52 protein-coding genes, 1 tRNA gene and 2 pseudogenes (1 of these 55 running past the window's edge) are annotated in these 55361 nt (G+C 69.3%); 27 read left to right on the top strand and 28 right to left on the bottom strand.

Translation table 11 applies throughout. The features are described 5' to 3' along the window. The 3 genes and pseudogenes from AC1DMQ_RS04325 to mdoH all read left to right on the top strand — a co-directional run. Window positions 1–268 carry the final stretch of an alpha/beta hydrolase gene (locus tag AC1DMQ_RS04325; protein ID WP_477032318.1) on the top strand. The gene continues 1274 nt to the left of window position 1, outside the view, so the window shows 268 of its 1542 coding nt (coding positions 1275–1542); its start codon lies off the left edge, out of view; its stop codon occupies window positions 266–268. Window positions 269–319: 51 nt separating this feature from the next. Then, on the top strand, window positions 320–1069 hold the full coding sequence (locus AC1DMQ_RS04320; RefSeq protein WP_477032317.1) for an alpha/beta fold hydrolase: 750 nt from the start codon (window positions 320–322) through the stop codon (window positions 1067–1069). Window positions 1070–1275: 206 nt separating this feature from the next. Further along, window positions 1276–3099, top strand: a pseudogene (mdoH, locus tag AC1DMQ_RS04315) (glucans biosynthesis glucosyltransferase MdoH); the annotation flags it as partial. Window positions 3100–3113: 14 nt separating this feature from the next. On the opposite strand, the gene sugE reads toward mdoH, so the two are convergent. Both sugE and AC1DMQ_RS04305 read right to left on the bottom strand, forming a co-directional pair. Further along, window positions 3114–3437, bottom strand: a complete 324-nt coding sequence (sugE, locus tag AC1DMQ_RS04310; RefSeq protein WP_477032316.1) for a quaternary ammonium compound efflux SMR transporter SugE — start codon at window positions 3435–3437, stop codon at window positions 3114–3116. Between the two features lie 126 nt (window positions 3438–3563). Further along, a complete protein-coding gene (locus AC1DMQ_RS04305) occupies window positions 3564–4277 on the bottom strand; it encodes a hypothetical protein (RefSeq protein WP_477032315.1) in 714 nt (237 codons plus the stop codon). Between the two features lie 426 nt (window positions 4278–4703). Here AC1DMQ_RS04305 and AC1DMQ_RS04300 point away from each other — a divergent pair, with 426 nt between their 5' ends. Beyond that, window positions 4704–10577, top strand: coding sequence for an autotransporter outer membrane beta-barrel domain-containing protein (locus tag AC1DMQ_RS04300; protein ID WP_477032314.1), 5874 nt, complete (start codon window positions 4704–4706; stop codon window positions 10575–10577). A gap of 71 nt (window positions 10578–10648) precedes the next feature. Here AC1DMQ_RS04300 and AC1DMQ_RS04295 read toward each other — a convergent pair whose 3' ends face one another. From AC1DMQ_RS04295 to AC1DMQ_RS04250, 10 genes are all read right to left on the bottom strand, one after another. Continuing rightward, window positions 10649–10909 (bottom strand): ATP synthase F1 subunit epsilon, encoded by a 261-nt coding sequence (locus AC1DMQ_RS04295; protein ID WP_422179021.1) that lies wholly within the window; start codon window positions 10907–10909, stop codon window positions 10649–10651. After that, window positions 10909–11157, bottom strand: coding sequence for a hypothetical protein (locus tag AC1DMQ_RS04290; RefSeq protein ID WP_422179023.1), 249 nt, complete (start codon window positions 11155–11157; stop codon window positions 10909–10911). The genes AC1DMQ_RS04295 and AC1DMQ_RS04290 overlap by 1 nt, the downstream gene beginning before the upstream one ends. Then, entirely contained in the window at window positions 11157–12779 is a 1623-nt protein-coding gene (atpD, locus tag AC1DMQ_RS04285; protein WP_477032313.1) for a F0F1 ATP synthase subunit beta, read from the bottom strand. Before atpD ends, AC1DMQ_RS04290 begins: the two co-directional genes overlap by 1 nt. Before the next feature lie 57 nt (window positions 12780–12836). Beyond that, window positions 12837–13712, bottom strand: a complete 876-nt coding sequence (locus tag AC1DMQ_RS04280) for a F0F1 ATP synthase subunit gamma (protein ID WP_477032312.1) — start codon at window positions 13710–13712, stop codon at window positions 12837–12839. A gap of 7 nt (window positions 13713–13719) precedes the next feature. Continuing rightward, a complete protein-coding gene (locus AC1DMQ_RS04275; protein ID WP_477032311.1) occupies window positions 13720–14349 on the bottom strand; it encodes a pseudaminic acid biosynthesis-associated methylase in 630 nt (209 codons plus the stop codon). 7 nt (window positions 14350–14356) lie between these two features. Beyond that, complete coding sequence (gene atpA, locus AC1DMQ_RS04270) at window positions 14357–15889, bottom strand: F0F1 ATP synthase subunit alpha (RefSeq protein ID WP_028038868.1); 1533 nt, start codon at window positions 15887–15889, stop codon at window positions 14357–14359. 50 nt (window positions 15890–15939) lie between these two features. Then, window positions 15940–16494: a F0F1 ATP synthase subunit delta gene (locus AC1DMQ_RS04265; protein ID WP_477032310.1), complete on the bottom strand. Its 555-nt coding sequence runs from the start codon at window positions 16492–16494 to the stop codon at window positions 15940–15942. A 211-nt stretch (window positions 16495–16705) separates the two neighbouring features. After that, complete coding sequence (locus AC1DMQ_RS04260) at window positions 16706–16957, bottom strand: hypothetical protein (RefSeq protein WP_477032309.1); 252 nt, start codon at window positions 16955–16957, stop codon at window positions 16706–16708. 165 nt (window positions 16958–17122) lie between these two features. Continuing rightward, on the bottom strand, window positions 17123–17458 hold the full coding sequence (locus AC1DMQ_RS04255) for a DUF8200 family protein (RefSeq protein WP_477032308.1): 336 nt from the start codon (window positions 17456–17458) through the stop codon (window positions 17123–17125). A gap of 230 nt (window positions 17459–17688) precedes the next feature. Next, window positions 17689–18882, bottom strand: a complete 1194-nt coding sequence (locus tag AC1DMQ_RS04250; RefSeq protein ID WP_477032504.1) for an NAD(P)/FAD-dependent oxidoreductase — start codon at window positions 18880–18882, stop codon at window positions 17689–17691. A 224-nt stretch (window positions 18883–19106) separates the two neighbouring features. Between AC1DMQ_RS04250 and AC1DMQ_RS04245 the strand changes: the two genes are divergently transcribed. The 5 genes from AC1DMQ_RS04245 (at window position 19107) to AC1DMQ_RS04225 (ending at window position 23247) form a co-directional block, all read left to right on the top strand. Further along, the gene (locus AC1DMQ_RS04245; RefSeq protein ID WP_477032307.1) at window positions 19107–20399 is read left to right on the top strand and encodes an acyl-CoA dehydrogenase family protein; all 1293 of its coding nucleotides are present in this window, start codon (window positions 19107–19109) and stop codon (window positions 20397–20399) included. 179 nt (window positions 20400–20578) lie between these two features. After that, window positions 20579–21223, top strand: coding sequence for a LemA family protein (locus tag AC1DMQ_RS04240; RefSeq protein ID WP_477032306.1), 645 nt, complete (start codon window positions 20579–20581; stop codon window positions 21221–21223). Between the two features lie 70 nt (window positions 21224–21293). Next, the gene (locus AC1DMQ_RS04235) at window positions 21294–22079 is read left to right on the top strand and encodes a TPM domain-containing protein (RefSeq protein ID WP_477032305.1); all 786 of its coding nucleotides are present in this window, start codon (window positions 21294–21296) and stop codon (window positions 22077–22079) included. Then, window positions 22079–22774 carry a TPM domain-containing protein gene (locus AC1DMQ_RS04230; RefSeq protein WP_477032304.1) on the top strand — a complete coding sequence of 232 codons (696 nt, stop codon included), beginning with the start codon at window positions 22079–22081 and terminating at the stop codon, window positions 22772–22774. Before AC1DMQ_RS04235 ends, AC1DMQ_RS04230 begins: the two co-directional genes overlap by 1 nt. 53 nt (window positions 22775–22827) lie before the next feature. Then, window positions 22828–23247, top strand: a complete 420-nt coding sequence (locus tag AC1DMQ_RS04225; RefSeq protein WP_477032303.1) for a YybH family protein — start codon at window positions 22828–22830, stop codon at window positions 23245–23247. Window positions 23248–23342: 95 nt separating this feature from the next. Here AC1DMQ_RS04225 and AC1DMQ_RS04220 read toward each other — a convergent pair whose 3' ends face one another. Beyond that, window positions 23343–25724, bottom strand: a complete 2382-nt coding sequence (locus tag AC1DMQ_RS04220; RefSeq protein ID WP_477032302.1) for a TonB-dependent receptor — start codon at window positions 25722–25724, stop codon at window positions 23343–23345. 335 nt (window positions 25725–26059) lie between these two features. Between AC1DMQ_RS04220 and AC1DMQ_RS04215 the strand changes: the two genes are divergently transcribed. Next, window positions 26060–27247, top strand: a complete 1188-nt coding sequence (locus tag AC1DMQ_RS04215) for an acetyl-CoA C-acyltransferase (RefSeq protein WP_477032301.1) — start codon at window positions 26060–26062, stop codon at window positions 27245–27247. Between the two features lie 244 nt (window positions 27248–27491). After that, window positions 27492–27632 carry a hypothetical protein gene (locus tag AC1DMQ_RS04210; protein WP_477032300.1) on the top strand — a complete coding sequence of 47 codons (141 nt, stop codon included), beginning with the start codon at window positions 27492–27494 and terminating at the stop codon, window positions 27630–27632. Window positions 27633–27643: 11 nt separating this feature from the next. Here the strand turns inward: AC1DMQ_RS04210 and AC1DMQ_RS04205 are convergent, their stop codons facing one another. Next, window positions 27644–28018: a hypothetical protein gene (locus AC1DMQ_RS04205; RefSeq protein WP_477032299.1), complete on the bottom strand. Its 375-nt coding sequence runs from the start codon at window positions 28016–28018 to the stop codon at window positions 27644–27646. Between the two features lie 123 nt (window positions 28019–28141). On the opposite strand from AC1DMQ_RS04205, the gene AC1DMQ_RS04200 reads away from it, so the two are divergent. The 3 genes from AC1DMQ_RS04200 (at window position 28142) to AC1DMQ_RS04190 (ending at window position 30836) form a co-directional block, all read left to right on the top strand. Continuing rightward, window positions 28142–29281, top strand: a complete 1140-nt coding sequence (locus AC1DMQ_RS04200; RefSeq protein WP_477032298.1) for a DNA cytosine methyltransferase — start codon at window positions 28142–28144, stop codon at window positions 29279–29281. 78 nt (window positions 29282–29359) lie between these two features. After that, window positions 29360–30346: a cysteine synthase A gene (gene cysK / locus AC1DMQ_RS04195; RefSeq protein ID WP_477032297.1), complete on the top strand. Its 987-nt coding sequence runs from the start codon at window positions 29360–29362 to the stop codon at window positions 30344–30346. A 31-nt stretch (window positions 30347–30377) separates the two neighbouring features. Next, a complete protein-coding gene (locus AC1DMQ_RS04190) occupies window positions 30378–30836 on the top strand; it encodes a very short patch repair endonuclease (RefSeq protein ID WP_477032296.1) in 459 nt (152 codons plus the stop codon). A gap of 45 nt (window positions 30837–30881) precedes the next feature. Here the strand turns inward: AC1DMQ_RS04190 and AC1DMQ_RS04185 are convergent, their stop codons facing one another. From AC1DMQ_RS04185 to AC1DMQ_RS04175, 3 genes are all read right to left on the bottom strand, one after another. After that, a complete protein-coding gene (locus AC1DMQ_RS04185) occupies window positions 30882–32591 on the bottom strand; it encodes an ATP-binding protein (protein WP_477032295.1) in 1710 nt (569 codons plus the stop codon). A gap of 240 nt (window positions 32592–32831) precedes the next feature. Further along, on the bottom strand, window positions 32832–33122 hold the full coding sequence (locus AC1DMQ_RS04180) for a DUF167 family protein (protein ID WP_477032294.1): 291 nt from the start codon (window positions 33120–33122) through the stop codon (window positions 32832–32834). 3 nt (window positions 33123–33125) lie between these two features. Continuing rightward, entirely contained in the window at window positions 33126–33452 is a 327-nt protein-coding gene (locus AC1DMQ_RS04175; protein WP_156390730.1) for a YggT family protein, read from the bottom strand. A 124-nt stretch (window positions 33453–33576) separates the two neighbouring features. Between AC1DMQ_RS04175 and AC1DMQ_RS04170 the strand changes: the two genes are divergently transcribed. The 4 genes from AC1DMQ_RS04170 (at window position 33577) to AC1DMQ_RS04155 (ending at window position 36960) form a co-directional block, all read left to right on the top strand. After that, window positions 33577–33652 (top strand) — tRNA-Ala (locus tag AC1DMQ_RS04170). 141 nt (window positions 33653–33793) lie between these two features. Continuing rightward, entirely contained in the window at window positions 33794–36034 is a 2241-nt protein-coding gene (locus tag AC1DMQ_RS04165) for a penicillin acylase family protein (RefSeq protein ID WP_477032293.1), read from the top strand. A 60-nt stretch (window positions 36035–36094) separates the two neighbouring features. Continuing rightward, on the top strand, window positions 36095–36556 hold the full coding sequence (locus AC1DMQ_RS04160) for a hypothetical protein (protein WP_477032292.1): 462 nt from the start codon (window positions 36095–36097) through the stop codon (window positions 36554–36556). Window positions 36557–36573: 17 nt separating this feature from the next. Next, window positions 36574–36960 (top strand): hypothetical protein, encoded by a 387-nt coding sequence (locus AC1DMQ_RS04155; protein WP_477032291.1) that lies wholly within the window; start codon window positions 36574–36576, stop codon window positions 36958–36960. Window positions 36961–36972: 12 nt separating this feature from the next. Here AC1DMQ_RS04155 and AC1DMQ_RS04150 read toward each other — a convergent pair whose 3' ends face one another. Further along, complete coding sequence (locus AC1DMQ_RS04150) at window positions 36973–37653, bottom strand: TetR/AcrR family transcriptional regulator (RefSeq protein WP_477032290.1); 681 nt, start codon at window positions 37651–37653, stop codon at window positions 36973–36975. Between the two features lie 42 nt (window positions 37654–37695). Here AC1DMQ_RS04150 and AC1DMQ_RS04145 point away from each other — a divergent pair, with 42 nt between their 5' ends. After that, on the top strand, window positions 37696–38331 hold the full coding sequence (locus AC1DMQ_RS04145) for an SRPBCC family protein (RefSeq protein WP_477032289.1): 636 nt from the start codon (window positions 37696–37698) through the stop codon (window positions 38329–38331). An 86-nt stretch (window positions 38332–38417) separates the two neighbouring features. On the opposite strand, the gene AC1DMQ_RS04140 is transcribed toward AC1DMQ_RS04145, so the two are convergent. From AC1DMQ_RS04140 to AC1DMQ_RS04130, 3 genes are all read right to left on the bottom strand, one after another. Next, window positions 38418–39647 (bottom strand): argininosuccinate synthase, encoded by a 1230-nt coding sequence (locus AC1DMQ_RS04140; RefSeq protein ID WP_477032288.1) that lies wholly within the window; start codon window positions 39645–39647, stop codon window positions 38418–38420. Window positions 39648–39735: 88 nt separating this feature from the next. After that, the gene (locus tag AC1DMQ_RS04135; protein ID WP_477032287.1) at window positions 39736–40095 is read right to left on the bottom strand and encodes a hypothetical protein; all 360 of its coding nucleotides are present in this window, start codon (window positions 40093–40095) and stop codon (window positions 39736–39738) included. Between the two features lies 1 nt (window position 40096). Beyond that, complete coding sequence (locus tag AC1DMQ_RS04130) at window positions 40097–42055, bottom strand: potassium transporter Kup (protein WP_477032286.1); 1959 nt, start codon at window positions 42053–42055, stop codon at window positions 40097–40099. A 172-nt stretch (window positions 42056–42227) separates the two neighbouring features. Here AC1DMQ_RS04130 and AC1DMQ_RS04125 point away from each other — a divergent pair, with 172 nt between their 5' ends. After that, window positions 42228–42665, top strand: coding sequence for an Rrf2 family transcriptional regulator (locus AC1DMQ_RS04125; protein WP_477032285.1), 438 nt, complete (start codon window positions 42228–42230; stop codon window positions 42663–42665). Here AC1DMQ_RS04125 and AC1DMQ_RS04120 read toward each other — a convergent pair. Both AC1DMQ_RS04120 and AC1DMQ_RS04115 read right to left on the bottom strand, forming a co-directional pair. Further along, window positions 42662–42970, bottom strand: coding sequence for a hypothetical protein (locus AC1DMQ_RS04120; protein ID WP_477032284.1), 309 nt, complete (start codon window positions 42968–42970; stop codon window positions 42662–42664). The genes AC1DMQ_RS04125 and AC1DMQ_RS04120 overlap by 4 nt on opposite strands. A gap of 96 nt (window positions 42971–43066) precedes the next feature. Continuing rightward, complete coding sequence (locus AC1DMQ_RS04115) at window positions 43067–44281, bottom strand: MFS transporter (protein WP_477032283.1); 1215 nt, start codon at window positions 44279–44281, stop codon at window positions 43067–43069. A 312-nt stretch (window positions 44282–44593) separates the two neighbouring features. On the opposite strand from AC1DMQ_RS04115, the gene AC1DMQ_RS04110 reads away from it, so the two are divergent. Further along, window positions 44594–45199: a flavodoxin family protein gene (locus tag AC1DMQ_RS04110; RefSeq protein ID WP_477032282.1), complete on the top strand. Its 606-nt coding sequence runs from the start codon at window positions 44594–44596 to the stop codon at window positions 45197–45199. A 173-nt stretch (window positions 45200–45372) separates the two neighbouring features. Here the strand turns inward: AC1DMQ_RS04110 and AC1DMQ_RS04105 are convergent, their stop codons facing one another. After that, window positions 45373–46227 carry a GIN domain-containing protein gene (locus AC1DMQ_RS04105; protein ID WP_477032281.1) on the bottom strand — a complete coding sequence of 285 codons (855 nt, stop codon included), beginning with the start codon at window positions 46225–46227 and terminating at the stop codon, window positions 45373–45375. Between the two features lie 184 nt (window positions 46228–46411). Between AC1DMQ_RS04105 and AC1DMQ_RS04100 the strand changes: the two genes are divergently transcribed. Continuing rightward, the gene (locus AC1DMQ_RS04100) at window positions 46412–47212 is read left to right on the top strand and encodes an SDR family NAD(P)-dependent oxidoreductase (protein ID WP_477032280.1); all 801 of its coding nucleotides are present in this window, start codon (window positions 46412–46414) and stop codon (window positions 47210–47212) included. 6 nt (window positions 47213–47218) lie between these two features. Here AC1DMQ_RS04100 and AC1DMQ_RS04095 read toward each other — a convergent pair whose 3' ends face one another. Continuing rightward, entirely contained in the window at window positions 47219–47632 is a 414-nt protein-coding gene (locus tag AC1DMQ_RS04095) for a hypothetical protein (protein ID WP_477032279.1), read from the bottom strand. 18 nt (window positions 47633–47650) lie between these two features. Continuing rightward, a complete protein-coding gene (locus AC1DMQ_RS04090) occupies window positions 47651–48346 on the bottom strand; it encodes a MarC family protein (protein ID WP_477032278.1) in 696 nt (231 codons plus the stop codon). Between the two features lie 85 nt (window positions 48347–48431). Between AC1DMQ_RS04090 and pyrF the strand changes: the two genes are divergently transcribed. Further along, window positions 48432–49121, top strand: a complete 690-nt coding sequence (gene pyrF / locus AC1DMQ_RS04085; RefSeq protein ID WP_477032277.1) for an orotidine-5'-phosphate decarboxylase — start codon at window positions 48432–48434, stop codon at window positions 49119–49121. A gap of 40 nt (window positions 49122–49161) precedes the next feature. Here pyrF and AC1DMQ_RS04080 read toward each other — a convergent pair whose 3' ends face one another. Beyond that, window positions 49162–49362, bottom strand: coding sequence for a DUF1674 domain-containing protein (locus AC1DMQ_RS04080; protein WP_477032276.1), 201 nt, complete (start codon window positions 49360–49362; stop codon window positions 49162–49164). A gap of 68 nt (window positions 49363–49430) precedes the next feature. On the opposite strand from AC1DMQ_RS04080, the gene AC1DMQ_RS04075 reads away from it, so the two are divergent. From AC1DMQ_RS04075 to AC1DMQ_RS04060, 4 genes are all read left to right on the top strand, one after another. After that, complete coding sequence (locus AC1DMQ_RS04075; RefSeq protein WP_477032275.1) at window positions 49431–50711, top strand: RsmB/NOP family class I SAM-dependent RNA methyltransferase; 1281 nt, start codon at window positions 49431–49433, stop codon at window positions 50709–50711. Window positions 50712–50803: 92 nt separating this feature from the next. Then, window positions 50804–51463, top strand: coding sequence for a ribulose-phosphate 3-epimerase (rpe, locus tag AC1DMQ_RS04070; RefSeq protein WP_477032274.1), 660 nt, complete (start codon window positions 50804–50806; stop codon window positions 51461–51463). A 9-nt stretch (window positions 51464–51472) separates the two neighbouring features. Continuing rightward, complete coding sequence (locus AC1DMQ_RS04065) at window positions 51473–53251, top strand: heparinase II/III family protein (protein ID WP_477032273.1); 1779 nt, start codon at window positions 51473–51475, stop codon at window positions 53249–53251. A gap of 118 nt (window positions 53252–53369) precedes the next feature. Continuing rightward, on the top strand, window positions 53370–55109 hold the full coding sequence (locus AC1DMQ_RS04060; RefSeq protein WP_477032272.1) for a PAS domain S-box protein: 1740 nt from the start codon (window positions 53370–53372) through the stop codon (window positions 55107–55109). 95 nt (window positions 55110–55204) lie between these two features. Here AC1DMQ_RS04060 and AC1DMQ_RS04055 read toward each other — a convergent pair. Further along, a pseudogene (locus tag AC1DMQ_RS04055) lies at window positions 55205–55290 on the bottom strand (hypothetical protein); the annotation flags it as partial. Window positions 55291–55361: the final 71 nt, after the last annotated feature.

Below are 55361 nucleotides of genomic sequence, written 5' to 3'. Positions count from 1 at the left end.
GGTCGCCAAGGCCGCTCCTGCCGCCAAGCCGGCCGCGAAACCCGCCGCCAAGCCCAAGGCCGCGGCCAAGCCCGCCGCGGCCAAGGCTCCGGCCGCCAAGCCTGCGGCGCCCAAAGTCGCCAAGGCCGCGCCGGCTCCGAAGCCGGCCGCGAAACCGGCCGCGAAGCCCGCGACCGCTAAGGCGCCGGCGAAGGCGGCTCCCGCCAAACCGGCCAAGGCCCCTGCGGCAAAGTCGACCGCCAAATCTTCACCCGCGCCGAAGAAGTAGCGTGTAGGCTGTTCGCTCGGCGCCTAGGCCGAGCGAACAGGCGAGGCGCGTGTGGCGACTCCGGTGATCATGGTGCACGGCGCCTTCTGCGGCGGCTGGACGTTTGACGCGTTCCGCCGACCGTTCGAAGCCGCCGGCCACGTCGTCCAGACACCGGACCTGCTGGGCCACGGCGACGGGGCCCTGGTCGCCGGCCGCTCGATGGCTGACTACGCCAAGCAAATCGCCACCCTCTGCGAGGCCTGCGACGAGCCGCCGATCCTGATCGGCCATTCGATGGGCGGGCTGGTGGCGCAGATGGCCGCCGCACGGGCGCCGGTCTCGCGCCTGATCCTGCTGGCCCCTTCGCCCCCCTGGGGCGTCACGGGCTCGTCCCTGGAAGAAGCCGCTTCGGCCGTCAGCCTTTACGCCCTGGGTCCCTACTGGCTGCAGGCCGTCGCGCCCGACTACGGCGTGGTCGAGAGCTACACCCTGGACCGCCTGACCCGCGACGAACGCAAGACGCTCTACGCCAAGATGACCGCCGAAAGCGGCCGGGCCCTGTGGGAGACGCTGAACTGGTTCATGGACCCGTTCATGACCACCGGCGCCAGCCCCGTGGGCGTTCCGACCCTGGCGATCGCCGGCGGCAAGGACGTGATCCATCCGCCGGCCACCGTCCGCCAGACCGCCGCGCGGCTGGGCGGCGTCTGCGAGGTCTTCCCGTCGATGAGCCACTGGCTGCCGGGCGAACCAGGCTGGGAGGACGTCGCCGAGGCCTGCCTGGACTTCATCGCCGACGAAAGCCGCGCGGCCGCCTGACACCCGATTCCGGCCTTTCCGGCGAGCGGCCCCATTGCGGCGCTTTCGCGGCGGACGCTTGACCCTTAGATGGCAAAACGCCCTGTCACTGATAGTATAAAAGGCCGCGTTGCTTAGAAATTCAGCGATGAAACACTAATGCAATAAAGCGCCTACACTTCGGGAACCTTGACGCATAGGCCGTGTTTCTGGGCCGAAGAGGTTTCATGCGCGCCTATACCAGCCCCCTACAACAACACAACTCCGAGACGCGATCCTTCAGCGATGCGCGCGAGCTCGACGCGGTCGCGCCGCCGTCGGCGCCGCTGTCCATGCCGGATCAACCGCTGCACCGCGCCGCAGAGCCGCGCCGCTTCGGCGCCGAGCCGGGCCTGGGTCGGCGCCGCGCGGCGCTGGCCGCGTTCTGCCTGCTGAGCACCGGCCTGGCGGTGTTCGCCGTCACCGCCGCCATGGGCGTGGACGGGCTGGAGCCGCTCGAGCTGGTCCATGCGGGCCTGATCCTGGTGCTGTTCGGCTGGATGGCCTTTTCGTTCGCCGCCAGCCTGGGCGGGCTGTGGTTGTCGCGGCGGACTGACGCCTGGGAGCACGCGGTCGTCGAGGCGCCCCTGCCCGTCCTGACCACCCGCACCGCCCTGCTGGCCCCGATCTATCACGAGGACGTCGGGCCGTTCTTCGCCCGGCTGGCCGCCATGCGGGCGGGCCTGCACGCCCAAGGCCTGACCGCCTTCTTCGACATCGTCGTGCTCAGCGACAGCCGGCGGGCCGAGGTGATCGCCGACGAGCAGCGCGGCTTCGCCGCCTTCCGGCGCGGCGGGGTCGGCCCCCGCGCCTATTACCGCCACCGCCCCGAGAACATCGACCGCAAGGCCGGCAACATCGCCGACTGGGTGCGCCTGCACGGCGGGGCCTACGACCACATGGTGGTGCTGGACGCCGACAGCCTGATGGACGCCCAGACCCTTTGGCGCCTGGCGGCGGCCATGGAGCGCGACCCGTCGCTGGGCCTGATCCAGACCGCCCCGACCATCGTGGGGCGCCGCACCCTGTTCGGTCGGCTGGAGCAGTTCGCCAACAGCCTGTACGGCCCGCTGGCGGCCTGGGGCGTGGCCTGGTGGAGCGGCGCCGACGGCAACTATTGGGGCCACAACGCCATCCTGCGCGTCGAGGCCTTCGCGCAAGCCAGCGGCTTGCCCCACCTGAAAGGCAAGAAACCCTTCGGCGGCCACATCATGAGCCACGACTTCGTCGAGGCCGCGTTCCTGCGGCGAGCCGGTTGGGGCGTGCGCCTGGCCCCGGGCCTGGGAGGCAGTTTCGAGGAAAGCCCGCCCACCCTGATCGACCACCTGATCCGCGACCGGCGCTGGTGCCAGGGCAACCTGCAGCACCTGGGGGTGCTGGGCGCCGAGGGGCTGCATCCGATCAGCCGGCTGCACCTGGCGCGCGGCGTGCTGAGCTACGCCCTGGCGCCGCTGTGGATCGCCCTGGTGGTCACTGGCGCCCTGCTGTCGGCGCCCGAGGCGGGCGACGAAGGCGGCGGCTATCCGCTGGCCGGAACCGCCGTGCTGGCCGTCAGCCTGGCCTTCGTCCTGCTGCCCAAGCTGTTGTCGTACGGGATGATGCTGGCCGACGGGCAGGCCGGCCGGTTCGGCGGACCCTGGCGCGCCCTGGCCAGCGTCGGGCTGGAGACCGTCGCCTCGACCCTGACCGCGCCGATCATCATGGCGGCCCATACCCGCGCCCTGCTGTCGGTGGCGCTGGGCCGCGACGCCGGCTGGTCGGCCCAGCAGCGCGGTGAAGGCCGGCTGAGCGGCAAGGCGGCCCTGGCCTTCCATTGGCCCGAAATGCTGATCGGCGTCGCCCTGGCGGCCCTGGGACCGTTGATGGGCTCGGGCCTGTCGCCGTGGCTGGCGGTGGCGGCGGCCAGCCTGGTCGCCGCCCCGTTCCTGGTCTGGTGGACCGCCAGCATCGCCCGCGGAATCCGTCTAAGGGACGCTGGCCTGCTGCTGACGCCTGGCGAGCGCCGCGCGGTTCAGTGCGCCCCTACTCAGTGTGAGGGCGTGAACAGCTTCAGCCCGAGGATGCCCGAGACGATCAGCGCCAGGCAGACCAGCCGCCCGGCCGTGGCCGGCTCCTTGAACAGCAGGATACCGACGATGGCCGTGCCGACCGCGCCCACGCCGGTCCAGACCGCATAGGCGGTGCCCAGCGGCAGGGACTTCACGGCCCAGCCCAGCAGGCCCATCGAGGCCACCAGGCTGATCGCGGTCAGGATGGTGGGGATCGGGCGGGTGAAGCCCTCGGTGAACTTCAGGCCCACGGCCCAGCCGATCTCGAACAGACCGGCGATAAAAAGGATGATCCAGGCCAAGACCGGCTCCCAAACACAGAGCGGGGTCGTCCCCGGAAGAAAAGGAAAAGGCGCGGGGTCGTCCCCGCGCCTTCAACTAGATAGGACCACCAGGCCGGGGAGCAAGCCCCCGCGACCTCTGGCCGCTTAGCGGCTGGTGGTGCTGTACAGGACCTGGGCCTGCTCGTAGTTCTTGCCGATCGAGCTGTCGTCCAGCTTCTTCAGGCGCATGTAGACCAGGCCGGCGTGGCCGTCGGCCCAGGCGTCGTCCCACGAGACCGTCAGGCGCTTGACGTCGCTGACCGTGAGGTCGTTGCGGATCAGGCGCAGCTGCGGCTTGTTCTCCCAGGTCGCCCAGTCGTGCAGGGCGTTGGCCAGGGCTTGGGCCTGGGCGTCGCCCTGGGCGTACTGGATGGTGACGGTGCAGACGTTCTTGTTGCTGCCGGGGTTGTCGACGGCGATCAGATACGGCTTGCCGATATCCTTCACCCACTGCTCTTTCTTCTTCTTCATCCCGGCGGCCTTCACCAGGGCTTGGAAGTCGCCGCCGACCACGGCCGGCTTGCAGACGCTGTCGAGCACGCCCAGCAGCTGCATCGAGACGGGGTCGGTGGTGGGCGGACCGCGGGTCGGCTCGACATATTCCGGAGCCTGGCCGGCGGGCGGCGCGGCCACGGCGGGCGTCGCCGTCATCGGGTCGGCCGGCGTGGCCGGGGTCTGCGCCGCCGGGTCAGCGGCCGGCGCCGGAGCAGCGGCGGGCGCCGCGGCGGGAGCGGCCGGAGCAGTCGGAGCGGTTTGCTCCTGGGCGACGGCGGTCGAGACCGCGCCGAGGGCGATCAGGCTGGCGAGCGCAAGGCGCATGGTCGAGTTATCCCCGTTAGGCAAGAGGTCGGCATTAAAACCGACAGGCGTTCCCTCGCAACCCTTATGGTGACGGATTAAGGCGGAGAATGGGTCACAAGTGTAATTTTCTCGCCAGGAGGGCGCGGCATGACGCCTCAGGCGCGAAAAGCCGCCGACTTGGGCGCGGGCGGAGCGCCGGGCGCATCGCACCCCCGCGCAGACGCCCTCGCGTTAACGATACTCGTCTGAATTGTAAATTCTCCATCACAAATGCACCCCTTAGTTGCATGTTAACGGTTTCAGCCGAAGTTGCCTTCCGCTAGGGCAACCTCGTCGAGGCGATCGCAGCGGGACGATCGTCCCACGGCCGACGCGCGGACCTGGAAGGCCGAGCGCAGTTCCAGGGGCCGGCTCCACGCTGGGTCCAAGCGTAGGGTCCAGTAAATGTCGCGTACCAACAGCGTTCAGACTCCGTCGCGTTCCGGACCCGGCCTGTGGCTCACGGTCTCGTCCGTGGCGCTGGCCACGGCCCTGCTCTCGCCCGGCGCGGTCTGGGCGGGGACCTACAACGCCAACGACGAGGCGTCGCTCCAGGCGGCGATCACGGCGGCGAACGGCGATCCCACCCCGATCATCATCCTGACCGGCGACATCACCGTCACCAACCCGTCCGCGCTCCCGGCGCTGACCCGGGCGGTCACGCTCAACACCGGCACGTTCATCCTGACCGACGGCCGATTCAACACCCCCGGCGCCTTCAAGGTCGCCGGCTCCGGCCAGCTCGTCTTCACCGGCGACAGCGCCTTCGGCGGGACGTTCAACCTCATCGACAACAGCATCGTGCGGATCGACGGCGGCGCGACGGTGACCGCTGGGGTGGGCCTTAGCACCCTTTCCCAGAACGCCGACCTGACGGTGAGCGGCGCCGGCAGCGTGCTCACCGTCGACCGGATCGACATGGGCGATACGAACAATGCGACGGTCTCCGTTCGGATCGAAAACGGCGGCGTCCTGCATTCGGCCTATACCGGCGGCACGTCCAACACCCTTGGCAAATCCGCCGGCGCACACGGCGACCTCGTCGTAACAGGCGCCGGCTCGCGGCTGGACGTGGATGGCAGCATGACCGTCGCCAACACCGCCAACGCGTCCGGCGCCTTGACCATCGCCGACGGCGCCACCGCCACTTTCGGCGGCGTTCTCCAGCTTGGCCCCCTCGCCGCCACGCCCACGACCCCGTCCACCATCACGGTCCGGGACGCAGGCTCGAGCCTCACGGTCGGCGGCCGCCTCGACATCTTCCGGGGGACCATGGAGGTCCTGAACGGGGGCCAGGTCTTCACGCCGCAGCTGAGGCTGGGCGCGGGCTCCGGCGCCGCGCCCGGCGCCCTGCTGATCTCGGGCGCCGGCTCGAGCGTCACCTCCACGGGCACGGTCACGGTGGGTTTCAACACCGCCGCCCCCGGGATTCTCACCCTCGCCGACGACGGCGTGCTGAACGCAACCACCTTCTTCACGGTGGCCAACGCCGCCGGGCGAACCGGCGTGGTGAACATCGGCGGCGGTGAGGGCCTGGCGGCGGCCCAGGCAGGCGTGCTCAACACGGCCAATGTAGCCTTCGGTGCGGGAACCGGGCGGATCAACTTCAACCACACCGAGACCGACTACGATTTCGACCCGACCATCACCGGTCTCGGCGCCATCAACCAGGTGGCGGGCGTCACCCACCTGACGGGGAACAGCTCCGGCTTCACCGGAACCACCACCGTCTCGGGCGGCGAACTGCATGTGGACGGAAGCCTGGGCGGGGGGACCGGCGCGGTCACAGTCACCGGCGGCGCGTTCCAGGTCGCCGGAACCGCCCTGGCGGCCACGCTCAACCTCTCGGGCGGCGCCGTCGGGCTCGATAGCGGCGGCAAGCTCACGGCCGCCACCGCCAATATCGGCGGAAACTCCGCGCTCGGGGTCAGCGGCGCCGGCAGCCTGCTGACGATCACCGACCTCAACATGGGCATCTCCGCCGGCACGGTGACGGTCCTGATCCAGAACGGCGGCGTGGTTCACACCACGGCCCCGGCCTCCAGCCTTTCGTGGGGCAACGTCTCCGGCGCGTTCGTGGACTTCACGGTCACCGGCGCCGGATCGCGGTTCGACAGCAACAGCCAGATTGGAGTCGCCAGTGCGGCGGGGGCCGGCGCATCGGTCAGCGTTCTGGATGGCGCGGTCATGACCGCCACCCGGATCAACCTTGGTTCGCCCACCCAGGCCCAAGCCACGCCGCCCAGCATGCGGGTCGACGGCGCCGGGTCGAGCGTCGCGGACTCCGGCGTGTTCGCGATCTACAAGGGCAACCTGGATGTGACGGGGGGCGGCTCGGTCACCGCCGCGTCCTTCCAGATCGGCTCCACCAACGGAAACGCGGACCTTCTGGTCTCCGGATCGGGGTCCAGCGTCACCTCGACGACCTCGATGATCCTGGGCGGCGGCAACAACAACACCTCGACCCTGACCTTGACGGACGGCGGCGTTGTCCACGCCGGCTCGATCACGCTCGGCGGGACCGCCGCCACGCGCGTGGGCGTGCTCAACATCGGCGCGGGGGCGGCGGCGCCCGCCGCGGCCGCCGGCCTGCTCGACACCACCAGCGTGACCTTCGGGGTCGGCGGCGGCGGCATCAACTTCAACCACACCGACACCGACTACACCTTCGCCACGCCGATCACCGGCCTCGGCGGGATCAACCAACTGGCCGGCGTGACCCACCTGACGGGAAACAACGCCGGCTTCACCGGCGCCACCACCGTCTCGGGCGGCGAGCTGCACGTGGACGGGATCCTGGGCGGCGCGACCAGCTCGGTCGTGGTCAACAACGGCGGCGTGCTGGGCGGCTCGGGAACCATCGGCGGCAATGTCGCCGTGACCAACGGCGTCCTGGCCCCCGGCAACAGCCCCGGCACCCTGACCATCGCCGGCAACCTGACCCTGGACCCCACCTCCCTGACCAGGGCCGAGTTCGGTCTCTCGAACGTGGTCGGCGGGCCGATGAACGACCTGGTCAAGGTGGGCGGCGACCTGACGCTGGACGGGACGATCGACGTCTCGGTCACCACCGGTGGCGTCTTCAGCGCCGGCCTCTACCGGGTGATGAACTATGGCGGCGTCCTGACCGACAACGGCCTGACGGTCGGCGCCACGCCGCCCGGCTCCACCGTGACCGTGCAGACCGCGATCGCCGGCCAGGTGAACCTGGTCAACACCGCCGGCCTCGCGCTCAATTTCTGGGACGGTGACGCCGGCGGCAGCTCCGGCAACAGCCGGGTAGACGGCGGCGACGGGACCTGGACCGGCGCCGGCCTCAACTGGACGACCCAGACCGGCGCGGTGAACAACAGCTACGCCGCCGGGGCCTTCGTCATCTTCGCCGCCGCGCCGGGCCTGGTGAACGTCGGCGCGGTCAATCCGGGCGGCCTGCAGTTCGCGGTGGACGGCTACCACCTGACGGGCGGGACGATCACGCTGAACAACGGCTCCCATACCGTCCGCGTCGGCGACGGCACGGCCGACGACAAGGACTATGTGGCGATCATCGACACGCCTATCGTCGGGCTCGGGGGAGGCCTGACCAAGACCGATCTCGGCACGCTGATCCTGAACGGCGCCAACACCTACTCCGGCATCACCACCGTCAACGCTGGCACGCTGCTGGTCAACGGCTCGATCGCCGGCGGGGGCAACGCCACCATCGTCGGCGTCAATGGAACCCTCGGCGGGACCGGAACGATCCGTGGCGGCGCGGTGGCCGGAACCCTCGCGCCTGGCGACCTGACCACCCCGGGCACGCTGATCAGCAACTTCAACCTGACCTTCAGCTCCGGCGCCGTGCTGCGCTACCGCCTGGGCCAAGCCGATACGGTGGGCGGCCTGAACGATCTGCTGGTGGTCAAGGGCAACCTGACGCTGGACGGGACGCTGAACGTCACGCAGCCGGCGGGCGGGACCTTCGGGCCGGGCGTCTACCGGCTGATCGACTACACCGGGACGCTGACCGACAACGGCCTCGACCTCGGCAGCCTGCCTGGCGGCTTCACCAACACCATCCAGACCTCCATCGCCGGCCAGGTGAACCTGGTGGCCAACGCCGTCACACCGCCTCCCGGCGGCGGCGGCGGTGGGGGCGGCGGCGGCGGCGGCGGCCCGCCCGCCGTGTACGACTTCTGGGACGGCGACGCCGGGGTCGGCGGCGACGGCGTGATCACCGGCGGCGCCGGGGTCTGGCGCGCCACGCCGGCCAACTGGACCACGGCCGACGGCTCGGCCAACGGCGCCTATGCCGACGGCCTGTTCGCGATCTTCGCCGGGACGGGCGGCAAGGTCACGGTCGACGGCTCGGCCGGCGCGATCGGCGTCAGCGGCATCCAGTTCGCCGCCGACGGCTACAGCCTGACCGGCGACGCGGTGACGCTGGAGGCCGGCGACGCCGTCGTCCGGGTCGGCGACGGCACGAACGCCGGCGCGGCCTTCACCGCGACCATCGCCTCGGCCCTGACCGGCCCCGGGCGGCTCGACAAGACCGACGCCGGGACCCTGGTCCTGACCGGCGCCAACACCTATGCCGGCGGCGCCCATGTCAGCGGCGGGACCCTGCAGCTCGGCGCCGGCGGGACCACCGGCTCGATCCAGGGCGACGTCGTCAATGACGGCGTGCTGGCCTTCGACCGTTCCGACGACACGACCTTCGCGGGCATGATCTCGGGCGGCGGAACGCTGGCCCAGATCGGCGGCGGGACCCTCACGCTCACCGCCAACAACGCCGCCTTCAGCGGCCGCACCGAGGTGCGCGCCGGGACCTTGGCGGTGGACGGCGTCCTGGGCGGCGGCGTCACGGTCATGGCCGGCGCCCGGCTGATCGGGACCGGCCAGGTGGGCGGGCTGACCAACACCCAAGGCGCGACCGTCGCGCCCGGCCACGGCGGCGTGGGCGTGCTCACGGTCGCCGGCGACTATGTCGGCGCCGGCGGGACGCTGGAAATGGAAGCCGAGCTCGGCGGCGACGCCTCGGCGGCCGACCGGCTGGTGGTCCACGGGGCGACCTCGGGCGACACCCTGGTCAACGTCAAGCGCGTGGGCGGAACCGGCGCGGCCACCACCGACGGCATCCTGCTGGTGCAGGTGGACGGCGCTTCCAACGGCGTCTTCACCCTGGCCAACGGCGACTACAAGCTGAACGGCGAGAACGTGCTGGTCGCCGGGGCCTACGGCTACGCCCTGCGCAAGGACGCCACGGGCGGCGACTGGAGCCTGCGCTCCTCGCTGATCCAGCCCGCGGATCCGACCCAGCCGGGCGGCGGCGGCGCGGCTCCGCCGCCGGCCGCCCCGCCGGCTCAGCCGCTCTACCAGGCCGGCGCGCCGCTCTACGAGGCCTATCCGCAGACCCTGCAACTGCTGAACGGCCTGGGCACGCTGCGCCAGCGCACCGGGACGCGCCAGTGGTCCGGCCAAGCGATCTGGGGCCGCTTCGAGGGCGGCCACACCTCCCTGGAGCCCGCCTCCACCAGCACCCAGGCCGATCTCAAGGCCGACCGCTGGAAGATGGAGTTCGGCGCCGATCAGGCGCTCAGCGACTCGGCGATGGGCGGCCAGCTGACCGGCGGGATCACCGCCCACTACGGCGAGGTCCGGGCCAAGGTCGCCTCGCCCTACGGCGGCGGACGCATCGACAGCCAAGGCTGGGGCGTGGGGACCAACCTGACCTGGACCAACGCCGGCGGCGGCTATGTCGACGCCCAGGCCCAGTTCAACTGGTTCGACAGCGACCTGTCGTCCAACCTGCTGGGCCGCCGCGCCGCAGGGGCCAACGGCGACGGCTACGCGCTGTCGGTCGAGGCGGGCAAGGCGGTCGCGGCCGGTTCGTCCGTTCGCCTGACCCCGCAGGCCCAGCTCAGCTACGCCAAGGTGGGCTTCGACGCCTTCACCGACTCGTTCGGCGCCCAGGTTTCCGACGACAGGTCCGACAGCCTGCGGGCTCGCCTGGGCCTGGCGCTCGACCATGCCTGGACGACCCAGGGCGGTGAGGGCGGCGTCTACGGCCTGGTGAACGTCAGCCACGAGTTCCTCGACGGGACCCGCATCGACGTCTCCGGGACCCCGATCGCCGCCAGCGCCCGGCGGACCTGGACGGGCCTGGCCGCCGGCGGCAGCTACGCCTGGGGCCAGGGTCGCTTCATGGTCTATGGCGAGGCCGCCGCCGACACCTCGCTGTCCGGCTTCGGCGACAGCTATGACGTCTCCGGCACCGCCGGCTTCCGCCTGCGGTTCTGATACGCAAAACGGCCCGGACGCTTTCGCGTCCGGGCCGTCATGTCTTTCAAGCCCGAAGGCGGCGTGGCGGCTTAAGCCGCTTCGACCGCGTGTTCGGCCAGGATCGTGAAGCCGTCGGGACCGACGTCCGCGAAGCCGCCCTGGATGTCGAACAGGCGCACCGTCGAGCCGTCGCGGACCGTGACCCGGCCTTCGCGCAGGGTGGTCATGAACGGCGCGTGGTTCGGCAGGACGCCGAAATCGCCTTCCGTGCCGGGGGCGTCGACCTGGTCGACGTCCGCCGAGAACAGTTCGCGCTCGGGCGCCACGAGGGAGAAGTGCAGCTTGGCCATTACTCGATGATCTCCACGGCGCCGAGCGCCGCCTCGATGTCTTCGTCGGTCTGGATCTCGGTCCCGCAGAACGGGCAGAAGCGGATGGTGGCCAGCACGACGCCGGTTTCACCATCTGCTTCCCGTTGACCCAGATTGAGCAGGATCAATCCGCTGTCGTGCTCGATCAGCGCGTCTTCGGGATCCGAAGACACCGCATCCTCGAGCTCTTCGCAGCAGAAGTTGATCAGCTCGTGTTCGTCGGTCATTACGCTTCGCCAGCCAGCTTTTCAGCCTTGGCCACCGCTTCTTCGATCGGGCCGACCATGTAGAAGGCGGCTTCCGGCAGGTGGTCGTACTCGCCGTCCACGATGCCCTTGAACGAGCGGATGGTGTCCTTCAGCTGGACGAAGGCGCCGGGCGTGTTGGTGAATTGCTCGGCGACGTGGAACGGCTGGCTCAGGAAGCGCTGGATCTTGCGGGCGCGGGCGACCGTCAGCTTGTCCTCTTCCGACAGCTCGTCCATGCCCAGGATGGCGATGATGTCCTTCAGGGCCTTGTACTGCTGCAGCACTTCCTGGACCGAACGGGCCACGTTGTAGTGCTCTTCGCCGATGACCAGCGGGTCCATGATCCGCGAGGTCGAGTCCAGCGGATCGACGGCGGGGAAGATGGCCTGGGCGGCGATGTCGCGCGACAGAACGGTGGTGGCGTCCAAGTGGGCGAACGAGGCGGCGGGCGCCGGGTCGGTCAGGTCGTCGGCGGGCACGTAGATGGCCTGGACCGAGGTGATCGAGCCCTTGTTGGTCGAGGTGATGCGCTCCTGCAGGTTGCCCATCTCGGTGGCCAGGGTGGGCTGATAGCCCACGGCCGAGGGGATGCGGCCCAGCAGAGCCGACACTTCGGCGCCGGCTTGGGTGAAGCGGAAGATGTTGTCGACGAACAGCAGCACGTCCTTGCCTTCTTCATCGCGGAAGTACTCGGCGATGGAGAGGCCGGTCAGGGCCACGCGGGCGCGGGCGCCCGGGGGTTCGTTCATCTGGCCGTAGACCAGGGCGCAGCGGCTGCCTTCGGTCGAGCCGTTGTTGGCCTTCGGGTCGACGTTGACGTTCGACTCGATCATCTCGTGATAGAGGTCGTTGCCTTCGCGGGTGCGTTCGCCCACGCCGGCCAGAACCGAATAACCGCCGTAAGCCTTGGCGATGTTGTTGATCAGTTCCTGCATCGTCACGGTCTTGCCGACGCCGGCGCCGCCGAACAGGCCGATCTTGCCGCCCTTGGTGTAGGGGCACATCAGGTCGATGACCTTGATGCCCGTGACCAGCACTTCAGCGGTGTTGGTCTGGTCGGCGAACGACGGGGCGTCGCGGTGGATGGTGCGGAAGATGTCCGACTTGATCGGGCCCTGCTCGTCGATCGGCTCGCCGATGACGTTCATGATGCGGCCCAGGGTGCCGGGACCGACCGGAACGCGGATCGACTCGCCGGTGTCGCGCACGGCCTGGCCGCGAACGAGACCTTCGGTGGCGTCCATGGCGATGGCGCGGACGGTGTTCTGACCCAGGTGCTGGGCGACTTCGAACACCAGGCGCTGGCCCGAAGCGGTGTTGACCGTCTCAAGCGCGTTCAGGATGGCCGGCAGCGGGCCTTCGAACTCGACGTCGACGACGGCGCCGATGACCTGCACCAGCTTGCCGGTGGCCGCGCCGATGGTGGCGGGCTTTTCGCGGGTCCCGGCGGCCTTGGCGGCGGCAGGAGCCTTCGGGGCGGCGGGAGCCTTCGTCGCGGCGGCCTTGGGGGCAGCGGCGGCGGCAGCCTTCGGAGCGGCGGGCGTCTTCACGGCGGCCGGCTTGGCAGCGGCGGCGGGAGCCTTAGCGGGGGTCTTGGCCATGGCGTTCAGGATCTTTCGTGCGTCTTCTGCGGGCGTTTTATGGTTGGAAGTTCAGGATCAGACGGCTTCGGCGCCGGAGATGATCTCGATCAGCTCCTTGGTGATCTGAGCCTGACGAGAGCGGTTATATTCGAGGGTGTAGCGCTTGATCATGTCGCCGGCGTTGCGCGTGGCGTTGTCCATCGCCGTCATCTGGCTGGCGTAGAAGCCGGCCATGTTGTCGAGCAGGGCCGACAGGATCTGGACCGTCAGGTTGCGCGGCAGCAGGGTCTCGAGGATGGCCTCTTCCGAGGGCTCGTACTCGTAGACGGCGGCCGGGCCCGAGGTCGCTTCCGCGCCCTCGACGACGGCCGGGATCAGCTGCAGCGCGGTCGGGATCTGCTGAACCACCGACTTGAAGCGGCTGTAGAACAGGGTGACCACGTCGACGTCGCCGGCTTCATAGAGGCGGGTGACGACGTCGGCGATCGGCTGGGCGACCGTCAGGGTGAACTGGCGGTAGGCCGACAGGTCGAAATTCTCGACGATGCGGTCGGCGTACAGGCGGCGCAGCTGGGCGGTCGCCTTCTTGCCGACGCAGACGATCTTCACGTCCTTGCCCTGGGCGACCAAGGTGTCGATCCGCTCGCGCGCGGCGCGGACGATCGACGAGGTGAAGCCGCCGGCCAAGCCGCGGTCGGCGGCGGCGACGATGATCAGGTGACGGTCGTCACGGCCGGTGCCGGCCAGCAGGGCCGGAGCGCCGTCGCCCGAAACGCCGGCCGCCAGGTTGGCGATGACGTTCTTCAGCCGGCGCGCATAGGGGCGCGCGGCTTCGGCAGCGTCCTGGCTGCGGCGGAGCTTGGCCGCCGCCACCATCTGCATCGCTTTCGTGATCTTCTGCGTCGCCTTGACGCTTGCGATCCGATTGCGCATTTCCTTTAGGCTTGCCATCCGCCTATCAGACCTTCCTAAACAACCACCAGGTGCTGTCGTCCATCACGGTCGTTCTTCTCCAGAAGAACCCGTAATCGACCAACTGCAGATCTGGGAACATATCCATGTAGAGCGAGCCAAAATCGTTCTTGAACAGAAGATCTTGTTCGCCACGGTAGGTAATCGTTTCGGCCTTCGGCGAAAAATACTCGGAGCAGAAGACGTACTTGGAAGCCACGCGGTGCACTTCGCGCATCGTCGCTTCCAGCTGGCTGGGATCGACGTGGATCAGGACGCCGGCCGTGAAGGCCATGTCCACCGCGCCGTCGGCCAGCGGGATGCTGTGACCGAAACCCTCGAACAACCGCTCGGCCGGCAGGACGCCGTTCCGGACCAGTTGCTCGCGGGCCGAAGCGTTGGGCTCGATGGCCCATTGCTCCATGTCCGACAGCGCCTGAATGCCCAGGAGGTTGAGGCCCACGTTGGGCCCCACTTCCAGGACGCTCTTGGGCATGTCGCCGGTCATGCGCCGAAGCACCTCGCCCCAAACCCTCGCGCGGCCGCGAACAGCCTCGACGGTGGCGGCGCTACGTTGCGTGTAGCGGTCGCCGAACTCGCCGGACCATGCGTCCAAGGATTTGGGTTGATCAGCCATCGATCAGCTAGGCAAAGGTCGCCGAGAAGCTGTCGAGCACGCTCTTCAGCGTGTTCTCCAGGTCCTTGTCGAGGGCCTTCTTGGTGCGGATGCCGTCCAGCAGGTCCTTGTGCTGGCTGTGCAGACGGGCCAGCAGCTCGCTCTCGAAGCGACGGACCGACGAGGTCGGGATCTTGTCGAGATAGCCGCGGGTGCCGGCGTAGATCACGCAGACCTGCTCTTCGACGGCTTGCGGCGCGTATTGCGGCTGCTTCAGCAGCTCGGTCAGGCGCTCGCCGCGGGCCAGCAGCTTCTGGGTCGAAGCGTCCAGGTCCGAGCCGAACTTCGCGAAGGCGGCCATTTCGCGATACTGGGCCAGTTCGCCCTTAATCGCGCCGGCGACTTGCTTCATGGCCTTGATCTGGGCCGACGAACCGACGCGCGACACCGAGATGCCGACGTTCACGGCCGGGCGGATGCCCTGGTAGAACAGGTCGGTTTCCAGGAAGATCTGGCCGTCGGTGATCGAGATCACGTTGGTCGGGATGTAGGCCGACACGTCGTTGGCCTGGGTTTCGATGATCGGCAGAGCCGTCAGCGAGCCCGAACCGTTGTCTTCGTTCAGCTTGGCGGCGCGTTCCAGCAGGCGGCTGTGCAGATAGAAGACGTCGCCCGGATAGGCTTCGCGGCCCGGCGGACGGCGCAGCAGCAGCGACATCTGGCGGTAGGCGACGGCTTGCTTGGACAGGTCGTCGTAGATGATCAGGCCGTGCAGGCCGTTGTCGCGGAACCACTCGCCCATGGCGCAGCCCGAGAACGGGGCCAGGTACTGCAGCGGGGCCGGCTCCGAGGCGGAGGCCACGACGACGATCGTGTATTCCAGCGCGCCGTGCTCTTCGAGCGTCTTGACGATCTGGGCGACGGTCGAACGCTTCTGGCCGATGGCGACGTAGACGCAATAGAGCTTGGCGCTCTCGTCCTTGCCGGCGTTGGCGGCCTTCTGGTTCAGGATGGTGTCGATGGCGACGGCGGTCTTGCCGGTCTGACGGTCACCGATGATCAGTTCGCGCTGGCCGCGGCCGACGGGGATCAGGGTGTCGATCGACTTCAGGCCGGTCTGCACGGGCTCGTGCACCGACTTGCGCGGGATGATGCCCGGAGCCTTGACGTCGACGCGGCGACGCTCGGTCGAAACGATCGGGCCCTTGCCGTCGATCGGCTCGCCCAGCGGGTTGACGACGCGGCCCAGCAGGCCACGGCCGACCGGCACGTCGACGATCTCGCCCAGACGACGGACTTCGTCGCCTTCCTTGATGGCCTGGTCCTGGCCGAAGATCACGGCGCCGACATTGTCGCGCTCGAGGTTCAGGGCCATGCCCTTCACGCCGGCTTTCGGGAACTCGACCATTTCGCCGGCCTGGACGTTGTCCAGACCGTAGATGCGGGCGATGCCGTCACCGACGGACAGCACCTGGCCGACGTCCGAAACGGCGGCTTCTTCGCCGAAATTGGCGATCTGCGACTTGAGGATGGCCGAGATTTCGGCGGCGCGGATGTCCATGGCTGTCTTGGGCTCTCTGCGATTTTATCTTTTGACGCGCTTATAGAGGTTTAGGCGCGCTTCAGGGCGAATTTCAGGGAATCGAGCTTCGAACGGAGCGAAGCGTCGAACAGGCGGGAGCCGACACGCACCTTGATGCCGCCCAGGATGGACGGATCGACGCGGGTCGAGATTTCGGGGGTCTTGCCGACGGCGGTGGCGACCGCGGCCGACACGCCCTTCAGCTGGGCGGCGGTCAGGGCCTTGGCGGTCGTGACTTCGGCGGTGACGACGCCGCGATGGACGGCCGACAGCTCGATGAAGGCGCTGATGGCGCCCAGCAGATCGCCAGCGCGGCCGTTGCTGGCGACGAGGCCCAGGAACTTGGCGGTCAGCAGCTGGAACTTGGCCTTGGCGGCGACGGCGGTCAGGCCCTTGGCCTTGTCCTCGGCCGAGAAGGCCGGGCTTTCGATCAGGCGGCGTAGGTCGGCGCTGCCGGCCACCATGGCGCGCAGCTCCTTCAGGTCGCCTTCGACCTTGGTCAGCTGGTTGCTCTCGATCGTCAGTTCGAACAGGGACTGCGCATAGCGCTGACCCGCATCCGTCGCCTTGGTTTCGTCCGCCACTTGTTCCGCCCGGTGCGTTGCAATCGCCGCGGACAAGAAGATTAACCCTCGTCCCGGCTTAAAGGCTTGAGCGCGCTCTAGAAAAGCGCATGGACGGCCGGCGCTGACGCGCTGCCCTGTCCGAAGCCGCGCGCCTGATAACACGCAGCCTTCGCAGTCGCAACCAAGGCCAATGCGTAAGGAGGGGCGCGGTTTCGTAAAACAGGTGTGGCTAGGCTTGGGTGACCCTGCGGAACACCGCCGAGGCCGCGGCGACCAGGCTCCCATCCTCGGTACGGGCCTCGGCCTGGGCGAAGACCAGGCTGCGGGTCGAACGCTCGATCCAGGCTTTGCTGGCGTGCGGCTGGCCCTTGGAAGAGAGGGGGGCCGCGCCGTAGTCGACGGTCATCGAGGTGGGTTCGGCGTCGGGCCCGGCGATCTTGCGCAGGGCGTCTTCCAGCAGGGCGGCGGTCGAGGCGGTCATAGCGGTCCCATAGTCCTAACCCTGCCTAATAATAAAGAGGGCCCCATGGCGGGGGACAAAGAAAAAGGGCGGCGGAACCGGTCCGCCGCCCCATCAGGCGAATGTTCGAGGAAACAGCCGGACGGGGCGGGGGAGCCCCAAAAAGCGTCCGGGTACTAGAGAGTCTTACTTCGCGGCCGTCTGCACGCCGGCCTTGGCCGAGGCGTTGCAGCGGGTCAGGTCGTCGGCGTCCAGCGACTTGGTCTCGCCGCCGAAAGCCGCCACGGGGCCGACTTCCTTGGCGAGCGCCTTGCACGCCACGGCGGTCAGGGCCCGCGACGGGGCGGCGGCCGAGACGCATTCGGCGCCGTCGCAGATGAAGACCGCGCCGCCGGCGACGACCTTGGTCTTGGCGGCGACCGGGTTTTCCAGGGCGACCGCGATGCGGCCGTCGGCGAAGGCCGAGCCGGCGAACAGGCAGGTGGTCAGAGCGGCGACAGCCGCCAGGGATTGGAGCTTCATGGGAAAGCCCTCCAGCGTATTCAGGGAGTTGGAATGATCGATGATCGGCGAAAAGCTGTACTGGGCGCCCCGACCCGGGGATGTCAGCATCGGTATCCCCACCGACGCTTCGGATCAGAACTAAGCACTGCTTAGATATCAGTGTTCAGAAATAGCGCAAGCGAAAAGTATTTCGCATGAGCATTTTTTAATGAAACGCTTGTTTCACGCGAGAGTCGCCGAGCGACGCCCTACACCTTGGCGTAGAGCCCCGCGATTGTCGCCACGGCGTTCTCGGCTTCCGCCCGGTCGGGGCGCTCCTCGGCGACGCCATAACCCCACATGTCGCTGTCGCCCACCTGCTGAACGACGATGCCGTCCGGACGCGGCAGGACCGAGACGTGCTTGTAATAGAGTCCGTAGCGGACCTCCGGCTGCGGGGCGAGCCAGGCGATCTGGCCGCGCACCGGGGTGATGGTCTCGTCCTTCCACAGCGCCCGCGCGCCATAGCCGGTGCAGTTGACCACCACCGGCTCCTTCAGCCGCGCCAGGTCGGCGGGGGTGTCGAAGGTCATGGCCACGATCTTGCCGCCCTCGGCCAGGAAGTCGCTGGTCAGCATGTGAGCCATCTCGGTCACGTTGAACTGCATCGAGGTGCCGTGCCGCACGCGGCCGACCGGGAACGGATGCGAGCCGGCCGGCAGGTCGTGGAAGCCGGGCACGATGTCGTGCAGGCGTTCGCCGTACTCAGCGAAATGCACCTTGCCTTCAACATGGGGCCGGCTCTCGCCGGCGCCGTCGAACAGGGTGTAGCGGTCGCTCCACGACACCGGCTCGCCAGGCAGGCCCAGCAGGGTCTGGTAGGTGGCGTAGGAGGTGCGGGCCATCTCCTCCCACAGGGCCGGGAAGCCGGGCGCGACCTTGTCGGCGTCGGCGACGCGCGAGTCCGGCGACCAGGTTCCGGTGGCGCGGAAGGAGCGGGTCTGGGGCGTGCGCTCCTTGGCGTAGATCGTCACCTTGGCGCCGGCCCGCTGCAGCAGCAGGGCCGAGGTCAGGCCTAGGGCGCCGCAGCCGATCACCGCGACCTCCTTGGTCCCGCCCTCCAGCGCCTTGCCGGCGGCGATGGTGCTGGAGCCCCACGACAGCGACCAACCGCTGCCGCCGTGGCCGTAGTTGTGCACCACGCGTTTGCCGTTGACGTCTTCGACGTCCAGCCTTGGTCCTGCCGCCCGGAACGGCCGCAGGCAGACGGTGATCTTGGTGATGCGATCGGCGCTCATCCGCAGCGGCGCCAGGGGCGGAACGACGAAGGCCGGACGGGACGGGGCGATCAGGCCGGAGGCTCCGCCCCCCGCCCCTCCAACTTGCGTCACGCACCCGGCCAGGCTGGTCGCGCCCAGTCCGCCCAGTCCCGCCAGCACGGCCCGTCGGTTGCTCGTTCTCATCTGGCCCACGCGCGTTCCTCCGGTCATGCTCGCGCCGGACCCTAGCGGCCAGACCTTCACCACGCCAAGCCATGGAAGGCCAAGGATCGGCGACGCTCGCCCGCTGCCCGCCTGGAAGGCAGGCCCGGCCCGCGTTCCGTCACGTCAGACTTGGCGAGCCCGAACGGCGGTTCATACTCGCCTAAGACGAGCCCGAACGGGGCCAGCCATAGGGAGACGCGGCCATGGATTTCAACCTGCCGCCGGAACTGACGGCCTATCTGGCGACGCTCGACGCGTTCATCGCCGACAAGATCGCGCCCCTGCAGGCCGAGCACGACAACGAGCGCTTCTTCGACCACCGCCGCGAATGGGCCCGCACCGACTGGGACGGCGGCGGCCTGCCGCGCCGCGAGTGGGAGGAGCTGCTGGGCAAGGCCCGGGGCATCGCCGACGCCGCCGGCCACTACCGCTTCGCCCTGCCGAAGGAATATGGCGGCCAGGATGGTTCGAACCTCTGGATGGCGGTGATCCGCGAGCACCTGGCGGCCAAGGGCCTGGGCCTGTTCAACGACCTGCAGAACGAGCACTCGATCGTCGGCAACAACCCGTTCGTGCTGATGATCCGCGACTTCGGCCGGCCCGACCAGCAGCACCTGATCCCCGACATGCTGGACCGCCACGCCTTCCGCCCGACCTTCGGCCTGACGGAGCCCAACCACGGTTCGGACGCCACCTTCATGGAGACCCGCGCCGTCCGTGAGGCGCATCACGGCCAGAGCGGCTGGCGGATCGACGGCGAGAAGATGTGGACCACCGGCATGCACGCGGCCACCCACTGCGCCCTGTTCGCCCGCACCAGCGGCGAGGACGGTTCGGCCAAGGGCATCACCTGTTTCCTGGTGCCCGCCCACGCGCCCGGCGTGAAGATCGAGGAGTACCTCTGGACCTTCAACATGCCCACCGACCACCCCCGGGTCAGCTTCACCAAGGTCTGGGTGCCCGACGAGGCGATGTTCGGGCCGGAGGACGGGGGCCTGGCCCTGGCCCAGCACTTCGTGCACGAGAACCGCATCCGCCAGGCGGCCTCCAGCCTGGGCGCGGCGACCTTCTGCATAGAAGAGAGCATCAAGTACGCGCGCACGCGCAAGCCGTTCGGCAAGGCCCTGGCCGAGAACCAGGCGATCCAGTTCCCGATCGTCGAGCTGTCGACCCAGGCCGAGATGCTGCGCCTGCTGATCCGCAAGACCGCCTGGGAGATGGACCAGATGACCAAGCCGGAGGTCGAGAAGCGGCTCTCCGACAAGGTCTCGATGTGCAACTACTGGGCTAACCGCCTGGTCTGCGAGGCCGCCGACCGGGCCATGCAGGTGCACGGCGGCCTCGGCTATTCGCGCCACAAGCCGTTCGAGCACATCTATCGCCACCACCGCCGCTACCGGATCACCGAGGGCAGCGAGGAGATCCAGATGCGCAAGGTCGCCGCCTGGCTGTTCGGTTACATGGGTCCGCGCAAGGCGGCTTTCGCCGATCTTTAGCGCCGCGACCACGCCTCTACCGTTTACGGGATGACAAATGCGCGCATTGCGAGAGAATGCACGCGCAGGTCGTCATCGCGTTTGCATCGACGTAAAGCTCGCCCTTAGTGTGCGTCGAACGACCGCCAAGAACGACATCCGGCGCCAAGCCCGGATCCAATCAGGCCCGAAGGGACTTCATGCGGATGCTCAGAACCCTCACCCGTCTCGCCCCCGTCATCGCCGTGAGCCTGTTCCTGGCCGGCTGCGGGATCAACACCATCCCCACCCAGGACGAGGCGACCAAGACCGCCTGGGCCGAGGTGCAGAACCAGTATCAACGCCGCGCCGACCTGATCCCCAACCTCGTGGCGACCGTGAAAGGCTACGCGGCCCAGGAGAAGGGCGTCCTGGTCGAGGTCACCCAGGCCCGGGCCAGCGCCACCCAGGTCAAGGTCGACGCCTCGACCATCACCGACCCGGCCAAGTTCGCCGAATACTCCGCCGCCCAGGACAAGCTGTCGGGCGTGCTGGGCCGGCTGATGATGATCCAGGAAAGCTATCCGGAGCTGAAGTCCAACCAGAACTTCCTGGCCCTGCAGAGCCAGCTGGAAGGCACCGAGAACCGCATCTCGATCGCCCGGCGGGACTACAATCAGACGGCCCAGGTCTACAACACCACCCTGCGCACCTTCCCGAGCGTGATCTGGGCCAAGACCCTGTACGGCAGCCAGAAGCCGGCCCAGCTGTTCCAGGCCACGGCCAACGCCCAGTCGGCGCCCAGCATCGACTTCGGCGCCCCGCCGGCCCCGTCGGCCAACACCCAGCCCGGCCCGGCGAACTAGCGTGTTCTGCATCCGCTCATCCCGGCGATCGGCTTGGATCCCGACGTTCGTCGGGATGAGCGGACTATTGATGGCCCTTGTCCTGGCGTTCGTGACGCCCGCGCTGGCCGCCGGCCCCACCTTCCCGGCTCTGACCGGCCGCGTCGTCGACAACGCCAACATCCTGTCGCCGCAGGTCGAGGCCGAGCTGACGACCAAGCTGGAAAACCTGGAGAAGACCACCGGCCGCCAGCTGGTGGTGGCCACCGTGCCCGACCTGCAAAGCTACGAGATCGAGGACTACGGCTACCAGTTGGGCCGCACCTGGGGCATCGGCCAGAAGGGGACCAACACCGGCGCCCTGCTGATCGTCGCCCCGACCGAACGCAAGGTGCGCCTCGAGGTCGGCTACGGTCTGGAACCGATCCTGACCGACGCCCTGTCCAGCGTCATCATCCAGACCGCCGTCCTGCCCAAGTTCAAGGCCGGCGACCTGGAGGGCGGGGTCACCGCCGGGACCGACGCGGTCATCGAGCAGCTGGCCCTCCCCGACGAAGAGGCCAAGGCCAAGGCGGCGCAGGCGTTCAAGGTCTCGGAAGAGGCCGAGCGCAGCACCGGCGCCTCGCCGATCCTGGCCCTGCTGATCCTGTTCATCGTCATCGTCGTGCTCAGCCAGATCTTCGGCCGGCGCGGTCGGGGCGGCCGGGGCGGCGGGCTGGGTTCGGCCCTGCCCTGGATCATCCTGAACGGCATGCTGAGCGGCGGCCGCGGCGGTGGCGGTGGCTGGGGCGGCGGCGGAAGCGGCGGCGGCGGAGGGGGCGGCTTCTCCGGCGGCGGCGGTTCGTTCGGCGGCGGCGGATCCTCGGGGAGTTGGTGATGAAAAGCCTTTCGCAAGCCGACCAGGACCGCATCGCCAAGGCCGTGGCCGACGCCGAGAAGACCACCGCCGGCGAGATCTATTGCGTGCTGGCCCCAGAGGTCGGCGACGACCGTTCGGTTCCGCTGATCTGGGCGACCGGCGCGGCCCTGCTGGTCCCGGCCCTGGCCCTGCTGGCCGGCTTCCGGCCCGAGATGCTGAGCCGCCTGTTCGGCGGCTGGAGCATCGGCCACGCCGCCGCCCAGGACGTCGCCATCCTGTCGGCCCTGCTGACCTATGTCGGCCTGCAGGCGGCGATCTTCGCCGTCGTCGCCGCCCTGGTCTGGATCCCCGCCGTGCGTCACGCGCTGATCCCCGCCGCCGTGAAGAAGGCCCGGGTGCGCCAGGCGGCGCTGGACTATTTCCTGACCAAGGACCTGCACCTGACCCGTCACCGCACCGGCGTGCTGATCTTCGCCGCCCTGGCCGAGCACCGCGTCGAGGTGATCGCCGACGAAGGCATTCACGCCGCCGCGCCCAAGGCGGTCTGGGACGAGGTGGTGGCCGACCTGGTCGCCGGCCTCAAGCGCGGGGCGATCGCCGACGGCTTCGTGGCGGCCATCGCCCGGGCGGGCGCCATCCTGGCCGCCCACATCCCGCCCCGCCCGGACGACAGCAACGAACTGCCGGACGGACTGACCGTTCTGCCGCGCTAGGGCAAAACCTCCGGCGCCGTCGCGCGTTTTGGGCCTAGCACCAGGAGGCTCCGATGACCGATCAGGACGACTTCACCGCCTTCCTCGACCAGCGCCGCCAGGTCGCCCAGGCCTATGTCAACGGCGACGCCGGACCGCTGGGCGAGATCGCCGCCCAGGCCAATCCGGCCACCTTCTTTCCGCCGAGGGGCGGGCGCGAGCAGGGCGCCGGCCACGTGACCGCGGTCAACGCCCGCGGCGCCCGAAGCATGGAGGCCGGCGGCGAGACGACGCTGGAGATCCTGCACAGCCAGGCCAGCGGCGACCTGGCCTACTGGACCGGCCTGCAGCACGCGTCCGTCCGGTTCGCCGGCCAGGACGAACCGGCCGAAATGCACCTGCGGGTCACCGAGATCTTCCGCCGCGAGGACGGCGACTGGAAGATGATCCACCGCCACGCCGATCTCCTGACCGAACCTCAGGCCCAGAAATAGCTGGGATGGGGGACACGCCCTTGCGGCGTGTCCCCAAAGACCAGCGCCGCGCGTGAAAACGGGGACACGCCGCGAGGGCATGTCCCCGGCTCCACCTAGAACGACTTGCGGACCGTCACCCCGGCGGTGCGGGGCTGGCCGATCGTGTAGCCCAGTCGCGCCCGGCCGCCGCGTTCGCGGTCGAACGACAGCAGGGCGTTTTCGTCGGTCAGGTTGTTGACGTAGGCGATGATGTCCAGGCCGTTGTCCATCTGCAGGCCGGCGCTGAGGTTGATCAGGTCGTACTCCGGCAGCTTCAGGTCCACGATGGTGGCGTTATTGCCCGAAGCCCCGCCGAAAGGCAGGCCCGAGACGAACGAGCGCGGATTGTCCTCCTGGTCGCTGGCCTGGGTGTAACGGCTGCCCACGTGCTGGAACGAGGCGGTGATGTAGCCGTCCATGGTGTCGGTCAGGGTCCGCGTATAGGTGGCGTTGAACGAGATCTGGAAGTTGGGCACCGAGGGCAGGCGGTTGCCTTCGCGGATGCCGCCGATGATCGCGCCCGTGCCGTCCGTGACCGTGGTGTCGAACTCGGCCTGCAGCACGCTGCCCGAGATCCCGATGTCCAAGCCCTCGGCCAGGCGGGCCGTCAGCTCGCCCTCCAGCCCCATGGTGTGGGCCTTGGGCACGTTGAACACCACGCGCGACGAGCACGAGCCGGCGTCCAGGGTGGTCTGCAGGTTCTTGATGTCGGTGTAGAAGGCCGCCCCGTTGAAGCTGAAGCGCCCGAACCGCGACTTGATCCCGGTCTCGTAGTTCCACAGCGTCTCGTCGTCATACGACTGGTAGCCGCCGAAGATGGCCTCGTCCTGCGGCGAGCACAGCGGCAGGTTCAGCGGGTCGTTGACCCCGCCCAACCGGAAGCCCTTGGAGGCCTGGGCGTTGAAGGTCAGGTCGGAGTTGGCCTTGTAGCTGACCAGCAGGCGCGGGGTGAAACCGTCGGACGAGGTCTTGTCGGTCTGGTCGTCGCCGTTGGCGAACAGGCCGCCCGAGGTGAACCGGCGCTCTTCCTTGAAGTCGTAGTAGCGGCCGCCGGCCGTGATGGTCAGCTTGTCGATCTCGTAGCTGGCCTCGCCGAACACCGCCTTCTGCTTGATGTCGTAGGGCAGCGAGGCGTTGTAGGGCGAGTTGGCCGGGAAGCCGTTGGCCACGGCGGCCGAGGTGCCCGCGCCCAGGGTGGCGTCGGTATAGGCGTCGTAGCCGGGCGTCGGCAGGCGCTGGTTATAGACCCGGTCGACCTTCGAATAGAACGCGCCGACCAGCCACTGGAACGGGCTGTCGTTGTCCGAGCCCAGGCGCACTTCCTGGGTGAATTGCTCCAGGTCGGTGGTGTCGACGAGCTTGGACGGCAGGGTGACCGCCGCGTCCGGGAAGCCCAGGTCCACCGAGACGCTGCCGCTCAGGGCGCTGGCGTCGCGGTTCACGTCGATCTTGCGGTCGATGTAGCTGGTGACCGAGGTCAGCTCCATGCCGCCGAAGCCGAACGAGGCGGTCAGGTCGCCCAGGAACGTCTTGTCGCCGAAGCTCTCGTCCAGCAGCAGGTACTGCTCGCGCTTGCCCAGGGTGATGGCCGGGCGGGTGGTGGTGAAGGGGTTGGCGAACAGGTTGAACGCTTCCTGGCGGTTGAAGCCGCCGGCGTGGATTTCCTGATAGACTAGGCGTGGGGTGATGCTGATGTTCTCGGTCGGCTCGATCAGCAGCGAGACCCGGCCGCCGCGGCGATTGCCGTCGTTGACGTTCTTCTTCTTGGTCCCGTTTTCGCCCAGCGCATCGACGAAGCCGGCATATTCGGTGTCGTAGCCGACGATCCGCAGGGCCGCCTTGTCCGACAGCGGCAGGTTGACCGCGCCCTTGATGTAGCCGCCGACGTCGCCGCCATCCAACACGTTGACGTTGGCCTCGACCACGCCCTCGTAGGCGCCCAGCTTGGGCTGGTTGGTGATGTAGCGGATGGTGCCGCCGACCGAGCCCGAGCCGAACAGCGTGCCTTGCGGGCCGCGCAGGGTCTCCACCCGGTTCAGGTCGAACAGGTCGACGTCGGGCGTGAACAGCGACAGCGAGATCACCGACTCGTCGAGATAGACCCCGACCTGCTCCTTCACGCCCGGCTGGTCGCGGACCACCTGGCCGGCCGAGACGCCGCGCACCGACACCTGGCTCTGGCCTGGGCCGAGGTTCTGGATCGTCAGGCTGGCGACGTTGCGCGACAGGTCCTCGAGGGTGACCGCCCCCGACTTCTGGATGTCGGCCTGGGTCTGGGCGTTGATCGAGAACGGCACGTCGAGGATGGTCGCGTCGCGCTTGGTGGCGGTGACGATCAGTTCCTCGACGGTGTTGTTGGACTGCTGGGCGCTGGCGATCGCCGGCAGGGCGGCGATCGAGGCCGCCAGGGCGGTGGCGGCCAGCAGCGAATGCCGGCGACGGATTACAGGGCGCATGAAATTCCTCCCGCTTATGTTTTTAGCGGCCATTAGATTATAGTTATGGGCCACAACCTGAGCGTTCTTGCCCGAATCATCGAAAGTCAACGGCAAACTAGATCAGAGCGTCGGCGCACGAACCTTTCTGAAGAAGAGTGGATTGCGGGCAACAATGTCCCGACTTCTCTTCAGGATGACGCTGGGGAATGCTCAAGCTTTGAAGCTCTTGCCTGGCAAGCATTGCCGCAACCGTCGACCGCATCGCTTTACGTTCGCGTGACCTTTCGCGGACGGAAATCCCGGTCTAGGGTGGCCCCAATTCAAACTAACGTTTTAAAGGGGAGTGCGCCCAAATGCGCGAAGCGGTCATCGTCTCTTACGCCCGGACCGGCCTGGCCAAGTCCAACCGCGGCGGGTTCAACAACACCCACGGCGCGGCCATGGCCGGCCACGCCATCCAGCACGCCGTCAGCCGAGCGGGCCTGGAAGGCCCGGAAGTGGAAGATGTCGTCCTGGGCTGCGGCGGCCCCGAGGGCGCCACCGGCATGAACGTCGCGCGCAACGCCGCCATCTGGGCCGGCCTGCCGGTCACCACCTCGGGCCAGACCGTCAACCGCTTCTGCTCCTCGGGCCTGCAGGCCATCGCCACCGCCGCCAACTACGTGCGCAACGACGGCGCCCCGGTCGCCATCGGCGGCGGGGTGGAGTCGATCTCGCTGGTCCAGGGCGGCGGTCACATGAACCGCTTCCACATCACCGAAGAAAAGCTGATGCGCGAGAAGCCGGCCCTGTGGATGGCGATGATCGACACCGCCGACATCGTGGCCAAGCGCTACAACATCAGCCGCGAGTACCAGGACGAATATTCGCTGCGCAGCCAGCAGCGGATCGCCGCCGCCCAGGCCGCCGGATTGTTCGACGACGAGATCGTGCCGATGGCCACCAAGATGAAGGTGGTCAACAAGGAGACCAAGGAAGAGAGCCTGGTCGACTACGTGGTCACCAAGGACGAGTGCAATCGTCCGGAGACCACCCTCGAGGGCCTGGTCAAGCTGGAGCCCGTCAAGGGCCCGGGCAACTTCGTCACCGCGGGCAACGCCAGCCAGCTGTCGGACGGCGCCGCCGCCGTGGTGGTGATGGAAGCCAAGGAAGCGGCCCGTCGCGGCCTGGAGCCCCTGGGCCTGTTCAAGGGCTTCGCCATCGCCGGCTGCGAGCCCGACGAAATGGGCATCGGCCCGGTCTTCGCCGTGCCGCGCCTGCTGGAACGCCACGGCCTGAAGGTCGACGACATCGACCTGTGGGAGCTGAACGAGGCCTTCGCCTCGCAGTGCCTCTACAGCCGCGACCGCCTGGGCATCGATCCGGAGAAGTACAACGTCAACGGCGGCTCGATCGCCATCGGCCACCCGTTCGGCATGACCGGCGCCCGCTGCGCCGGCCACCTGCTGCTGGAAGGCAAGCGCCGCAAGGCCAAGCTGGGCGTGGTGACCATGTGCATCGGCGGCGGCATGGGCGCGGCCGGGCTGTTCGAGATCTTCTAGAGCCACGACTGGGGGCAGGCGCATGCGCCTGTCCCCGACTCATCCACGAGACGCCACCGGGTTCGCGCCCGGTGGCGTTTTGCGTTCGGGGTCCCATATGAGCCGGACGACGGGTCCGAAAAACGGCGATCAACGAATTTTGGGATGCGGGGCCGAGACCCTCTTGAACGCCGGCAAACCGCAACCATCTCTGTTGCCGATAAGCCGCCCCTCGGCGGAGATCATCCAACCAGGACCCGCCGCCATGGCTTCCACCGTCAAGGCCCTCTTCGCCCTCGCCACCGTCGCCGCCGTCTCGATCGGCCTGCTGCTGCCCGTCCCCGGCGCCATTCGCCAGAACCTGGACGCGCGCGGTCACTACGAGCTGATGGACGTCGGCAACTAAGACCTGAGGCACTAGGGATCCGGCTGGGCCTGCAGGTCCACCGGCGCCGCCGCGCAGCCCTTCAGGGTCTGACCGTTGAGCGTCACCTCGGCGCGATAGTCGTAGCGACGGTCCGACATGCCGTCCGAGCAGGGCTCGGGCCGCAACTTGAACACCAGTCCGCCCACGCCCCACACGCCAACGTCGCCCTCGACGCGCACGCCGGTGTTGGCCGCGCTGACGTCCGGCTGGCCGGCCCGCGACAGGGTCAGGCCGTCGCTCTGGATTCGCCCGCCCCAGAACGGCTCGGCGCCGATCAGGACGAAGTCGCCGGAGAAGTCCGGTCCGGGCGGCGCCGAGGCCGGCGCATCGGCCGGCGCGCTCGACGCCCCCTCGGACGCGCCCATCGGGGCCTCACCGCAAGCGGAAAGCAACAGGACCGAACAAACGGCGGCGGCGGAACGAAGCATGGCGGCGCTATCCCTGGCCCTATATCTAAGAGGGGGCGGCTCACGCTAGACTCCCCCGCGATGAATCGGAACGCTTCCAGCGCCTCGGGCCCTTCCTTCTACGAATTCTTCGCCGGCGGCGGGATGGCGCGCCTGGGCCTGGGCGACGCCTGGACCTGCGCGTTCGCCAACGACTTCGATCCGGTCAAGGCCGCGACCTATCGCGACAACCATGCGGACGCGGCATCTCATTTCCACGAGGGCGACGTCTGGAAGATCGCGCCCGCCGACCTGCCCGGCCAAGCCGATCTCGCCTGGGCCTCCAGCCCCTGTCAGGACTTCAGCCTGGCCGGCGCCCGGGCGGGCCTGCAGGGCGGACGCTCCTCGGCCTTCTTCGGTTTCTGGAAGCTGATGGAGGCGCTGAACGCCGAGAGGCGCGGGCCCGACACGGTGGTGGTCGAGAACGTCGTCGGCCTGCTGACCTCGCACGGCGGGGCCGACTTCACGGCCCTGTGCCGCGCGCTCTGCGACCAGGGCTACCGCTTCGGCGCCCTGGAGATCGACGCCGCTCGCTTCGTCCCGCAGTCGCGGCCCCGGGTGTTCGTGATCGCCACCCGCCTGCCGGCCGACGGCCTGACGGGGCCAAGCCCGTTCCAGACCCGCGCCGTGCGCGAGGCCCACGCCCGCCTGCCCGCCGAGCTGCAGGCGGCCTGGACCTGGTGGGGCCTGGACGCCCCGCCCGCTCGCAACACCGACCTTTCCGCCCTGCTCGAACCCGACGACCAGGTGAACTGGCGGACGGACGAAGCCACCCAAACCCTGCTCGACCTGATGGCGCCGCTTCACCGCGCCGCCGTCGAGGCCCGTGTCCAGAGCGGCGAGCGCGCGGTCGGAGCCGTCTTCCGGCGGATGCGCGGCGGAGAGCAGCGGGCCGAGGTGCGCTTCGACGGCCTGGCCGGCTGCCTGCGCACCCCGCGCGGCGGCTCCTCGCGCCAGACCCTGCTGGTGATCGACAAGGGCCAGGTGCGCTCGCGCCTGCTCAGCCCGCGCGAGGGCGCCCGGCTGATGGGCCTGCCCGACGCCTACCGCCTGCCCAGGAGCGCCACCGCCGGCCTGCACGTGATCGGCGACGGCGTGGCCGCCCCGGTGGTGCGCTGGCTGTCCGAACGGCTTTTGACTCCGCTCGCCCTCAGGAAATCTGCGTCGCTCGCCGCCGAATGAGCCGCTGACACGCCAAAACCCACGGCCTAAGGTGGATTAACCCCAGGGCCGACAATCCCACACCAAGCGAGACTTCCCATGGACGACGCCTCCTCGATCTACGACGCCGCGCGGTTCAAGCGCGCCGGGCGCGGCAAGATCTTCGACTCGATCCTCGACACGGTCGGCGACACGCCGCTGGTCCGGCTGCCCAACCTGACCGCCGAGCTGAAGCCCAAGGGCACGGTCGTGGCCAAGCTGGAGTTCTTCAACCCGCTGGCCTCGGTCAAGGACCGCATCGGCGTGGCGATGATCGAGTATCTGGAGGCCAAGGGCCTGCTGAAGCCGGGCGGCGTGATCGTCGAGCCGACCAGCGGCAACACCGGCATCGCCCTGGCCTTCGTGGCCGCCGCCAAGGGTTACAAGCTGACCTTGGTCATGCCCGAGAGCATGTCGATCGAACGCCGCAAGATGCTGCTGCTGCTGGGCGCCAAGCTGGAGCTGACCCCGGCCGAGAAGGGCATGCGCGGCGCCGTCGCCCGGGCCCAGGAGATCATCGAGGCCACCCCCGGCGCGGTGATGCCCCAGCAGTTCGAGAACACCGCCAACCCGCTGATCCACCGCGTCTCGACGGCCGAGGAGATCTGGAACGACACGGCCGGCGCCGTCGACGCCGTGGTCTCGGGCGTCGGCACCGGCGGCACCATCTCGGGCGTCGGCCAGGTGCTGAAGGCCCGCAAGCCGTCGGTGAAGATGGTCGCGGTCGAGCCGGAAGCCTCGGCCGTGCTGTCGGGCGGCGCGCCCGGCCCGCACAAGATCCAGGGCATCGGCGCCGGCTTCGTGCCGGGCATCCTCGACCGCGGGGTGATCGACGAGGTCATCCAGGTGAGCAACGACGACAGCTTCGCCATGGCCCGCAAGGCGGCCTCGACCGAGGGCCTGCCGGTCGGCATCAGCTCCGGCGCGGCCCTGACCGCGGCCTTCGACCTGGCCCTGCGCGACGAATACGCCGGCAAGCTGATCGTGGCGATCATCCCCAGCTTCGCCGAACGCTATCTGTCGACGGCGTTGTTCGAGGGCCTCTGATCCAAGCTCGAGGCGGGGACGTTAGGACGCCATGAGCGACGTCTTCGACCCCGCCAAGCGCTCGGCTGTCATGGCCCGGATCAAGAGCCGGGACACCAAGCCAGAGCTGCTGCTGCGCCGCCTGCTAACCGGCCTGGGCGCGCGCTACCGCCTGCACCGCAAGGACCTGCCCGGCTCGCCCGACGTGGCGATGCCGGGCCGGCGACTGGCGATCTTCGTCCACGGCTGCTTCTGGCACGGCCACGACTGCGCGCGGGGCTCTCGCGTGCCCAAGGCCAATCGCGACTACTGGCTGGCCAAGCTCGGTCGTAACAAAGCGCGCGACGCACGGAACCTCGCCGACCTGACCGCCGCCGGCTGGCGCGTGGAGACGGTGTGGGAGTGCCAGATGAAGGATCACGAGGCGTTGCGGGAGAGGCTTGCCGAGGTGCTCCACGCCACCGAACCCTTGCCCCCGCCTGGCGGCTCCGCCGCCTGTCCGCCCCCCTAGGGGGAAGACGGCCGAAGGCCCGTAGGGGGCAAGCGTTCGCGTGAACTAGGCCGCCACCCGGCTGGAAGCCGCCGCCGCCGGCAGCACTTCGCTCAGCGCCGCGTGCAGTTGGCTGGGGTCGATCGGCTTGGCGACGTGGGCGTTCATGCCGGCCGCATGGCAGGCTTCCCAGTCCTTGGCGGTGGCCGAGGCGGTGACGGCGATCACCGGGATGTCGCGGTTGGGACCGTCGGCGGCGCGCAGCTGGCGCGTGGCGTCACGGCCGTCCATGCCCGGCATGTAGACGTCCATCAGCATGACGTCGAACACCTCGGAATGCAGCAGCTCCAAGGCCCGCTCGCCGGACTCGGCCAGGGTGGGCTGGATGCCGAACGACTGCAGCACCAGTTCGATGGCGCGGCGGTTGACCATGTGGTCGTCGACCACCAGCACCCGCGCGCCCTCGACGATCGCCCCGCCGGCCCGGGCGTCCGGCGCCTCGGCGGTCTCGACCCGGACCTGGAGGCGGAAGCGCGCCCCCTTGCCCGGCTTGCTGGTCACCGTCAGGTCGCCGCCCATCAGCCGGGCCAGCTCGCGGCTGATCACCAGGCCCAGGCCCGAACCGCCGTGCTCGCGCGCCACGTTGGAGGCCAGCTGGTCGAACGGCGTGAACAGCCGCGCCAGCTGTTCCTCGGTCAGGCCGCGTCCGGTGTCGGCGACGATCGCCTCGAACACCAGATGGTCGGCCTCCTCGCGCGCGGTCAGCCGCACGGTGATCGCGCCCCGCGCGGTGAACTTGATGGCGTTGGACAGCAGGTTGTTGAGCACCTGGCGCAGCCGCATGGAATCGCCCGCGACCCAGCGCGGAAGATGGGCCGCGCCCTCGACGCGCAGGCGAAGGCCCTTCTTGTTGGCGTCCGGCCGCCACAGACGCAGGGTGTCGGCCATGGCCTGGCGCAGGTCGAACGGCGCCTGCTCGACCGACATCCGCCCGGCGTCCAGGCGCGACAGGTCCAGCAGGTCGTTGAGCAGGGTGCGCATCATCGCGCCCGCGTCGCCGATCAGTTGGGCGTGCAGCTTGGAGGCGGCCTCGGGCACGTCGCTGTGCAGGCGCGCCGCCCCGGCCAGGATGGCGCTGATCGGCGTGCGCAGCTCGTGGCTGATCATGGCCACGAAGGCCGACTTGGCGGCGACGGCCTCCTCGGCCTCGTGGCGGCGGCGCTCGGCCTCCTCCTTGGCGGCGGCCTCGGCCCGCAGGGCCCGCTCCAGGGTGCGGGCGGCCACGAACACCGAGACGATCAGCAGCACCACGCCCAGCCACAGGGCGTCGGCCAGGGACGCGGTCGGATTGGCCGAGCGGGCCACGAACGGCACGATCAGCAGATAGACCACGTGCGGGGCGGCGGCCGAGATCGTCGCCGATCTCAGGCTGGAATTGACGACGATGACGTTCAGCAGGGCGCCCGCCAGCAGCATGCCGCCCAGGGTCGGGGCGAAGCGCACGGACGAGGCGAACAGCGGGATCGACAGGAAGCCGAAGATGATCGAGGTGATCGCCGGCATGGCCGCCACGGCGAACCGCAAGGCTCGGCCGGAATCGGGATGTCGCACCAGCCGGCTGATCAGCAGCAGCTCGAGCAGTTGGGCGGCCGCGTAGGCGCCGGCCCACAGCCAGGTCCAGCTGGCGCCCATGAAGGCGTGCAGCATCAGGGCGATCATCACCGTGGCGACGACGCGCAGATAGAGATTGCCGCGACGCGCGAGCGCCGCCCTCATCTCTCCCGACTGATGTCGTACGTCGTCCACACAGCCCCCCGTGCCGCGCGGCCCCCGCCACGCGTGAAGAGCCCATAGCATGAAACATCGTCGCTAAGAGGGGGTGAAAGAACCGGATTCGTTCGCGGCTTTTTCCTCGGACCACGGACCGAACCTGCCCCGGTTCGGGCTCCAGGCGGGCATTTTCAGATCGTCGGCGGCCGCGCGGTGAGATTTGTGATCACGCCTTGCCCAAACGTGTCACGAAACGGCCCCCGGCGGCGGCCCCAGGGCGCGCGCCAGCGACAACGCGTCGCAGTCGCCGACATCGACCAGCTTGAGCCGCGCCCCGGCGCCCGAGGCGATGGACAGGGAGGACTTGGGCACGCCCAGGGTCTTGGCCAGCAAGGCCAGCAGGGCGGCGTTGGCCGCGCCTTCGACCGGCGGGGCGGCGACCCGCACCTTCAGATAGGGCCGGCCGTCGCCGTCGACCGCCCAGCCGTCGATCGCCTCGCGCCCGCCGCGCGGGGTGAGGCGGACCGCCAGGCGCATGGCTTAATAGTAGCCGCCGCCGGTCAGGCCGATCAGGAACCGGAGCAGGCCCGGCAACAGGAAGGCCCGCACGCCGGTGATGATCAGCAGCACGATGATCGGGCTGATGTCGACGCCGCCCAGCGGCGGAATGATCCGCTGGAACGGCCGCAGCACCGGCGCCGTCACCCGGTCCAGCACGGTGCTGATCTGATAGACCACCCGGTTGCGCAGATTGATGATGTCGAAGGCCACCAGCCAGCTGAGCACGGCCGAAATGATGATCGCCCACCACAGCAGGCCCAGCAGCGCATCGAGGATGAAGAAGACGAATTTGAGGATGTCGACCATGAGCTTCCCGTCCAAGTGCACCGCTTCTTGCCGCGCCTTGACGGCCCTGGCAAGCAATGGCCGCCGATAGAGGCAACCGGGCGCTTGACGAGCCCGCCGGCCCAACGTATTTCCGCGCTTCCTTGGGGCCGTAGCTCAGATGGTAGAGCGCCTCGTTCGCAATGAGGAGGTCAGGGGTTCGATTCCCCTCGGCTCCACCAAGGACCTCCCCAACATCCCTTGATCGCCGCCGCGCCCGCTTTTCGCGCGACGCGCGCCTGATCGCATCCGGCGCTCGGCCGGGTCTGGACAAGGCGCGGGCGGCGCCCGACGGTCCGCGTCCTGGATCGGGAGGGCGTGGTTTGCGTATCGGGACTCTGTTGCTGCTGTCGGCCGCCTACGCGGCGCTTTCCGCGCCGACCCTGGCCGCGCCGACCCTGGCGGCCCCGGCCCTGGCGGCGACGCCCGCGGGCGACCTGGCCCGCCAGCGCGCCACGGCGGCGCGGGTGCGGATCGTCCGCGACGACTGGGGGATCGCCCACGTGCACGGCAAGAGCGACGCCGACGCGGTGTTCGGCATGGTCTACGCCCAGGCCGAGGACGACTTCAATCGGGTCGAGGCCAACTATCTGACCGCCCTGGGACGCACGGCCGAGGCTGAAGGCGAGACGGCCGTCTGGCAGGACCTGCGGATGAAGCTGTTCGTCGATCCCGCCGACCTCCAGGCCCGCTACGCCAAGAGCCCCGCCTGGCTGAAGGCGCTGATGGACGCCTGGGCCGACGGGCTGAACTTCTACCTGGCCACCCATCCGGACACGAAGCCGAAGGTCATCACCCGGTTCGAGCCGTGGATGGCGCTGAGCTTCACCGAGGGCAGCATCGGCGGCGACGTCGAGCGGATCTCGCTGGGCGAGCTGGAGGCCTTCTACGGCAAGCCGCAGATCCAGGCCTCGGCGCAGGTGAAGGCCCGCGAGTTCGCCCAAGCCGTGGAATTCCGCGAACCGACCGGCTCGAACGGCTTCGCCATCGCCCCGTCCAACACCAGGGACGGCCACGCCCTGCTGCTGATCAACCCGCACACCTCGTTCTTCTTCCGCTCCGAACTGCAGATGAGCAGCGACGCGGGGCTGAACGCCTATGGCGCGGCGACCTGGGGCCAGTTCTTCGTCTATCAGGGCTTCAACGCCCATGCCGGCTGGATGCACACCTCCAGCACGGTCGACGTGGTGGACGAGTTCGCCGAGACGATCGTCCGCAAGGACGGCAAGCTGTTCTACAAGTACGGGAGCGAGGAACGGCCCGCGACCGTCTCGACCGTCGAGGTCCCCTACAAGGCGACCGACGGATCGCTGGCGAAGAAGACCTTCACCGTCTACCGCACCCACCACGGCCCCATCGTCCGGGCGGCGGACGGCAAATGGGTGGCCTTCGCCATGATGTACAAGCCGGTGGAGGCGCTGGAGCAGTCGTTCCTGCGCACCAAGGCGACCGACTACGCCAGCTTCCTGAAGGTGGCCGAGCTGAAGGCCAATTCCTCGAACAACACCCTGTTCGCCGACGACAAGGGCGAGGTGGCCTATCTGCACCCGCAGTTCATCCCCAAGCGCGACGACCGCTTCGACTACACCAAGCCGGTCGACGGCTCGGATCCGGCCACCGACTGGAACGGCCTGCACGCGCTGTCCGAGGCGCCGCATCTGAAGAACCCGCCCAACGGCTGGCTGATGAACACCAACAACTGGCCCTATTCGGCGGCCGGTCCCTACAGCCCCAGGCAGGCCGATTTCCCGCGCTACATGGACAGCGTCGGCGAGACGCCGCGCGGGATCCACGCCACCCGTGTGCTGAGCGCCCGCAAGGACTTCACCCTGCCGACCCTGATCGCCGCCGCCTACGATCCCTACCTGACCGCCTTCGCCGACCTGATCCCGACCCTGTCCAAGGCCTATGACGAGACGCCCGACGGCGATCCGACGAAGGCGCTGCTGACCGATCAGATGGCGGCGCTGAAGGCCTGGGACCTGAAGTGGTCGGAAGGCTCCACCGAGACCTCCCTGGCGGTCTTCTGGGGCGAGGCCCTGTGGGCTAGGTCGTCCGCCGAAGCCAAGAAACAAGGCGTGTCGGTCTACAAGTACATGGCCGAGGCCACGACGCCGGCCCAGAAGCTGGCGGCCCTGGCCGAGGCGTCGGACCGCCTGGCGGCCGACTTCGGCGACTGGCGCACGCCGTGGGGCCAGATCAACCGCTTCCAGCGCAACGACGGCGCCATCGTCCAGACCTTCGACGACGCCAAGCCCTCGATCCCCGTACCCTTCGCCTCGGGCCAGTGGGGCTCGCTGGCCTCGTTCGGGGCCAAGCGCTACCCGGGGACCAAGAAGTACTACGGGACCAGCGGCAACAGCTTCGTGGCCGTGGTCGAGTTCGGACCGAAGTTGAAGGCCCTGGCCGTGTCGGCCGGCGGCGAGAGCGGCGATCCGGCCTCCAAACACTTCGCCGACCAGGCCCAGCGCTACGCCAAGGGCGATCTGCGGACGGTCTATTTCTATCCCGACCAGCTGACGGGCCACGTCGAGCGGACCTATCGGCCCGGCGAAGTCAAATAACGAAGGTCGCTTGAGCCGGGCGCGGTTACAGCCCATGGTTGGTCCAGGGGGAGACGCCAGATGAGCCTTGTCCAAGCCGTCCGCACCATAGGCCGCGGCGCGACCGTCGCCGGCCTGGCGCTGGTCCTGAGCGCGTGCGCGCTGTTCGCGCCGCCCTATGACGCCACCCTCGATCAGAAGACCACCAGCGCCTACGAGAGCGTGGCCAAGCTGGCGGCCCAGGCCGAGATGGGCCTCTACCAGGATAAGGCGACCTATCCCGGCGCGGTCGACACCTACGCCACCATCCAGGGGGCCCTGGCCGTGGTCGCCGTACGAGCCGCCTCGGCGCCCGTCGCCGGCAAGCGGGCCGAGGACGCGCGCGACCAGACGGTCGGTTTCATCAAGGGCTGCAGCGCCCAGGTCTCGGGCCTGGCGGCGCTGCACAAGACCTACGGCGTCGTCCCGGGAACGGGGGCGACCACGGCCATGATGGTCAGCTGCGACCAGGCGGCCAAGGCCGTCGGCGCCATGAAGAACTAGGTTAGGGGCGGAAACCGATGGTCGACTTCGCGAACCTGCATATCGACAACGTGGACGAGCTGGTCTCGGCGCTGCAGGACGAACTGGGCGGGGTGTCCACCGAATGGTGGAACGCCAACAAGTCGGTGGTGGCCGGCTATCTGCGCAGCCTGGCCGAGGCGACGATGCAGACCCGCCTGGCCCTGGCCAACAACCAGATCCCGGCCGAGGCGGCCGACATGATCATGCGCAACCAGCAGCTGGCCTTCAACCAGACCCTGCAGTTCACCAAGTTCATGACCCTGGTCCTGGCCCAGCAACTGCTGGACGCGACGTTCAAGCTGATCGGCTGGGTGATCTACAACAAGACCGGCGTGAACCTGGCCCCCAGTCTGGTGCAGCCGACCGGCGGGGCGACGGCCTGACGCGCGACATCCTCACCCACCCGTCGGACGGCTGGGCTGTTCGCCGAGCGGGCCGGCCTCTCGCGGCGTCGACACCTCTTTCAGGTAGCCCACGCCGAGCGCGGTGAGGTGCTGCTTCAGTCCGTCGAAGGCGCTGAGGTCGGCGTGTCCTTCGATCGCCGCGCGTGTCGGCCCCACGAGGGACGCGATCAGCACGCCGCTCACCTCTTGAGCCTGCGCGAACCTCGCGTCGCTCGCGGTGACCAGCATGTCGTGCACGGCTCGGGCGCAGCGGGCCGACTCTTCCTTGACGATGGCGTCGGCGTTGACCAGCGCCGTCGGCAGATACAGCGCGCGCGAGACCTCCGGCCTCCGCGCCTTCGCCGTGACGAAGGCGTCCATCATCGCCGCGCACATCTCGGCCACCGATTTCCCGTGCGCCGACTGGCAGGCGGCGATCGTGGCGTCGACGACTTCGCCGATATGGCGCCTGACCACCGCCGCGAGCAGGGCGCGCTTGTTCGGAAAATATTGGTACACGGAGCCGACGGAAACGCCGGCCCGGTCGGCGATCTGGATCGTGGTGATCTTGTCGAGGCCCTCGGCCAGCAAAACCTGAATAGCCGCCTCGAAGATCGCGTCGATCGTGACGCGCGAACGTCGCTGTTGCGGCTTCTTCCTTGGGCTCAGCGGGTCGGGCCGATTGCGTTTCATATGCGAATAGCCCGCGGAACGGTTTCACCCACACTATCGTGCATGGACAAGCTCAGACATCGGTTTCGCTTCGCGCTGGCGCTCCTCGGCGTCCTGCTGCCTGGTCAAGGTCTGGGCCAGAGCCTGGCTTGTGAAAAGCCCGCCGGATTCATCAATCCGCCTCGCCCGGACCTCGCGCCGCTCGAGGACTTGCTGAGCCACGTCGAGGAGATCGATGTCGCCCGGCCGTTCGCGGCCCCGCCTCTCAACCGCCCGCTGGAGGAAGCCATCCGGCCGACGAAGGACCTTCCGGGCGTGGCCGGGACGATCAGGCTGTCGGAGCAGGGCTACGGCGGCGTCGGCTCGCGCAGGCTGGTCTGCCTCACCGACGGATCCACGACCGTCGAAGAGGTGCTGCTGGCCGAGGCGAGCGACGGCAGCCGGCGTTTCAGGTACGTGGTCTGGAACTACACCAGCCCGAAGTTTCGCGACGTCGCCTACGCGGTGGGCGAAATCGTCAACACCCGGCCCGCGTCTGGAATGACCCATGTCGCCTGGACGTATCGCTTCGCGCCGAAGAGCGGGCTCGGCGCCGAGGAAAAGCTTCGCTTCCGGCAGACCTTCATTGAGCAGCAGTTCGCGGCGTGGATGCGCAGCCAGTTGGAAAGCGGCAAAGCGGCCTCCGAGGCGGCGCCCTGACGGCGCGGGCCATGGGTCGACAGCAGTCCAACAAAAAAGCCCCGCCGTCGCCGGCGGGGCTTTCTCGTGTCGAAGGGCCGTGAAGCCTAGCCGCCGCGCTGGTCGCGCTTGGCCAGGACACGCAGGCGCAGGGCGTTGAGCTTGATGAAGCCGCCGGCGTCGCGGTGATCGTAGGCGACCTTGCCCTCCTCGAAGGTGACGAGGTCCTGGTCGTAGAGGCTGTAGGGGCTGGTGCGGCCGATGACCGAGACGTTGCCCTTGTAGAGCTTGACCCGCACCTGGCCGGCCACCTTGGCCTGGCTGTAGTCGATGGCGGCCTGCAGCATCTCGCGCTCGGGGGCGAACCAGAAGCCGTTGTAGACCAGCGATGCGTACTTCGGCATCAGCTCGTCCTTCAGGTGCATGGCGCCGCGATCCAGGGTGATCGACTCGATGCCGCGGTGGGCGGCCAGCAGGATGGTGCCGCCCGGGGTCTCGTAGACGCCGCGCGACTTCATGCCGACAAAGCGGTTCTCGACCAGGTCCAGGCGACCGATGCCGTTGTCGCGGCCCAGCTCGTTCAGCTTGGTCAGCAGGGTGGCCGGGCTCATCTTGACGCCGTCGATGGCGACCGGGTCGCCCTTCTCGAAGTCGATGGTGATGATGGTCGCCTTGTCCGGCGCATCTTCCGGCGCGATCGTGCGCATGTGGACGAACTCGGGGGCCTCGACGGCCGGGTCCTCGAGGACCTTCCCCTCGGACGAGCTGTGCAGCAGGTTGGCGTCGACGCTGAACGGGGCCTCGCCGCGCTTGTCCTTGGCGATCTGGATCTGGTGCTTCTCGGCGAATTCCAGCAGGGCCTCGCGGGACTTGAAGTCCCACTCGCGCCAGGGGGCGATCACGTGGATGTCGGGCTCCAGGCCGTAGTAGCCGAGTTCGAAGCGGACCTGGTCGTTGCCCTTGCCGGTCGCGCCGTGGCTGACGGCGTCGGCGCCCATCTTGCGGGCGATCTCGATCTGCTTCTTGGCGATCAGCGGACGGGCGATCGAGGTGCCCAGCAGGTACTGGCCCTCATAGACCGTGTTGGCCCGGAACATCGGGAACACGAAGTCACGCACGAACTCCTCGCGCACGTCCTCGATGAAGATGTTCTCCGGCTTGACGCCGGCCGCCAGGGCCTTGGCCCGCGCCGGTTCGATTTCCTCGCCCTGGCCCAGGTCGGCGGTGAAGGTGATGACCTCCGCGCCGTATTCGGTCTGCAGCCACTTGAGGATGATCGAGGTGTCGAGGCCGCCCGAATAGGCGAGCACGACCTTCTTCACGGGCTTGGTGGCCATGAGCGGGATCCTTCAGAGAAACACAAAGTCGCGGGGCGTTTAGCGCGGTTTCAGCTGTATTGAAACGGCGCCCTGCGAAGAACTGATGTCAGAGCTTGATCTGGCCTTCGGCGGCCAGCTGATTGAGGGCGCGGCGCACCTGGGTCAGGTGAACCGTCGCGAAGATCGCCGCCAGGATGGCGCGCACGCACAGCAGGATGATCCCGACGTTCAGGTCCACCGGCCGGCGGCTCTCGACCAGCAGCCACAGGCTGAGCAGGAAGGCGAAGGTCGGCAGCGAGGCCAGGGCCACGGCGCGCGGCGCTCGCCACACGGTCTTGCCCGACGGCGACCACAGGACCGGCACCAGCACGTCCCGGACCTTGCCCCAGGCCATGCGCGAGGCGCCGCCCATGATCGACAGGGCCAGCAGCCACAGCACGTCGCCGATGACGCCGAGGATGTTCATCCTAGACCGTCACCTGCGCGCCCAGCTCGACGACGCGGCCGGGCGGGATCTTGAAGAAGTCGGTCGGGTTGGTGGCGTTCTTCATCAGGAAGATGAAGATCCGGTCCTGCCACAGCGGCATGCCGCTGTTGGCCGACGGCACGATCGAGCGGCGGCCCAGGAAGAAGCTGGTGGCCATGATGTCGAACTTCAGACCCTGCTGCTTGCGCAGGATGGCCAGGGCCTTGGGCACGTTCGGGCTTTCCATGAAGCCGTAGAAGATCTCGACCTTCTTGAAGTCGGCGTTGATCGCCTGGGTGCGGACGCGGTCCTCGTCGTTGACCCGCGGCGTCTCGGCCGTGCGGACGGTCAGCACCACGTTGCGCTCGTGCAGCACCTTGTTGTGCTTGAGGTTATGCATGAGGGCGACCGGGGTCATGTCCGGGTCGGAGGTCAGGAAGATCGCCGTGCCGGGGGCGCGGTGCGGCGCGCGGGCCCGCAGGATCTCCATCAGGTCGACCAGGGGAACGCTGTCGCGGCGGGTCTTGTCGGTCAGGATCTGGGCGCCGCGCGTCCAGGTCCACATGATCAGCACCAGCACCGCGCCGAACACCAGCGGCAGCCAGGCGCCGTCCGGGATCTTCAGCGCGTTGGAGGCGATGAACACCAGGTCGATCATGGCCAGCGGAACCAGCAGGGCGGCCGTCTGCCAGAGGTTCCACTTCCACACCAGGCGCAGCACCACATAGGCCAGCAGGGTGTCGACGAACATCGCGCCGGTCACGGCGATGCCGTAGGCGCTGGCCAGCTTGTGCGAGCTCTGGAACATGACCAGCAGGACAAGCACGCCGATCAGTAGGAAGGTGTTGACCGCCGGGACATAGATCTGGCCGGCCTGGGTCTCGGAGGTGCGCTTGATGTCCAGGCGCGGCAGCAGGCCCAGCTGCACCGCTTGCTGGGTCATCGAGAAGGCGCCGGTGATCACAGCCTGGCTGGCGATGACCGTGGCCACGGTGGCCATCAGCAGCACCGGCCAGTAGGCGATGGTCGGGACCATGTCCCAGAACGGATTGTGCCGCGAGGCCGGGTGGTCCAGCACCAGCGAGCCCTGGCCCAGATAGTTCAGGGCCAGGCAGGGGAAGGCCAGGTACAGCCAGGCCGCCTGGATCGGCTTCTTCCCGAAGTGGCCCATGTCGGCGTACAGCGCCTCGGCGCCGGTCACCGCCAGGAACACGCTGCCCAGGATCACGAAGCCCAGGAAGCCGTTCTCCAGCAGGAAGCGCACCCCGTACCAGGGATTGAAGGCCCGCAGGATCGACAGGTCGTCGGCCAGGTGGAACAGGCCCAGCGCGCCCAGGATCAGGAACCAGGCGGCCATGACCGGCCCGAACAGGGCGGCCATGCGGTGCGTGCCCTTGGCCTGGACCAGGAACAGCGCCACCAGGATGCCGGCCGAGATCGGCAGGATGTAGGGCGTCAGGGCGTGGCCGACGTGCGGCGCGTCCTTCATGCCCTCGACCGCCGACAGCACCGAGATGGCCGGGGTGATGATGCCGTCGCCGTAGAACAGCGCGGCCCCGATCACGCCCAGGAAGAACACCGCCGTCGAGCGTTTGCTTCCGGCCTTGCCCAGGGCTTTCTGGGCCAGGGCCATCAGGGCCAGGGTGCCGCCCTCGCCCTTGTTGTCGGCCCGCATGAAGAAGATCACGTACTTGATCGTGACGAACAGGGTCAGGGTCCACAGCACCAGCGACACCACCCCCAGCACGGCGTGCTCGGTGGCGGTGGTGCTGCGCGAATGGGCCAGGGCCTCGCGCATGGCGTACAGCGGACTGGTGCCGATATCGCCGAACACGACGCCCACGGCGCCGAGCGCAAGCGCGATGAAGCCGTGCCCTTTCGGGTCATGGCCGGCTTGCGGAGGGACGTCACACGGGGCGGCGCTGTCGGAAGCGGGAGCGCCAGAGGCTTCGGAAGCCATTCAATCCCTCCGGGGTCGCCCTCGCAAAACGCGGTGCGGAGCCCCATATCGATCAAGCGGGGCGCGATACACCCAATCCTGCTCCGGTTCAATCGCGACCTGAAGCAGGATAACAACGATAGTTTTTGGTTGAACGCACGAGCGACGTCCGTAAGGGTCCTGCCACAGAAAAATGTCAGACAGTCAGAAATTCCCCGTCGCCGCGCACGCCCTGGCCTATCTGGCGCACAAGAACGCCTTTTCGGCTGACCGTGCGGTGGCCAGCGCCGAGCTCGCCGCCTCGGTTCCGACCAACCCGGTCGTGGTGCGTCGCGTGACCGCCATGCTCGGCAAGGCGGGGCTGATCGGCGCGCGCGCGGGCGCCAACGGCGGGGCCTGGCTGCTCAAGCCGCCCGAGACCATCACCCTGGACGTCGTCCTGCGCGCCGTGAACGGCTGCGCCCACCTCGGCGTCGCCCCCAAGGGCGTCAAGGGCTGCCCGGTCGGCGAGAAGATCCCCGACGCGGTGCGCGGGGCGATGATCGCCGCCGACACCGCCGTGGCCGAGCGACTGTCGACGATCTCGGTGGCGGATCTGCTGGCCGGCGCCTCGGTCGAGGCGGCCGCCTAGAAGACGTCCGTGTCCGCGGCGGGGACCGGCTTCATGCCGGGCAGCGCCCGACGCACCAGCACCCAGATCCCGGCGCCGATCGCCGACATGCCGGCATTGATGACCAGCAGGACCGCCAGCAGGAACACCAGCACGCCCACGGCTTGGGCCGGGTTGGTCGCCGCCGCGTTGTTCATCTTGAACATGCCGGGCGACGTCGCGGCCATCAGCAGGCCCAGCAGTGAAAAGGCGACCTGACTCGTCGCGCCGACCACGAAGGTCACGGTGAACAGACCGCTGAACGACGCGGCTCTCAGAAACTGCATGCGAACTCCCCCAGAAAACTGCGGCGAGCTTGACCATTGCGGACGGGGCTTGTCGAGCCTTGGCTTGACGCGCCGGGCGCGCGCCGCGCTGGTGTACTACTCCGCCGCTGCCGGCCGCAGCCGCTGCGAGCGCACGTCCAGCGCCGCCACGATCCAGATCGCGAAACCGCCCAGGGCCAGGGCCGCGCCGACATAGCCCGTCGAGGCCCAACCGTAGCCGGCGGCGATCGCCAGCCCGCCCAGCCAGGGACCCAGGGCGTTGGCGAAGTTGAAGGCCGAGTGGTTCAGGGCGGCCGCCAAGGTCTGGGCGTCGCCGGCCACGTCCATCAACCGGGTCTGCAGCACCGCGCCCAGCCCGCCGCCGCAGCCGATCAGGAACACCACCGGGATCAGGCTCCACAGGCTGCCCGTGGCCATCGGATAGAGGGCCAGGGCGCCGGCGCTCCACAGCAGCACGCCGCCGATGGCCGGGATCTGGGCGCGGTCGGCGGCCCAGGCGCAGGCCAGGGTCCCCACCGTCATGCCGGCCCCGAACACCGCCAGCACCATCGGCAAGGCCGCCGAGGCGTGGGTCACCTCGCGCATGGTCGAGGCCAGATAGGTGTAGACGCAGAACATGCCGCCAAAGCCGATCGCGCCGATCCCCAGGGTCAGCCACACGCGTCCCCGACCCAGGGCGCCCAGCTCGCGCAGGGGGCTGGCCCCGGCGTCGGCCGGCGCGCGCGGGGCGAAGATGTAGACCGCGGTGGCGGTCATGGCGGCCAGCACGGCCACGATCACGAAGCCCCAGCGCCAGCCGATCCACTGGCCGACCACATTGGCCATCGGCACCCCGACGATGGTCGCCACCGTCAGGCCGATCATCACCATGGCCACTGACTGGGCCCGACGCTCGGGCGGCGAGACGCTGGCGGCGACCAGGGCCGCGACGCCGAAATAGGCCCCGTGCGGCAGGCCGCTGAAGAACCGGAAGGCCAGCATCCAGCCGAAGGTCGGCGCCAGGGCGCTGAGCAGGTTGCCGACCGCGAACACCGCCATCAGGGCCACCAGGATGATCCGGCGCGGCAGGCGGGCGGCCAGCACGGCGATCACCGGCGCGCCGACCACCACACCCAGGGCGTAGGCGCTGATCGCGTGGCCGGCCGTCGGAGCGTCGACGCCCAGGCTGGCGGCGAAGTCGGGCAGCAGGCTCATCGACGCGAATTCGGTGGTGCCGATCGCGAACCCGCCCAGGGCCAGGGCGGCCAGCACCAGGCCGGGCGCGTGGACCTTCACCTGTTTTACGTCGTCGAGCACTGGGCTGGAGCTCATGGTCGCCGCCTTTTCGATACACACGCCGCAGGACGGCTCCGGACGCGCCCGCGACGGCGCGCCTTGAGCTCATGCTTGGTTGCAAGATTATCTCGCTAGATAGGATAATGACAACGTTGTCACAAGGTTGAACCGGCGGTCATGCCCCATATTCCTCCGTTCGCCCGAAACCGACCCCATCGCCGCTGAATCGGTTTGCAGAATAACTGCACCCGCAACTGTTGCCGATCCCCTGGAAACTCGTGAAGCCGTGATTACGTAATCGTCACGGTTTCAGTTGCGAAACCACCACCAATTTCAGGGCTCAATCCAATGACCAAGGTCGCCATCGTCTATCACTCGGGTTACGGCCACACCGCCGTCCTGGCCGACAAGATCGCGGAAGGCGTCCGCGACGCCGGCCAGACCCCGGTGCTGCTCAAGATCGACAACGCCGCCCAGGACTTCGCGCCGCTGATCGAGCAGATCACCCAGGCCGACGCCGTCGTGTTCGGCGCGCCGACCTACATGGGCGACGTCTCGGGCGTGTTCAAAGTGTTCGCCGACGCCACCGCCGGCGTGTTCTTCACCGGCGCCTGGAAGGACAAGCTGGCCGCGGGCTTCACCAACTCGCACAGCTTCTCGGGCGACAAGGGCCACGCGCTGGAAAGCCTGACCATCCTGGCCGCCCAGCACGGCATGAACTGGGTGAACCTGGGCCTGGCCCCTCCCAGCGTGACCGCCGCCGAACGCGGCCCCGACACGATCAATCGCGTCGGCTCGTTCATCGGCCTGGCCGCCCAGTCGGATAACGCCTCGCCCGAGATCACCCCGCCCGCCGGCGACCGCGAGACCGCCCGCCTGTTCGGCGTCCGCATCGCCGAGGCCGCCGTCCGCTGGACGCGCGGCGCCCAGCCGGCGCTGAGCCAAGCGGCCTAAGCCACGGCCCGTCCTTCGCTATCCCCCAGCTCGAAGGACGGGCCCGCGGCGCTCCGGCGCCGCCAGAGGGGACGCTTGAGCCCGAGCGTCCCCTCTCCTCGCTGGCGCAGCGAGGAAGTGTCACGGCGCGGATACGCGTCGTGACGAAGGGGGCCATCGCCGCCCTTAAAGCCTTACGGCCCGACGACGATCTCGCCGGAGCCGGCGACCGACTTGCTGACAGGGCCCTCGGCCTTGGCGACCGTCACCTTGCCGGAACCCGAGACCGAGGCCGCGACCTTGCCGGCCACGCCGTTGAAGGCGACCTCGCCCGAGCCCAGGATGCTGACCTCGACCTCGGTCGACCGACCACCCGCCACGGTGACTCGGCCCGGTCCGGCCACGTGGGCCTCGAACTTCCGGCCCACGCTGGCCGCCGTCACCCCGCCCGAACCGGCGACGAAGATCTCCAGGTCGCCGGCGACGTCCTGGATCGTCAGATGTCCCGAGTCGGCGATGTGGACCTCGACCTCGCCGGCCCGGCCGGCCTTGGTGTCGCCCGGTCCTGCCTGGTTCAGCTCGAACTCGCCCTTGACGTCGGCCACCGTCCAGTCGCCGCAGCCGGCGTTGGACAGTTCCAGGCTGTCGGCGCGGCCGACGCTGCCGAACACCGCGCCGCTGGTCGCCAGCTCGACGTTCATCGGCGCGTGGATCACCACCTGGGGCATGTCGGCCCATTCCACGTCGCCGAGGCCGCTCACCTCGATGACGGGCTTGCCGCCCTCGACATTGCATCCCTTGATGCGATCGCCCTCGCCCCCGACGCCCGCCAGCCCGCCGTCGATCACGATCTTCGATCCCGACCCGCTGACCTTCAGCGGCAGCTTGGGATTGGCGTTCTGGATCTCGACCTTCACGTCGCTCCGCGCCTCGGGGATCACCGTGACGCGCGCGACGGCGTTCGTGATGTTGACCGATGGTTCGGCCGAGGCGGCGCCGGCGAGGCCCAAGGCGGCGGCGCTCACGGCCAGTATCGAAAATGCGCGCATGCTTCACTCTCTCGAAAAGGTGCGGGCAGAGATAACGACGGCTCCGGCGGGAGACGACTTAATTCGAGGTCATGACCCCGACGTCATGTTCGGCCCTGGGGTCCGCCTCCCCGCCTTGAACCAAATCACCGGCCGTGCTCGACTCCGGCGAAGTTTCGCATCCTTCGCCCTGGACACACGCCGCATGGCTCGCCGTCTCGCCCTGATCACCGGCGCCTCCGCCGGCATCGGGGCCGCCTTCGCCCGGATCTACGCCAGCCACGGCTATGACGTGGCCCTGACCGCGCGCCGGCTGGACCGGCTGGAGGCCCTGGCCGCCGAGATCCGCCTGCGGTTCGGCGTCGAGGCCTATCCGATCGCCGCCGACCTGGCCGAGCCCGACGCCGTCGACAAGGTGCTGGCCGCCGTCGAGGCCGAGGGGCGGGTGGTCGACGCCCTGGTCAACAACGCCGGCTACGGCCTGCCCGGCGCCTACGCCCAGACCACCTGGGCCGACCAGAACGCCTTCCTGCAGGTGCTGCTGGTCTCGGTCTGCGGCCTGACCCACAAGGTGCTGCCGGGCATGGTCGAGCGCGGCTTCGGCCGCATCGTCAACGTCGCCTCCCTGGCGGGCCTGGCCCCCGGCGCGGCCGGCCACACGCTGTATGCGGCGACCAAGAGCTTCCTGGTGAAGTTCTCCCAGAGCCTGCACCTGGAGACGCAAGGCGCCGGCGTCCACGTCAGCGCCCTGTGCCCGGGCTTCACCTATTCGGAATTCCACGACGTCAACGGCACCCGCGCCCAGGTCAGCCAGTCGCTGCCCACCTGGCTGTGGCTGGGCGCCGACGAAGTGGCCGCCGCCGGCTATGAGGCCGCCGAGGCCAACCGCGCCGTCTGCGTGCCGGGTTCGCCCAACAAGGCCATCGCCGTGCTGGCCAAGCTGGTGCCCGACGACTGGGCCCTGGCGTTGATGGCCAGCCAGGGATCGCGGTTCCGGAAGGTTTGAGCGTTTCTAGCGCTTGGCCTTACCGGCCGTGTAGCTCGCCACCGTGCATTGCGCGCGCGTGCTGCTCTCGTAATACATCCGAAACGTCGCCGCGAACGCCTCGGTATAGGCGCCGCTCTGCCTGTCCCACATCGCCTTGTCGGTCAGATAGTAGCCGTCGGAAGGCTTGTCCCTGAAAGTTATCGCCGCTTTGGAGGCATTCTTGATCGTGTCGAAGACCTTGCACGCATCGACGCAATAGGCGTTCCGATCCAGATCGACGTGGATCGTCTGGCGGAATGGCTCAGGGGCTCCACGAACGGTCTTCACGCCCCGGCAGACAAGATCGAACCGCTGCGGCGAAGCCGGCGTCGCGAGCGCGGAACCAGCCACCAGAGCCAGCATCACCCCGATTGTCACGTGCGCGCGGGGTCCCGTCATCTCTCGATCCACCGCAGTTTACCGATGATCCGCGTAGGGCGCCTTGGCGTCCTGGCGCACCAGCCCCCGCGTCGCATCCCCCACGCCGATCAGCACGAACTGCACTGCCAGGGCGCAGAGGATCAGGCCCAGCACCCGCACCACGATGCTCATGCCGATCCGGCCCAGCACGCGGCTGATGATCGGCGAGGCCCAGAAGGTGGCCACCAGCACCACGGCCACTGCGACGATCACCCCGCAACCCAGCGCCATGCCGGCCAGGCCGAAGCTCTTGGCCTCGCTGGCGTAGATGATCACCGTCGAGATCGCGCCCGGCCCGATCAGCAGCGGCATGGCGAACGGCACGATCAGCCGCTCGAACCGCTGCTTGGCGTAGACCCGCGCCGACTGGCCCTCGATGCCCTCGGCCGCGTCGGCGAACATGGTGGTGAAGTCGTCGCGCACCATGTCCAGGCCCAGGATGAACAGGATGATGCCGCCGGCGATGCGGAAGGCCGGCATCGAGATGCCGAAGAACTCCAGCAGGCTGACGCCGGTGAAGTAGAAGAAGATCAGGAAGGCGGCGACGAACAGGCCGATATAGACCGCCACCATCCGGCGGCCGGCGGCGGCCGCGCCCAGGGTCGCGGCGGCGAACAGCGGCACGTTGCCGATCGGGTCGATCAGGGCGAACAGGGCGACGAAGAAGTTGACGGCGAGTTCTGCCTGGCTCATTCGACGTGCTTAGCCTTCAATTCGCGCGGATCCGCATCCTTCTTAGGGTGATGCGAGCGCGCGCGCCAACCCCAGGGGTTCACTGATGACCGCCGACCCACGCCTGATCCTGCCGCTCGACCTGCCCAGCACAGCCGAAGCCCGCCAGATGGTCGAGACGCTGGGCGACGCGGTGTCGTTCTACAAGATCGGCCTGGAGCTCTTGGCCACCGACGGCATGGCCCTGGCGCGCGAACTGAAGGGCGAGGGCAAGCAGATCTTCCTGGACTGGAAGCTGCACGACATCGGCGCGACCGTGGAGCGCTCGGCCCGGGTGCTGGCCGGGGCCGGCTGCGACCTGCTGACCGTCCACGCCGAGCCGCAGGTGATGCAGGCGGCGGTCAAGGCCAAGGCCGGGTCGGACCTGAAGATCCTGGCCGTCACCGTGCTGACCAGCCTGACCGACGCCGACCTGATCGAGATGGGCTACGCGTTCTCGGCCCGCGACCTGGTCGCGCGGCGTATCCGGCAGGCGGTGGAGTGCGGCGTCGACGGCATCGTCTCCTCGCCGCAGGAGGCCGCCCTGGCCCGCGAGATCGCCGGGCCCGACTTCCTGGTGGTGACGCCGGGCGTGCGCCCCTTCTGGTCGGCCAAGAACGACCAGGCCCGCGCCGCCACCCCGGCCGACGCCCTGAAGGCCGGCGCCAGCCACCTGGTCTGCGGCCGCCCGATCACGGCGGCGAACGACCCGCGCGAGGCGGCGCTGAAGGTGGTGGCGGAGATGGCGGGGGTTTGAAAAGGCCCTCCCCCACAGGGGGAGGAACGGGGCTTCGCCCCTAGAAATCCACCGCCACGCCCTTGCGCTCCCAGTCGCCGAACCGCGTCGGTTCAGGACCGTCGCGGCCGCCTTCCTCCGTCGGAAGCGCGGCGGCGTGCTCCGCCGCGCGGCGGGCGGCGGCCTCTTCCAGGGCGCGCTTGGCGGCGGGGGTGAGCGGCTTGTCGGGGGCCGCGCCGGGCGGCAGATCGGTCTCGGACATGGCGTTCGCATAGCACCATTTCGTCCAAAAGGCTTGCGCTCGCCGTCGCCTCGGGGCACGGCGAGCGGGTGACTCAGGAACTCAACGACGGCCTCCCCGCGCGGGAAGGCGCCCTCGCCCTCATCGACGCGGCCCTGTCGCGTCGCGGCGGGCTCGACGAAGCCGCTTCGGCCAACGCCTTCCGCTTTCTGGAACCGCGGGAGCGCGCCTTCGCGCGCGCCCTGGCCATGGCCGCGCTGCGCCACCTCGGCCCCATCGACCGCGCCCTGGCCGGCAAGCTGGCCAAGGAGCCGCCGCCGCGCGTGCGCAACCTGCTGCGTCTGGGCGCGACCCAGGCCTTCTTCCTGGAAGTGCCCGCCTTCGCCGCCGTCGCCACCAGCGTCGAGCTGGCCAACGCCAACAAGGCCAGCCGGCCGTTCAAGGGCCTGGTCAACGCCGTGCTGCGCGGCCTGCTGCGCGACGGCGCCCTGTCGGACGCTTCGGAGCATCTGGCCCCGCCGTGGCTCTACGCCCGCTGGGCCAACGCCTACGGCAAGGAGACCGCCGACGCGGTCGCCGCCCAGATCGGCTTCGAGCCGGCCACCGACCTGTCCCTGAAGCCCGATTTCGACGCGACCGCCCTGGCGGCCGAGCTGGAGGGCGAGATCCTGCCCGGCGGCACGCTGCGCACCGAGCGTCGGGGCGACGTCTCGGCCTGGCCGGCCTTCGAGGACGGCGTCTGGTGGATCCAGGACGCCGCCGCCGCCGTCCCCGCCCGCCTGCTGAACCTGAAGGCCGGCGAGACCGCGCTGGACCTCTGCGCCGCGCCCGGCGGCAAGACCATGCAGATGGTCGCGGCCGGGGCCCAGGTGGTGGCCGTCGACCGCTCGCCCGCGCGACTGGGCCGCGTCACCGAGAACCTGGCCCGCATGCACATGACCGCCGAGGTCGTCGCCGCCGACGCCGGCGTGTGGGAAGACACCCGCGCGTTCGACGCCGTGCTGCTGGACGCCCCCTGCTCGGCCACCGGCACCTTCCGCCGCCATCCCGACGTGCTGTGGGCCGCCCGTCCCGGCGACGTGGCCAGCCTGGCCGGCGTGCAGAGCAAGCTGCTCGACAGCGCCGCCGGCCGGCTCAAGCCAGGCGGCCGCCTGGTCTACTGCGTGTGCTCGCTGGAGCCCGAAGAGGGCGAGGCCCAGGTCGAGGCCTTCCTGGCCCGCCGCCCGGACATGGCCCTGGACCCGATCGCCCCGGAGGAAGGCGGCGCCCCCGCCGCCAGCCTGACGCCGCGCGGCACGCTGCGCATCCTGCCCCACCACCGCGAAGGCGGCCTGGACGGCTTCTTCGCGGCGCGGTTCGTGAAGCTCTGATCGCTGAGATGTGAGAGGCGAAAAACGCCGCAAACCCGCACGCGGCAACGGGCTCGCTTGTAGCGCGAGGCCAAGCCCGTTAAGCCATGGGCATGACTGCGCCGCTGATCGCCCCGTCCATCCTCGCGTCCGACTTCGCCAAGCTTGGCGAAGAGGTCGCCGCCATCGAGGCGGCCGGCGCCGACTGGGTGCATGTCGACGTGATGGACGGCCATTTCGTGCCCAACATCACGCTGGGCCCGGACATCGTCAAAGCCATCCGGCCGCACGCCAAGATCCCGTTCGACGTGCACCTGATGATCAGCCCGGCCGATCCGTACTTGGAGGCGTTCCGCGCCGCCGGGGCCGACCTGATCAGCATCCACCCGGAAGCCGGCCCGCACCTGCACCGCTCGCTGAAGCGCATCCGCGAATTGGGCGCCAAGGCCGGCGTGGTGTTCAACCCCTCGACCTCGATCGACCACGTCGAGTGGATCCTCGAGGACGTCGACCTCTTGCTGGTCATGTCGGTGAACCCCGGCTTCGGCGGCCAGAGCTTCATTCCCGGCCAGCTGCGCAAGGTCGAGGCCCTGCGCGGGATGGTCGACAAGGCTGGCCTCGACATCATCATCGAGGTCGACGGCGGCGTCACCCCGGTCACCGCCCCGCAGTGCGTCGCGGCGGGGGCCACCGCCCTGGTCGCCGGCTCGGCGGTCTTCAAGGGCGGACCCAGCGCCTATGCCGACAACATCCGCGCCCTGAAGGGCGGCTGATCCAGCGGCATGGAGGGGGCTCCCGCGACAGGTTCCGCCCGTAAGCCCTCCGCCCTCGCCGGCGGGCCCTCCTCCCGTGGCCAAGGGGCCCGCGCGCGCGCCGCCCGCACCAAGGGCGTGATCCTCAAGGCGCTGGGCGCGTCGATCAAGGGCAACCTCGAACGCGAATGGTTCGGCTCGCCGCCGCACCGGGCCGCGATCAGCCGGCCGCGTCCCGTCGGCCTGGCCGCCCACCCCCACGACCCGCGCCCCGTCGACCTGGAGCGCGGCCGCCAGCTGCTCGACGGCGTTCTGGTCCTGGACGGCGGCGCCCTGCGGCTGGGCGAGACGGGCGACCCCTTCGACCAGCCCAGCCCGACCCGCCAGTTCGCCACCGCCCTGCACAGCTTCGACTGGCTGCCGCACCTGATGGCGTCCGGCCCCGGCTCGGCGCGCCTGGCCCTGCGCCTGCTGCAGGACTGGCGGCGGGTGTTCGGGGTCTGGAACGCCTTCTCGTGGAGCGGCGAGCGGCTGGAGCGGCGCACCTTCCACCTGGCCTGCGCGGCCCGCGCCCTGTCGCCCGAAGCCTCCGACGCCGAGATCTCGGCCATGGCGCTGGACATCGCCCGCGGCGCGCGCCAGCTGCTCAAGGCCTCCGACGCCCCGCACCGCAAGCTGGAACGGGCCGTGGTCGTGACGATCGCCGGCTGCGCCCTGACCGGCAAGGCCAGCGACCGGCTGATGGTCCAGGGCCTCAAGCGGGTCAACGCGCTGCTGGACGTCATCGTCCTGCCCGACGGCGGCCACGCCAGCCGCTCGCCCGAGGCGGGGTTGGAGCTGCTGTTCGACCTGCTGACCCTGGACGACGCCCTGGGCCAGCGCGGCCGTCCGCCGCCCGAGCTCCTGACCCGCGCCATCGACCGCCTGAGCTCGTCGGTGCGGTTCTTCGCCCTGGCCGACGGCCATCTGGCGGCCTTCCAGGGCGGCGAGGCGATCGAGCCGCGTCGGATCGCGGCGGCCCTGGCCCATGACGACCACGGCCCGCGCCCGCCCCAGACCGCGCCGCACGTCGGCTATCAGAAGATGCAGGGCGGCAGCATCCAGGTGATGGCCGACGCCGGCCCGCCGGCCACGGGCGCGCTCAGCGTCACCGCCTGCGCCCAGCCCGCCGCCGTCGAGATCGTGTTCGGCAAGGACCGGCTGATCACCAGCTGCGGCTGGAGCCCCGAGGCGACCGGCGCCAACGCCTTCCGGCTGTCCGGCGCGGCCTCGACGGTTTCGGTGGGCGACGGCTCGGCCGGGCGGCCGCTGTCGGGCTGGCGCTCCGACGCCCTGGGTCCCTGGCTGGTCGACGGCGCCACCGACGTCGAGGTCAAGCGCCACGACGCCGACACCGGGGTGTGGCTGGACATCATCCACGACGGCTGGCGTCGCCTGGGCCTGACCCACGCCCGCCGCCTGTATCTCGACCTCAAGGCCGACGAGCTGCGCGGTGAGGACAGCCTGATCCCGATAGGCTCGGCCAACGCCGATGGTCCGCGCCGCTACCTGCCGTTCTCGGTGACCTTCCACCTGCATCCGGACGCCCGCGCCTCGCTGGCCCGCGACGGCAAGAGCGTGCTGATCAAGGGGCCGTCCAATGTCGGCTGGTGGCTGCGCAACGACGCGGTCGACGTGGCCATCACGCCGTCCGCCTATTTCGACCACGGCCTGTCGCGTCCCGCCGGCGCGATCGTGCTCAAGAGCCAGGTCCGGCCCGAGAAGGGCGCCAAGATCCGCTGGAAGCTGGCGCGGGCGGCGGATCACTAGGCCCTGGTGAGCGGCCCGCCTGCGACATTACGCCCCACGCGCGCGCCGAGCCGTGGAATTCACAGCCCCCACCCCGTCCTGTAGCTCTCTTCGACCGCGTCGGCTGGAGGGAGGGCAGATGTCGAACCTCGCCGCGCTGCAGCCCATCCTGCGCACCGCTATAGATCCCGTCGTGGTGATGGACGCCCGGGGCGTGATCCTCGACTGGAGCGCCCGCGCCGAAACGGCGTTCGGCTGGGAGCGCGCCGAGATCCTGGGCCGGGAACTGGTCGAGGTGCTGGCCCCGCTCCAACACCAGGCGACCTATCGCCAGTTCCTGCTGCGACGGCTGGCCCTGGCCGAGCCGCCGGCCGAGCGCCAGACGTCCCAGCTGATGGCCGTGCGCAAGGACGGGGTCGAGATCCCGATCGAGGTGTCGCTCGCCGCGTTCGGAGACCCGGAAGACAGCCTCGTCCTCGGCTTCATCCGCGACATCACCGACCGCGTCGAGGTCCATGACCGCCTGGCGGCCAGCGAGGCGCGCTTTCGGGCCGCGATCGGCGCGGTGGACGGGGTCCTGTGGACCAACGACGCCTCGGGCCGGATGGTTGGAGACCAGCCCGGCTGGGCCAGCCTGACCGGCCAGGGCTTCGAACAGTACCAGGGCTTCGGCTGGGCCGACGCGGTCCATCCCGACGACGCCGAACCGACCGTCCAGGCCTGGAACGCCGCCGTCGAGAAGGGCGGGCCCTTCAATTTCGAGCACCGGCTGCGTCGCCATGACGGCGTCTGGCGCGACTTCGCGATCCGCGCCGTCGCGGTGCTGGAGGCCGACGGTTCGATCCGCGAATGGATCGGCGTGCACACCGACATCACCGAGCGCAAGCGCGCCGAGGAGCGCCTGCGCGAGGGCGAGGCCCGGTTCCGGGCCATGGCCGACTCCGCGCCGGCCCCGGTCTGGATGACCTCGGCCGAAGGCGGGGTCACCTTCGCCAACGAAGCCTTCGCCGAATTCGCCGGCGTCGAGGCCGACGCCCTGCTGGGCGACGCCTGGATCCGCATGATCCATCCGGACGACATCCTCGGCGTTGGAGCCAAGCGGGCGGCGGCGCGCGGTGCGCCGGACGGCCCCCGCGCCTACGGCTTCGAGGCCCGGTTCCTGTGCGGCGACGGCCTCTACCGCTGGATGGTGGCCAACGCCCGCCCGCAGATCGACGCCCGGGGCCAGTTCCAGGGCTATATCGGCATGGCCATGGACATGACCGAGACCAAGACGGCCGAGGCCCGCCAGCGGCTGCTGATCAACGAGCTGAACCACCGGGTCAAGAACACCCTGGCCTCGATCCAGTCGATCGTCCGCCAGACTCTGCGGCCGGAGGAGACGCCGGTGCAGGTGCGCGAGCGGCTGATCGGACGGCTGCTGGCGATGTCGGCCGCCCACGACGTGCTGACCCGCGAGAGCTGGGAGGGCGCGGCGCTGGACGACATCGTGCGCCAGGGCCTGGCCCCGTTCGTCGATGACCAGGATCCGGGGCAGGATCCCGGCCGCGTCTCGATCAGCGGCCCCAGCCTGCGGGTCGGGTCCAGCACCGCCCTGTCCCTGGCCCTGGCCGTGCACGAGTTGGCCACCAACGCGGCCAAGTACGGCGCCCTGTCGACGCCGGCCGGGAAGGTGACCATCGCCTGGGAGAAGACCAGCGAGGACCGGGCGGTCCTGACCTGGAGCGAACGCGACGGACCCCCGGTGCGGCCGCCGGAGCGCAAGGGCTTCGGCACCCGGCTGCTGGATCGCGGCCTGGCCGGCGACCTGGGCGGCCGGCCGGAGCTGACCTTCGCCGCCGAGGGCGTGCGGGCGGTGCTGCCCGTGCGGCTGGGCTAGGGCAAACGCTCACGCTATTCGGCGCTAGAGCGCTGAAATCGCGCGCCTAAAACTTTATTCCTCTCACCCTTTCGCGGGGCCCGTATCCTTGACTCACCTCGCCGCATGGAAAGGGCGCATGGCCAGCGACCGATGCGGCGGCGGGGGGCGATCGAGCGGGACTGGGCTGGAGGGGGTTACTTCAGCGTGTCCGGGGAGCCTGGCGTTGCAGGCCCCGCCCGCCGTCGGCGTCGAACGGGGACAAAGCGCGTG

The sequence above is a fragment of the Caulobacter sp. 05L422 genome, assembly GCF_056397765.1.
Note: the sequence above shows the minus strand (reverse complement) of the source record. Positions and strands in the feature narration are given on the sequence as shown.

Excerpts from the sequence above, each read along its gene's own strand:
- AC1DMQ_RS04305 (WP_477032315.1), bottom strand. The coding sequence starts at position 4,277 with ATGCGCCTTGCGCTCGCCAGCCTGATCGCCCTCGGCGCGGTCTCGACC.
- AC1DMQ_RS04300 (WP_477032314.1), top strand. The coding sequence starts at position 4,704 with ATGTCGCGTACCAACAGCGTTCAGACTCCGTCGCGTTCCGGACCCGGC.
- AC1DMQ_RS04295 (WP_422179021.1), bottom strand. The coding sequence starts at position 10,909 with ATGGCCAAGCTGCACTTCTCCCTCGTGGCGCCCGAGCGCGAACTGTTC.
- AC1DMQ_RS04290 (WP_422179023.1), bottom strand. The coding sequence starts at position 11,157 with ATGACCGACGAACACGAGCTGATCAACTTCTGCTGCGAAGAGCTCGAG.
- atpD (WP_477032313.1), bottom strand. The coding sequence starts at position 12,779 with ATGGCCAAGACCCCCGCTAAGGCTCCCGCCGCCGCTGCCAAGCCGGCC.
- AC1DMQ_RS04280 (WP_477032312.1), bottom strand. The coding sequence starts at position 13,712 with ATGGCAAGCCTAAAGGAAATGCGCAATCGGATCGCAAGCGTCAAGGCG.
- AC1DMQ_RS04275 (WP_477032311.1), bottom strand. The coding sequence starts at position 14,349 with ATGGCTGATCAACCCAAATCCTTGGACGCATGGTCCGGCGAGTTCGGC.
- atpA (WP_028038868.1), bottom strand. The coding sequence starts at position 15,889 with ATGGACATCCGCGCCGCCGAAATCTCGGCCATCCTCAAGTCGCAGATC.
- AC1DMQ_RS04260 (WP_477032309.1), bottom strand. The coding sequence starts at position 16,957 with ATGACCGCCTCGACCGCCGCCCTGCTGGAAGACGCCCTGCGCAAGATC.
- AC1DMQ_RS04255 (WP_477032308.1), bottom strand. The coding sequence starts at position 17,458 with ATGAAGCTCCAATCCCTGGCGGCTGTCGCCGCTCTGACCACCTGCCTG.
- AC1DMQ_RS04250 (WP_477032504.1), bottom strand. The coding sequence starts at position 18,882 with ATGAGAACGAGCAACCGACGGGCCGTGCTGGCGGGACTGGGCGGACTG.
- AC1DMQ_RS04245 (WP_477032307.1), top strand. The coding sequence starts at position 19,107 with ATGGATTTCAACCTGCCGCCGGAACTGACGGCCTATCTGGCGACGCTC.
- AC1DMQ_RS04240 (WP_477032306.1), top strand. The coding sequence starts at position 20,579 with ATGCGGATGCTCAGAACCCTCACCCGTCTCGCCCCCGTCATCGCCGTG.
- AC1DMQ_RS04235 (WP_477032305.1), top strand. The coding sequence starts at position 21,294 with ATGGCCCTTGTCCTGGCGTTCGTGACGCCCGCGCTGGCCGCCGGCCCC.
- AC1DMQ_RS04230 (WP_477032304.1), top strand. The coding sequence starts at position 22,079 with ATGAAAAGCCTTTCGCAAGCCGACCAGGACCGCATCGCCAAGGCCGTG.
- AC1DMQ_RS04225 (WP_477032303.1), top strand. The coding sequence starts at position 22,828 with ATGACCGATCAGGACGACTTCACCGCCTTCCTCGACCAGCGCCGCCAG.
- AC1DMQ_RS04220 (WP_477032302.1), bottom strand. The coding sequence starts at position 25,724 with ATGCGCCCTGTAATCCGTCGCCGGCATTCGCTGCTGGCCGCCACCGCC.
- AC1DMQ_RS04215 (WP_477032301.1), top strand. The coding sequence starts at position 26,060 with ATGCGCGAAGCGGTCATCGTCTCTTACGCCCGGACCGGCCTGGCCAAG.
- AC1DMQ_RS04210 (WP_477032300.1), top strand. The coding sequence starts at position 27,492 with ATGGCTTCCACCGTCAAGGCCCTCTTCGCCCTCGCCACCGTCGCCGCC.
- AC1DMQ_RS04205 (WP_477032299.1), bottom strand. The coding sequence starts at position 28,018 with ATGGGCGCGTCCGAGGGGGCGTCGAGCGCGCCGGCCGATGCGCCGGCC.
- AC1DMQ_RS04200 (WP_477032298.1), top strand. The coding sequence starts at position 28,142 with ATGAATCGGAACGCTTCCAGCGCCTCGGGCCCTTCCTTCTACGAATTC.
- cysK (WP_477032297.1), top strand. The coding sequence starts at position 29,360 with ATGGACGACGCCTCCTCGATCTACGACGCCGCGCGGTTCAAGCGCGCC.
- AC1DMQ_RS04190 (WP_477032296.1), top strand. The coding sequence starts at position 30,378 with ATGAGCGACGTCTTCGACCCCGCCAAGCGCTCGGCTGTCATGGCCCGG.
- AC1DMQ_RS04185 (WP_477032295.1), bottom strand. The coding sequence starts at position 32,591 with ATGAGGGCGGCGCTCGCGCGTCGCGGCAATCTCTATCTGCGCGTCGTC.
- AC1DMQ_RS04180 (WP_477032294.1), bottom strand. The coding sequence starts at position 33,122 with ATGCGCCTGGCGGTCCGCCTCACCCCGCGCGGCGGGCGCGAGGCGATC.
- AC1DMQ_RS04175 (WP_156390730.1), bottom strand. The coding sequence starts at position 33,452 with ATGGTCGACATCCTCAAATTCGTCTTCTTCATCCTCGATGCGCTGCTG.
- AC1DMQ_RS04160 (WP_477032292.1), top strand. The coding sequence starts at position 36,095 with ATGAGCCTTGTCCAAGCCGTCCGCACCATAGGCCGCGGCGCGACCGTC.
- AC1DMQ_RS04155 (WP_477032291.1), top strand. The coding sequence starts at position 36,574 with ATGGTCGACTTCGCGAACCTGCATATCGACAACGTGGACGAGCTGGTC.
- AC1DMQ_RS04150 (WP_477032290.1), bottom strand. The coding sequence starts at position 37,653 with ATGAAACGCAATCGGCCCGACCCGCTGAGCCCAAGGAAGAAGCCGCAA.
- AC1DMQ_RS04145 (WP_477032289.1), top strand. The coding sequence starts at position 37,696 with ATGGACAAGCTCAGACATCGGTTTCGCTTCGCGCTGGCGCTCCTCGGC.
- AC1DMQ_RS04140 (WP_477032288.1), bottom strand. The coding sequence starts at position 39,647 with ATGGCCACCAAGCCCGTGAAGAAGGTCGTGCTCGCCTATTCGGGCGGC.
- AC1DMQ_RS04135 (WP_477032287.1), bottom strand. The coding sequence starts at position 40,095 with ATGAACATCCTCGGCGTCATCGGCGACGTGCTGTGGCTGCTGGCCCTG.
- AC1DMQ_RS04130 (WP_477032286.1), bottom strand. The coding sequence starts at position 42,055 with ATGGCTTCCGAAGCCTCTGGCGCTCCCGCTTCCGACAGCGCCGCCCCG.
- AC1DMQ_RS04125 (WP_477032285.1), top strand. The coding sequence starts at position 42,228 with ATGTCAGACAGTCAGAAATTCCCCGTCGCCGCGCACGCCCTGGCCTAT.
- AC1DMQ_RS04120 (WP_477032284.1), bottom strand. The coding sequence starts at position 42,970 with ATGCAGTTTCTGAGAGCCGCGTCGTTCAGCGGTCTGTTCACCGTGACC.
- AC1DMQ_RS04115 (WP_477032283.1), bottom strand. The coding sequence starts at position 44,281 with ATGAGCTCCAGCCCAGTGCTCGACGACGTAAAACAGGTGAAGGTCCAC.
- AC1DMQ_RS04110 (WP_477032282.1), top strand. The coding sequence starts at position 44,594 with ATGACCAAGGTCGCCATCGTCTATCACTCGGGTTACGGCCACACCGCC.
- AC1DMQ_RS04105 (WP_477032281.1), bottom strand. The coding sequence starts at position 46,227 with ATGCGCGCATTTTCGATACTGGCCGTGAGCGCCGCCGCCTTGGGCCTC.
- AC1DMQ_RS04100 (WP_477032280.1), top strand. The coding sequence starts at position 46,412 with ATGGCTCGCCGTCTCGCCCTGATCACCGGCGCCTCCGCCGGCATCGGG.
- AC1DMQ_RS04095 (WP_477032279.1), bottom strand. The coding sequence starts at position 47,632 with ATGACGGGACCCCGCGCGCACGTGACAATCGGGGTGATGCTGGCTCTG.
- AC1DMQ_RS04090 (WP_477032278.1), bottom strand. The coding sequence starts at position 48,346 with ATGAGCCAGGCAGAACTCGCCGTCAACTTCTTCGTCGCCCTGTTCGCC.
- pyrF (WP_477032277.1), top strand. The coding sequence starts at position 48,432 with ATGACCGCCGACCCACGCCTGATCCTGCCGCTCGACCTGCCCAGCACA.
- AC1DMQ_RS04080 (WP_477032276.1), bottom strand. The coding sequence starts at position 49,362 with ATGTCCGAGACCGATCTGCCGCCCGGCGCGGCCCCCGACAAGCCGCTC.
- rpe (WP_477032274.1), top strand. The coding sequence starts at position 50,804 with ATGACTGCGCCGCTGATCGCCCCGTCCATCCTCGCGTCCGACTTCGCC.
- AC1DMQ_RS04065 (WP_477032273.1), top strand. The coding sequence starts at position 51,473 with ATGGAGGGGGCTCCCGCGACAGGTTCCGCCCGTAAGCCCTCCGCCCTC.
- AC1DMQ_RS04060 (WP_477032272.1), top strand. The coding sequence starts at position 53,370 with ATGTCGAACCTCGCCGCGCTGCAGCCCATCCTGCGCACCGCTATAGAT.